A 57671-nucleotide genomic window follows, 5' to 3' on the forward strand; every position below is an offset into this window, starting at 1 on the left:
AGCGCTTGTTCGAGCAAGCTCGTGAAACGCGCACCGAGGCGGGTGATGGTGATCTCATCGAACAGATCGGTCGCGTAACTGAAGGTGCCGGTCAAGCCTTCCTGGGTATGCGTGAGGCTCAAGGTGAGATCGAACTTGGCGCCGGCTTCGGCTGCGGGCAACAGTTCGAGCGTAAGCCCCGGCAAAGCGAACGCTTGCATGGGTGCGTTCTGCAACACGAACATCACCTGAAATAGCGGCGTGCGACTGATATCGCGAACCGGCGCGAGCGCTTCGACGAGCTTTTCAAACGGCAAATCCTGATGCGCATACGCGGCAAGCGTCGTATCACGGACTTGCGCGAGCAGCGAACGCAGGGATGGCGAGCCGGAGAGATCGGCACGCAACACGAGCGTATTGACGAACAAGCCGATGAGCGGTTCGATTTGCGCATGCGTACGATTAGCGATGGGCGAACCGACTGCGACATCGGACTGTCCGGAAAGGCGTGCGAGCAACGTCTGGAACACGGCGAGCAGCAGCATGAAGGGCGTGACGCCTTCCTGTTGAGCAAGTGTGTGCAGGCGCTGGGACAGTTCCGGACTCAACGCAAAGGGCAACGTCGCGCCTCGCCCGCTGATCTGCGCGGGACGAGGACGATCAGTGGGAAGGTCCAGCGGCGCAAGCTCGGCGAGTTGATTGCGCCAGTATTGCGTCTGACGTTCCAACTCCGCACCGGCGAGCCAGTCGCGCTGCCACAGCGTGTAGTCGGCGTACTGCACGGCCAGCGGTGCAAGAGCGATCGGTTCGTTACGCAGCGCAGCCGTATAGCAAGCGCCGAGTTCACGCACGAGCACGCCGGTGGACCAGCCATCGGAGATGATGTGATGCATCGTGAAGAGCAGGACGTGCTGATCTTCCGCGAGGCGCAGTAGTTGAGCGCGAAGCAGCGGGCCGTGCTGAAGATCGAAGGGGCGGCTGGCTTCGGCTTGTGCGAGGCGTCGGACTTCGTCGGCTTGCGCAAGCGTGTCCAACTCGATAAGCGGCAGAGGCAATTCGAGTTCGGCAGCAATGTGCTGCACGGCTTGACCATCGTGTTGAACGAAGGAAGTGCGCAGGCTTTCATGACGCGCAACGAGTTCATTCAATGCGGCTTGGAAGGCCCGAACATCGAGTGTGCCGTTTAAGCGCAAAGCGATCGGAATGTGATACGTCGATTGTCCGGGATTCAGTTGTTCGAGGAACCACAGACGTTCCTGCGCAAACGACAGCGGTAGATGCGCGGGACGTTCGATAGCGTGCAGCGCAGGCAGTGCACTGACATGACGAGGCGATTCCTCCAGCGCTTCTGCAAGCGATGCAACGCTAGGCGCGTCAAACAGCTTGCGCAGCGGCACTTCGACGGAAAGCGCCTCACGCAAACGCGAGACGAGTTGCGTAGCAAGCAGCGAATGCCCCCCGAGGGCAAAGAAGTTATCGAACACACTCACGCGTTCGAGCCCGAGCACATCGGCGAAGCATTGCGCAAGCGACGCTTCGAGCGATGAACGCGGCGCGACATAAGCCGCAAGATCCTGCCACTGCGGATCGGGCAATGCACGCCGATCGAGCTTGCCGTTGGGCGTAAGCGGCAACACATCGAGCACGACGAATGCCGATGGCACCATATAGTCCGGCAGACGCGAATCGAGATATTCGCGCAGGGCACTCGCATCGATTTCCGCTGCGAGCGTGACATACGCGACGAGTTGCTGATCCTGCGCATCCTGCTGTCGTGCCCGCGCGATGACCACCGCCTCGCGCACCGCCGCATGACTCGCAAGCTGCGCCTCGATCTCGCCAAGCTCGATGCGGAACCCGCGAATCTTGACCTGATGATCGTTGCGCCCGAAGAACTCGAGGCTGCCATCGGCAAGATAGCGTCCGAGGTCTCCCGTGCGATAAAGACGCGCGCCGGGCACGAACGGATCGTCGATGAAACGCTCGGCAGTAAGCTCGGGACGATTCAGATATCCGCGCGCCACACCCGCGCCACCGACATATAACTCGCCCACCGCGCCGACCGGTGCAAGCTGACCTTGCGCATCGAGCAGATACACAGTCAGATCGGGAATACGCACGCCGATCGGACTGCTGCTCAGCGCACAATCATCGCGGGTCAGCGGCCGATACGTCACGTGGACGGTCGTTTCGGTGATGCCGTACATGTTGACGAGGCGTGGCTTCTGATCCGAATGCCGCGCGTACCACGGTTCGAGCATCGATGGATTCAGCGCCTCGCCACCGAAGATCACATAGCGCAGCGCATCGGCGTCGTCGCTGGATTCCTGCGCCTGAATGAGCGCGCGGAATGCGCTGGGCGTCTGATTCAGAACGGTCACGCCCTCTCGCTGAAGCAGGCGCAGGAAGTCGGGTGCGAAGCGCGCCACATGCTGCGGCACGATCACGAGTTTTCCGCCGAAACGGAGCGCGCCCCACAATTCCCACACTGAGAAATCGAAGGCGAACGAGTGGAACAGGCACCAGACATCGCGTTCGTTGAAGCCGAACCAGTCCTGAGTCGCGTCGAAGAGGCGCACGATCTGGGCGTGCTCGATCATCACGCCCTTGGGCTTGCCGGTCGAACCCGATGTGTAGATGACATAGGCGAGATGAGGCAGCGCGACCGGCGTTTGCGGATCGTCTTGCGAGAATGAGTCATCGAGCGGTGCATCGGGATCGAGCGCCGTCAGCGCGCCGGTATCGCCCAATGCTTCACGGCCGGCGGCATCGGCGAGCAAGAGACGCGGCGTCGAGTCGGAGAGGATATGGCTCAGGCGTTCACCGGAATAAGCCGGATCAAGCGGCACATACGCACCGCCCGCCTTCAGGATGGCGAGCAACGCGACCACCATGCCGATGCCGCGCTCCACGCACAGCGCCACGCGATCTTCCGGATACACACCGAGCGCGATCAGACGATGCGCAAGCCAATTCGCGCGCGCATTGAGCTGCGCATACGTGAGCGATTCGTCTTCGAAGAGGAGCGCGATGGCATCGGGCGTGCGTCGAACCTGTTGCTCGAACAATTGATGGATGCACGCATCCGCAGGATAGGAGGCGCGCGTGCCGTTCCATGTCTTGACCAGCAACTCGCGGATGTCAGGGGGCACCACGTTCAACCGATTCACCGGCGTACGGGGCGCCTGTTCCAGCGCATCGGCGAGGCTCGCAAGCGCTTGCTCCATGTATCCGCACAGTTGCACGGGCGAGAGGGGCGCAACGGTCTGCGCGGTGAGTTCGAGGCTGTCGCCGTTGTCGTCCACCGAAAGGGTCAGCGGATAGTTGGTGCGCTCCTCGGCGCCGAGCAGTTCGATGCCATCGAACGCGCGTTCATCGGCCGAGCCTTGATTGTGGCGATAGTTGAGCAACGCGCTGAAGAGCGGCGCGGGAGCGGCGACGCCACTGCATCGTTGCGCGAGCGCGAGCGGCGCATGCTGATGTTGCAGCAAAGCTGCGAGACGTTCATGCGTGGTGCGCACGCTGTCGACGACCGAGGCATCGTTCACGTCGAGGCGTATCGGCAAAGTATTGATCAGGAGCCCGAGCGCCTGATCGACGCCCGCCTGCATGCGCCCGAGTAACACGGTGCCGAACACGATGCGTCCATCGGAGTCGAGCGCGCTGCCTGCACTGAGCACGCGCGCCCACGCGAGATGACACAGGCTCGCAAGACTCACGCCGACGCTGCGAGCCTGAGCGCGCAGACGCGTATCAAGCGATGCGGGCAGTCTTGCGCGCGCTTCGGCGACGGCCGAGCCGTCGTGATGAATGTCGGTGAGGCCGAAGGGCAGCGTCGGTTCGTTCACGTCGCCGAGCATGTCGCGAAAGAATGATTCATGCGCGTCTTGCGTCGCGCCGAGCCGCGCCTGCGCGACCAGATCGCGGAACGGCTGCGCCACACCGAGCGTGTCGGCCCGGCCATCGAGGATCGCGCCGATTTCAGCGTGCATCACTTCCAGCGTCGCATGATCGCCGATCAGATGATGCCAGTTCAATTGCATCAGCCAGCGTCCGCTTCCCGTTTCGGGAACGATCGCAATCTGCAGCAACGGAGCGCGGGTGAGATCGAGGCGTTGCGTGCGGGCATCGAAATGCTTCGCCAGCTTTCCGGCGGCGTCGCCGTCCGTGATCCCGATCTCGGTGATGGTCACGGGCGCCTTGCGCCAGACCACTTGCGCGGGCGTGCTGAGTCCGTCGTGGATGAAGGCGGTGCGCAGGATGTCATGCCGCTCGACGACCTTTTGCAACGCATCGAGCCACGCATCGAGACGGGCGCGGCTGTCGAACGCGAGTCGCGCGGTTTGCAGATACGGATCGCCCTCCGTGGTCAGCATGTGATGAAACAGAATGCCGTCCTGAAGCGGAGCAAGTGAATAGATATCCTGAATATTCTCGAGCCTGCCGGGAACCTGTTCGACGATGCGATCGATGTCCGTCTGCGTGAGGTCGATGAGCGGCAGCATCGCCGGTGTGAGCGCGGTGCAATCGGGCGTGATCGCGTTGGGCGGCACGACGATATCGGGCTTCGGCGCGGCCTGCTCGAGCGCGGCGGCGAGCGCGCTGAGCACGGGCGTCGCGAACAGATCGCGCACGCTGGCGTGAAGTCCGATGCGTCGCAGGCGCTCGATCAGCGTCACGGCAAGCAGCGAGTGCCCGCCGAGCGCGAAGAAGTTGTCGTGACGGCCGACGCGCTCCAGCCCCAGCAACTTGGCCCACAGTCCGGCAAGGGCGCTCTCGGTCGCGCCCTGCGGTGCTTCGAACGGACGCAGCGCGAAGGCATCGGCTTGCGGATCGGGCAGCGATCGGCGGTCGAGCTTGCCGCTCGGCGTGAGCGGCAGCGCGTCGAGCGTGACGAAGGCCGACGGCACCATGTAGTCGGGCAGACGCGACGCGAGATGCTCGCGCAGCGCGCTGGCATCGATATCGGAAAACAGCGTGACATAGGCGACGAGCGGCTGATCTTGCGAACCCTGATGCCGCGCCCGCGCGATGACCACCGCTTCGCGCACGGCGGGATGAGCGGCGATCTGAGTCTCGATCTCGCCCGGTTCGATGCGGAACCCGCGAATCTTGATCTGATGGTCATTGCGGCCAAGAAACTCGATATTGCCGTCGAGATGAAAGCGCGCGAGGTCGCCGGTACGGTAGATGCGCGCACCCGGCACGAACGGGTCGTCGAGGAAACGCTCGGCGGTGAGCTCGGGCCGGTTCAGATAGCCGCGCGCCACGCCCGCGCCGCCGATATACAGCTCGCCCACGGCGCCGGGAGGCACCACGCGGCGCAGCGCATCGAGAACATAGGTGCGCGTGTTGGCGAGCGGCTTGCCGATGACGGGCCGCGTCTGCTCGCTCGTGATCTCGGCGACGGTGGCATCGACGGTGCACTCGGTCGGACCATAGACGTTGAAGGCGCGGATCTGCGCGGCGCGCGCGAGACGGTTCCAGGTCTGCGGCGTGAGCGGTTCGCCGCCCACGAGCACCGTCAGCGGCGCCTTCCGTTGTTCGAGCAGGCCGGCGGAGAAGAGCGAGTCGAGCTGCGTCGGCGTGCAGTCGAACACGTCGATGCGCGCCTCGTCGAGAAAGTCGATCAACGCCATCGCATCGGTGCGCACGTCGGCGGGAACGATGACGAGCCGATGTCCGCCGAGCAGCGCGGCGAGATTCTGCACCGAGGCATCGAACGCGATGCTCGCGTTCAGCGTGACGCCGGAGTGCGGGGCGCAATGCGCGAACACCGTCGAGTGCAATGCGTGATGCAGATTCAGCACATGACGATGCTCGACCAGCACGCCCTTCGGCTTGCCGGTCGAACCGGACGTGTAGATCGCGTAGGCGAGATGATGCGAGGCGAGACCGGGCACATGCGGATCGTCCTGCGGCAGCGTATCGTCGAGCGATACGCCGGGGTCCAGCACGGCGAGCGCGCCCGTGTCGCTCAGGGCTTGTCGGCCGGCCGCATCGGCGACGAGCAGCACGGGCGTCGCGTCGCCGAGAATGTAGCTCAGGCGCTCGCCGGGATAAGCCGGATCGAGCGGTACATACGCGCCGCCCGACTTGAGGATCGCGAAGAGCGCGGTGATCGCGCCGATGCCGCGCTCCATGCACAACGCCACGCGGTCTTCCGGACGCACGCCCGCCGCGATCACACGATGCGCGAGCCGGTTCGCGCGCGCATTGAGTTGCGCGAACGTGAGCGACGCGCCGTCGCATTCGAGCGCGACGGCATCGGGCGTGCGTCGAGCCTGCTGCTCCAGAAGCTGATGGATGCACAGATGCTCGGCATAAGGCGCGGCCGTGTCGTTCCACGATTCGAGCCACGCCTGCCGCTCGGGCAAGACGAGCTCGAACGAATGCAGCGGCGCATCGGGCTGGGCCAGCGCCTTTTCGAGCAGACGCGTGAAGCGCCGCGCATGGGCATCCACGGCATCGGCGGAGTAGAGCGCTGGATTGCCGTCGAACATCAGTTCGATGCCGAGTTCATCGCCTTCGTCATGGATGATGAGCGCGAGATCATCGGGCGTTCCATAGAAGGAGCGATTCGATCCGATCCGGCATCCGGCGAAATCCAGCGCGAGGCTGTAGTCCGGCATGACGTTCACGGTCGGCCCGAAGAGCGGCCTGTCGGATTCGATGCGTCCCACATCGCGTCGAATGTCCTTCACGCGATAGCGCTGATGGCGCAAGATCCGGCGACTCTGCCGTGACACCGCGCCGAGCAGATCGATGATGGTCGTGTCCGCATCCAGCGTCGCGCGCAACGGCAGCGCATTGGACATCATGCCGGGCACGTTTCTCGCCAGGCGTCCCACGCGGGCCGTGACCGGAAAGCCGAGCACCACTTCGGGCTGACCGCTGAGCCGCGCGACATAGGCCGCCATGACCGCGGTGAAGAACTGCGGCCACGTCGCGCCGTGACGCTCCGAGACGTCACGCAGACGCCGGGTCGTTTCCGGTGACAGCCGCATCCGCGCGATCGTCTGTGTGGAAATCTCAGACGGTATCGGCTCGTGCGCCATGCATTCGGCGAGCAGCACCGGCTCGGCGCAATCGGCCAGATAATCGCGCCAGAACTGCTGATCGCCTTCGAACGCACGGGACGCGCGATAGGCGTCATCGTCATCGAGCAGGTCGGCGAGGCCGCGCCACGTGCACGGCGGCGGCTCGCGTCCTTCGACGAGCGCCGAATAGACAGCCGCGAGGCGCTGCGTGAAAAGAAAGAACGAATAGCCGTCGAACGCGATGTGATGAATCCGCTGGAACAGGAAGAAGCGCGTGGGGCCGGCCTGAAAAAGCTGGCCGTCGAAGAGCGGATAGGCATTGAGATCGATGGCGCTGGCGAGCGCGGCCTCCACTTCGCGATCGACCGCTTCGACGGGATCGGGCGCATCGCTGACATCGACGACACGAAGCGTGAAATCGTCCATTGCATCGGGCAGCACCTGATGCGGCATGCCGTCCTCGATGACGATGCGCACCTGCATCGCTTCTGCCTCGCCGACCGTGCGCCGCAGCGCCGCTTGCAGCGCCTCGACATCGAGCGGTCCGATGATCTCCGTCAGCTGCGCGAGGTTGAAGCGCGGATCGCGCAGATCGAGTTGCTGGCGAAAGAAGATGCCCGATTGAGCGGGCGCGAGGGGAAGGCTGAACATGGCATCAATCCGTATGTGAGAGCACGCGGGTGCCCTGGAAAACGATGATCGAAAACATCGCTATCGACGTTCTGAACGAAACACTTCAGGGATTTACGATCCGGGAAAGCGAGCCGAGCGCGACGAACGCTCTCATGCGAAGCGCGAGCATGAGGCTTCCCTGCGCCCGGATCACGTCCTTCACCGCGGGATCGCTCAAGGAGCCGAGCCGGTTGAACGGCGTGCGAAAGCAGTGCGCGAGCGTGATGCCGAAGCCGTTGTCCGCGGGGTCCACGCCATGCCACCAGAACGGCGGAATGTAGAGCACGTCGCCCGGTCCGAGCGTGGCCTCGAATTTCGTCAACGATGCATCCGCGGGAAAGAAGCGCGCCCGCTCATCCATGTGATGAAGATTGGATCGGATCGGCCCGGCATACGCGTGCCAGTTTTCCTTCGACAGCTTGAACATCGAGATGCGTTTCGTGCCGAGTATCTGCGTGGTGAGCGTTTCGTCCGTCGTGTGGTAATGCCACTCGGTCGACGCATTCCGATAGATGAAGAGACGGTCGCGCGCATACGCACGCGGCGGCAGATCGCGGTGCGCGTTCAGAAAATCGTAGCCGCCGAGATCGGCGCGCCATTCCGGCGGAATGGGCAACGCGCGAATGGCGAACGTGTCGTCGGGCGCGGCGTTGCGCAGGCGCGCGATCGCTTCATCGAGGCGGTATTTCGGAAGGTTTTGATGCCAGACGCCGGCGGGACTCGCATTGAACGTGTCGGACACGCCGACCTGGCGATTCGTGAGCGCTTCCAGATAACCGGGCATGCCCCATTTTTTAAAGGCGGGCCAATCGAGCACGGCCTTTCTGATGACGATGGGTTCCTGAGCGCAAACATGATCGCGCCAGAATTTTTCTTGCTCGAGTGCTTGATTGTCGATGGACAGAAGCTGTACGCTCCGTCCCGGAACGAGATCGATGACTTTGACGACGCGCTTGGCCATGTGCCACTCCCAGATCGAGGTTCAGTAGGACCGCAGATCGATCCAATGCGCTTCGATATAGTCCAGACATTGCTTGCGCGGACTATCCGAAAGCTCCACTTCCCAACCAGCCGGGACGTCGAGATGAGCGGGCCAGAGCGAGCGCTGCCGCGATTCATTGATCAGGACACGAAACGTGCCGTGTTCATCGTCGAATGGGTTGTCCATGCTGTTGCTCCCTTGTTCATGCATCGGGTTGCAACGAAATATAGGCGCCGGGAGTTAGAACTGAATTAGACGTCGCGCGACAGGAGCGGCCATGCCGGAGAAGCGCGGCCCGAGGCGCGACGAGCGCCGTGCGCAGAAGATGAGGAATGCCTCGCTATTACATATCGGCTTCGATTCCGGATCAAGGGAAATCGAACGCCGCCGCGTCGTGTCACGAACCGGTCATGCGCCGGCCTTCGTTGTCATCACGCGCTGCACTTTGCCTTCTTCCATCCATATGACCTTGTCGGCGGCATTGAACCAGCGGTCGTCGTGACTGACGGCGATGATCGTCTTGCCCGCCGCCTTCAGCCGCGGCAGAAGTTTCTCGTAGTAATAGCGGCGGAACTGCGGGTCCTGATCGGCGGCCCATTCATCGAAGATCAGCACGGGCCGTCCTTCCGCGAGCGCGCTCACCATCGCAAGGCGTTTGCGCTGACCGCTCGACAGGTCGGTCGTGCTGAAGCGCCCGAGCTTGTAATGAACCTTGTCGGACAGATCCATCTCCCTGATGAGATCGGCGAGATCGTCGTGCGCGGGATCGAGGCCGTAGAGACGGTCGAACAGATGGAAGTCCGAGAAGATCACCGAAAAGAGCTGGCGATACGCAGTCGCGTTGGCATCGGTGACGGTTTTATCGTCCCAGCGCACTTCGCCCGAATCCGGTGCATACAACTGCGTGATCAGATTGAGCAAGGTCGATTTGCCGCTGCCATTGCCGCCCGCGATGAAGGTTACTTCGCCCGCCTTGATGACGAGATCGCACGGACCGACGTGAAAGCCCGGCTGGCCGCCGGGCGCCTTGTAGGTGTAGCTCACGCCGCGCAAGGTGATGCCGTGCACGAGCATCGGCTCGGGCGCGCCGGGGCCCGATTCGGCCGCGCGCGTGGCCTCCGCAAGCTCGCGTTCGAGCGCGTCGAGGCGGTCGACGGCGAGATCGGCGCGCGACACGGCCGGCAGCGCCTGGATCAGGCTCGCGATCGCGCCGCCGGAAAACACGATGACGAGGATGATCTTCGCCGGCGTCGACGCATTGCTGATGTAGTACGGCGTCAGGAACACCATGCAGCCGAGCAGGCCGTAGAAGAACGCATCGCTCAGGGTCTGGCCGCGATTGAAGCCGCGGCCCGAACTGACCCGCAAGTCCTGCACGGCGAGCGCGCGTTGCACGATGTAGTTGTCGAAGAGATCGGTATCGCGGCGCGCGTTCATCTTGATCTCGCGAAAGCCTCGCAACAGATGATCGAAGCTGGAACGAAAGGCGCTTTCGAGTTCGGTCGCTTCCTTGGCGAGCGCTTCCGCGTGCGCATAGCTGCTGCGATAAAAAAACGTCGCGACCCCGAGAAAAAGCAGCGTCACGGCAAACGCGATCAGGGACAGATAGCCGATATACAGCGCCGACGACAAGAGTTGCGTGACGAAATAAATCAGGACGATGACGGTCGGCGCGGCTTCCTCGATGGTCTGCAAGTCGCGGCCGATAGCGAAATCCACGCGCATCGCGCCGATCTTTTCATAGGCTTCCAGATCGAGCGAGCGCACGGCCCGCGCGATGTTCAGGCGCTTTTGCAGAATGAAGTTCGAGATCACGGCGGTGGTGGCGTTGAGCGCATAGTTCATCGCCAGAAGCAGCGCGACGCTCGCGATGATGAAGAACGCCATCAGATAGATATTCGGCCCTTTGCTCTGATCGTAGTTCGCGACGGTCGTGACGAGCGCGATCACGCCGGACATCATCACCCCCGGCAACGTCGATGCCAGCAGCAAGGGCGTGCGGTCGCGCCGGGCCTCGCCGAACAGCAGCTTGATGAATTTCATGGATGCGTGTCGTTCCCTGGCTTAAGGCGCTTCGCGGCGCAGACTCGCGGGCCGTATGTCGGTCCAGTTTTCGTTGATGTAGTCGATGCATGCCTGCCGCGCCGCCACGCCGAACACGCTCGTCCATCCAGCGGGCACGGCGGCGAAAGACGGCCACAGGGAATGCTGCCCTTCATCGTTGCGCAAAACGAAAAACTCGCCGGTCTCGTCATCGAAAGGATTCATCTCGCTCTCCGGTTCATGGCGTTTTCCAGACGGGATTCACCCATCCGTGCTCGTCATAGTCGGCGAGGCACTGATCGACGAGATCCGTCATCCGTGCCAGTGAACCGTCCGCCGACGCCATCGCTTGCAGATGCACCTTCACTTCCTCATGGCTGCCCATGTAATTGCGTTCGTACAGTTCGTGACGTCCGGCGAACTCGGTGCCGACCGCGTCCCACATGAGCTTCATCAGCTTGATGCGCTCGCGATGCCCGATGCCGTTCGAGCCGCGAACATAGCGCGACAGATACCGGTCGATCTCGGGGTTGTCGAAATCGCGCGTGGAGGAAGGCAGATAGATCAGCGCGGACGCCACGATCTTCTGCACGATCTCCTTGATGCGGCCGTAGGCATCGGGAGCGAGCGCGCGATAGGCGAGCGCCGCGTGCAGATTCGGCAGCACGGCGCCGTGTATCCACGGATCGGGCTGACGCGCCATCGTGTTGGCGAGCGACCAGAACATGTGGCGCAGCGCGATGACTTCGCCGAGCATCACCTGATTGCCGCGGAACTCGTCGCCGCTCGTGACATGCAGCGCTTTCGACAGCAGCCCGGTGAGAAAGTCGAGCTTCACCGCGAAACGCGTGCAACCGTGAAAGCTCGTGCCGTGCATGAAGCCGGAAGCGGTCGGGAAATCCGGCGGCATCGCGTCCGCGCCGAGACTCAGCACGTTTTCCCACGGCACGAATACGCGATCGAGGATCAGGATTGCGTCGTTCTCGTCGAAGCGGGAACTGAGCGGCGAATCGAAGGGACTCGACGTTCGCGTCGCCTGATATTCATATGAGTTCCGGCAGATGAGCTTCACGCCCGGCGCGTTCATCGGCGTGAAGAACATGACGGCGCGGCTCTTGTCGCTTTTTGCGATCCCCGCGTGATGGCTCAGAAACGTGTAGTGCGTGAACGCGGCGGACGTCGCGACGACCTTGGCGCCCGAGATGACGAGGCCGCCGTCCGTTTCCTCGTCGATATGAATGTAGACGTCCTGCGCCTGATCGGGCCGCGCACGATCGATCGGCGGATTCGCGAGCGCGTGATTCATGAAGGGCACCGTTTCCTGCGCGAGCTTGTGCCACTGGCGGGCATTGCCGGCGTGCGCGCCGTAGTAGTCCGCGTTCACGTCGAGCGTATTCATGATCGACGCCTTGTAATCCGGCGTGCGTCCCATCCAGCCATAGGTGAGCCGCGCCCATCCCGCGATCGCTTCCTGCTGCCCGACGAGATCGTCCGCATTGCGCGCGTGCCGGAAGTAGCGATGCGTGTAGCCGCCGTTGCCTGTGTCGGTCGCGCAGGTGAGAGCGGATCGATGCGCGGGATCGTGCAGCGCGTCGTAGAGACGCGCCAGCGAGCGCGCGCTGTTGCGAAAGGCCGGATGCGCGGCGACGTCGTCGACGCGTTCGCCTTCGAAGAAGACATCGCGCCCGTCGCGCAGGCTGTCCATGAACGCTCGCCCGGTCAACGGCCGCGCCGCCAGATGTCGCGATAGCTCATTCACTGTGTCTCACCCGATTGGCAAATAGATCACGAATGATCGGTCCGATGACGGCGAGCGCGTCGGCCCGCATCATGTGGTCGTGTTCATAGGGCACATCGATGATATCGAGCGCGCCGCGAGCGCTCGCGCGCCATGCCCGCAGCGACGAATCGGCGGACGGCGTCACCGCGGCGCGCATGAAGGTGACCGGCGCACCGAGCGGCGCGGGCCGGAACGACGCGGCGAGCGATGCATGGCAGGCGGTCACTTCGACCAACGCGGGCAACGCGCTCTGCGGCACGTGCGCGAGCGGACTTTCGATGGCGCGCATATGGTCCATCACGCGGTCCCATCGCAGCGCGCCGGGCGCGGTCTCGCTGAACGGGTAGCCGATCATCGCGAGGACATTGCCGAGGTGCGTGGCCGGGGCGAGCGTTTCGTGCCGCGCGCGCTGCGGCAGATTGCTGTCGAGCATCACGACGCGCGCGACGGACTCGCCCTGCGCTTCGAGACGCGTCGCGATCTGATGCGCGACCAGACCGCCGAACGACCATCCCATCAGCCGATAGGGACCGCGCGGCTGGATCGTGCGGATATGCGCGAGATAGCGGTCCGCGAGTCCGGCAAGCGATGGCGGCGGCGCTTCTCCGCTCAGCATCGGCGATTGCAGCCCGTAGAGCGGGACATCGACGCCGAGATGCGGGATAAGCGTCGCATAGCACCAGCTCAGGCCATAGCCGGGATGCACGCAGAAGACCGGCGCGGCGGCGCTCGCATGCTGCAAAGGCAGGAGCGGCGCGAGCGCGTCGGATGCGTCGCGGCGCTGCAGCCGCTCGCCGAGCAGCGCGACGGTCGGCGCTTCGAACAGCGCGCGGATGCCGGGGTCCACGCCCAGCGTGTCGCGGATGCGGTTGACGAGGCGCGCCGCGCGCAGCGAATGCCCGCCCAGCGCAAAGAAATTGTCGTCGATGGACACGCTGTCGCGCTCCAGCGCCTCCGCGAAAAGGCGCGCCAGTTCCGCTTCGCGCGCGTCGCGCGGCGCCCGCGAGCGTCGCGGCGTGCGCACCGGCGCGGGGAGCGCGGCGCGGTCGAGCTTGCCGTTCAGCGTGACGGGCAGGCGCGCGAGCGTCGTGAAGCTCGCGGGAACCATGTAGTCGGGCAGGCTGCGGGCGAGCGCGGCGCGCACGCCGGTTTCGTCGAAATCCGCGCCGGCGACGAGATACGCGGCCAGTTGGCCGTCGACCAGCGCGACGGCGCAATCGCGCACCGAGGCCTGCGCGCGCAGCGCGGCCTCCGCTTCGCCGGTCTCGACGCGAAAGCCGCGAATCTTGACCTGATGATCGGAGCGGCCGAGAAATTCCAGCTCGCCATCGGCGGACCAGCGCGCCAGATCGCCGGTCCGATACATGCGCTCGCCCGGCGCGCCGTAGGGATCGGCGATGAAGCGTTCGGCCGTCAGACCGGGCCTGCCGACATAGCCGCGCGCGAGCCCGCGCCCCGCGATATACAGGTCGCCGGGCGTTCCCGGCGGACAGCGTCCCAGCCAGCGGTCGAGCACATGCACGCGCGTATTCCACAGCGGCCGTCCGATGCCGGGGCTGGCCTGGCGCTCTGCGCGCTCCGCCGACGTCGACCAGATCGTGGTTTCGGTCGGTCCGTAGACGTCGATGACGCGGCGGGCGTGCGCGAGCAGCCGTTGGGCGAGGCGGGCGGACACCGTTTCGCCGCCGGCCAGCGCGAGCGTGAAGCGCGGCCGCTCCGGCATGGTCTCGATTTCGTGCAGCAGCGCGTCCCAGAGCGTCGGCGTCGCCTGCATTACGTTCGCGCGCGACGATGCGGCGAGGCGCGCGAGCCGGCGCGGGTCCTTCACGTCATCGGATGCGGCCAGCACGATCGTCGCGCCCGCGAGCAGCGGAGCAAGCAATTCGAGGCAGGCGATGTCGAAGCCGAGCGTCGTCACCGCGAGCAGGCGGTCGCCGGGCTTCATGCCCATGCGGTCCTGCATCGCCGCGAGCAGGTTGACGAGTCCAACGCGCGACACCGCGACGCCCTTGGGCGTGCCGGTCGAGCCGGATGTGTAGATCACGTAGGCCAGATGATGCGCGCGGCACGCGGGCGCGGCGGCGCTGCCCGGGTTGCAGTCGTCGGGCATCGGCAAGCGGTCGACGACCCACGCGGGCCTGGCGTCGGCGAGCATCGCCGCGATGCGCGCCTCCGGGTAAGCGGGATCGACCGGCAGGAAGGCCGCGCCGCTTTTCAGGACCCCGAGCATGGCCACGACGATATCGGGCGTGCGCGGCAAGGTGAGCGCGACCAGATCGTCGGGTCCGATGCCGCGTGCGATCAACGCCTGCGCGAAGCGATCCGAGCGCCGTTCGACATCGGCGTACGTCCAGCGCACGTCGCCCTGTTCGACCGCGATAGCGTCGGGCGAGCGGCGCGCCTGCCGCGCGAACGACACCGCGACGTCCTCGCCGGCAAGCGCGCGCGTCGTGCGGTTCCACGCGCTCATGCGTTGCGCTTCGTCGGGCGCGAGCAGATCGCGGGCGATGACCGCGCCCTGCGGCGCCGCCGCGACCTGCTCCAGCACGCGCACGAAGCGGTCGAGCAGCGCCTGCGCCGCATTGGCATCGAACTGGCTGATCCGGCAGTCGAGACGCAGCGCCATGCGCGCGCCCGGGATCGCCACGAGCGTCACGGGATAGTGCGTGCGGTCGTATCCGTCGATGGCGGCGATCGTCAGTTCATCCGCGGCGCTGCGCGGGCGAAGGGCATCCATCGGATAGTTCTCGACGATCAGCAGCGAATCGAACAGCTCGCTCTGTCCGGACTGCTCGATGATGTCGGTGAGCCCGAGATGCTGATGCGGCAACCGATCCGCCTGCATCGCCTGCATGCGCCGGAACAGTTCCGTCCAGCGCTCGCGCGGATCGAGCACGACACGCAGCGGCAGCGTATTGATGAAGAGGCCGACGCGCCGCTCGATCTGCGGCAGCTCGGCCGGACGCCCCGACACGGTGATGCCGAACACGACGTCCTCACGGCTCGTGAGCCGCGCGAGCAGCACGGCCCAGCAGCCTTGCAGGATCGTGCTCACGGTCGTTTCGTGGCGTTGCGCCAGCGCGGCGAGCGTCGCGCTCAGAGGTTCGGGCAGAGCGATGCGGACGGTGCGCACGTCCGTCGTCTGCGAACCCGGTTCGGCGCGCGTCAGCCGCGTCGGGCCGTCCACGCCGCGCAGCGCGTCGCGCCACGCCGCGCGCGCGGCCGCCTTGTCCTGGCGTTCGATCCATGCGTGCTGGTCGCGCAGCGGGAAGGCGGCGTCGAGCGTCTCGCCTGCATAGAGCGACATCAGATCGGATATCACGACCGGCATCGACCAGCCGTCGAGCAACAGATGATGGTTGCTCATCACGAGCCGATGCCGCCGCGGGCCGGTCCTGACGAGCATGAAGCGCAGCAGCGGGGCGCGTTCGAGATCGAAGCGGCGTTCGCGTTCCGATGCGAGCAGCGCCGAGAGCGCCTCGCCGACATCCTGCGCGTTAGACACATCCGCCTCGCGCCACGGCGCGCTCACCGGTCCGGCGATCACCTGAACGGGCCGGCCGCTCACGTCGCGAATGCCGACGCGCAAGGTGTCGTGACGCGCCAGCAACGCGTCCGCCGCGGCCCGCAGACGCGCGGCATCGACCTGACCTTCGAGCGTCAGCGAAATCTGCGCGATGTAGGGATCGGACGCGGACGCGTCGTAGAGCGAGTGAAACAGCAGCCCTTCCTGCAAAGGCAGAAGCGGCAGGATGTCCTGCGCGCCGGGTGTCGCGGCCTCGATCGCGTCGATGTCGGCTTGCGTGAGACGGGCGCCGATATCGGATGGCGTGAGGCCGCCGGATTCCAGCCGGGCAATGGCGTGCAGCGCGTCGGACCAGCGCCGGGCCAGATCGCGAATGGACGTCTCCTCGAACAGGCCGCCGGCAAAGGTCCAGTGCGCGTGCAGGCGCGGCCCCGCGTCGCCGTCGATGACCTGCGCATCCAGCGCGATGGCGTGCGGCAGGGGCGCATCGGCATCGTCGCCGCCTTCGAGCGACAGGCCGCCGATCGCGGACCAGGCGCCGCCCGACGCGCCGAAGCGGCCGAGGTAGTTGAACGACAGGTGCGCTCGCGCGCCTTGCAGGTGCGGCGCGGTCCGCGCGTTGAGGTAGCGCAGCAGGCCGTAGCCGATCCCGCCGTCGGGCAGCGCGCGCAGCGCCTCCTTGACGCGCTTCACGAGCGCGGCGAGCGCCGGGCCGCTTCGCAGCATCGCGGCGGGATTGAAGCCGTCGTCGAAATCGATGCGCAGGGGATGAACGCTCGTGAACCAGCCGACCGTCCGCGACAGATCGAGGCCGCTTTCGCCCGGCTCGCGGCCGTGCCTTTCGAGATCCAGCAACACCGGACCGGCGCCGCCGCGCCAGCCCGCCACCGCGAGCGCGTAGGCGGCGAGCAGGACGTCGTTCACGCCGCCGCGAAACATCGCGGGAACGCTGCCGAGCAGGCGCGCCGTGGTCGCGGCGTCGAGCTGCCAGCTCACGCGGCGCGCGGTCGCGAGCGTGTCGGTGCGCGCGAGCGGGCGTGTGCCGAGCGGGGAATCGCAGGCCGACACGATCCATCGCCAGCGATCGAGTTCGGCGACGCGCCGTGTGGCGTGCGCTTCTTCGTGCAGATGGCGCGCCCAGCGGCGAAACGACGTCGGCACCGGCGGCAGAACCGGCGGCTCGCCTCGCGCGGCGAGATCGTAGGCCTGCGCGAGATCGTCGAGGAGGATGCGCCACGACACGCCATCCACGACGAGATGATGGATCGTGAGCAAAAGCTCGCCGCCTGCCGCGCCCCGGTCGAACCATACGGCGCGCAGCACGCGGCCCTCTCGCAGCGCGAGCGATCGTTCGGACGCCTGTTGATGAAGGGCGGCGTGGCGCTCGACATCGGCGCGGGTCCAGTCGTGCGCATCGATCCGTTGCAAGGGCGTTTCGGCGTCGGCGTCGTGCGCGGGCACGTCGAGTTCAGCGTCGATGAAACGCGCCCGCAGCAGCGCATGCCGCGCGATCACCGCCTGCAACGCCTGCACGAGCCGAGCGTGGCGCGTGTCGTGCGGCAGGACCACGCGCATCGACTGGCTGAACGCGTCGATCGCGCCGTCGCGCGCGCTCAGCCAGCGCATGATGGGCGTGGCGGGCACGCGGCCGGTCTCGTCGTCCGATGTCGATGTCGATGCACGCGCGCGATCGGCGAGAACACCGGCGATCCGCGCGAGGCCCGCCGGCGTCTTGTGCCGGAATACGTGAGCCGGGCTCAGATCGAGACCCGCTCCGCGCGCGCGGCTCACGAAGCGGATCGACAGGATGCTGTCGCCGCCCAGCGCGAAGAAGCTGTCGTCCGGCTGCACGCCGTCGCGTTCGAGCACCTCGGCGAAGAGCCGCGCGATCAGGGCTTCCCGCTCCGACGCCGGAACACGCCGCGCCGATACATCGCGCGAAGGCGCCGGCAATGCCTTGCGGTCGAGCTTGCCGTTGGGCGTGAGCGGCAGCGCATCGAGCACGACGAACGACGACGGCACCATGTATTCGGGCAGGCGTCTCGCCACGGCCGCGCGCAGCGATGGCGCGTCGAAGGCCGGTGCCGGCACGACATAGGCGACGAGTTGCCTGTCGCGCACCGCGACCGCGCACGAACGCACGCCGTCGTCCTGCATCAGCAGCGCCTCGATTTCGCCCGGCTCGATGCGAAAGCCGCGCAGCTTGATCTGCTGATCGGCGCGGCCGAGAAATTCGAGTTGTCCGTCGGCTCGCCAGCGCCCGAGATCGCCCGTGCGATAAAGCCGCTTCCCCGCCGCGCCGAACGGATTGGCAACGAAACGCTCCGCGCTCAGATCGGGTCTTGCGACATATCCGCGCGCGAGCCCCGCGCCGCCGACGTAAATCTCGCCGCTCACGCCCGCGCCGCAGCGGCGCAGGAAGGCATCGAGCACATGGATCTGGCTGTTCCACACGGGACGTCCGATCGGCGGCGCGACCGGGCCGCCGAGGTCGTCGCTCATCGTCGCGCATACGGTGACTTCCGTCGGTCCATAGGCGTTGACGAGGCGCCGTCCGTTCGACCAGCGCGCCGCTGTGTCGGCCGATATCGCCTCGCCCGCGGTGACGATCGTGCAGGCGGCGGGGATCGTGGCCGGGTCCATCGCCGCGAGCAGCGCGGGCGGCAGCGTGACGCAGGTGATCTCCCGTTCGCGGATCAGCCCGGCGAGCCGCTCGGCCGACATCAGCGACGCATCCGCGAGGACGAGGCGCGCGCCGTGCAGCAGCGTGACGAGGACTTCGGAGACGGCGGCATCGAACGACAGCGACGCGAACTGCAAGACGCGCGATGCCGCCGTGATGCCGAAGCGTTCCGCCTGCGCCCCGACCAAGCTTGCGATCCCGGCGCGCGTCACCACGACGCCCTTCGGCTTGCCGCTCGACCCCGATGTATAGACGACATACGCAGGATGACCGGGCGCGACGGCACGCTCGACGGCATGCGTCGGCCAGCCCGCGAGCGGCGGCAGGACGCTGAGCGTGAGCGCGGGCTGCGCATCGGCGAGCATCGCGTCGATGCGTTCGCGCGGATAGTGCGGATCGACCGGCAGATACGCACCGCCGCTCTTCAGCACGCCGAGCATCGCCACGATGACGTCGGGCGTGCGGTTCATCGTCAGGGCGACGATACGTTCCGCTCCGATGCCCTGCGCGACGAGGCAATGCGCCAGCGCGTTGGAGCGCGCGTCGAGCTCGCGGTAGGTCAACTGTTGCGCGTCCTGCATCACCGCGATGGCGTGCGGCGCGCGCGCGGCCTGCGCACTGAAGCGCGCCGCGACATCGTCTTCGCCGACAGGGCGCGCGGTCGCATTCCAGCGATCGAGCTCGTCGCGTTCGGCGCGCGAAAGCAGATCGATGCGCCCGACGAGATCATCGGGTTGCGATGCCATCGACCGGAGAATCTGCATGAGCGTCGCGAGCAGGCGCTGTGCGTCGTGACCGGACACCCGGTCCGCACGATGATCGATCCGCAGCTCCAGCTCCGTTCCCGGCGTCACCATCAGGCTGACCGGATAGTGCGTCGTGTCGTTGACGGTCGTTGCCGCCAGCGTCACGCCGTCGATCTCGCATGGCGTGCGCGCGGCGGGATAATTCTCGACCACCACGAGCGTGTCGAAAAGTTCGCCGTGGCCGGCGCGCGCCTGCACCTCCGTCAAGCCGATATGCTGATGCGGCAGCAGCGCGGACTGGTCTCGCTGGATGCGTTCGAGCAGACGCGCGACTGTCTCGCCGGCATGCAGCGTCGCGCGCAGCGGCAGCGTGTTGATGAACAGGCCGACGCGCCGCTCGACATCCTGAAGCTCGGCCGGCCGTCCGGCTGCCGTGACGCCGAACGCGACATCGTTCCGGCCGGTCCGATAGCCGAGCAGCATCGCCCAGGCGCCTTGCGCGAACGTTGCCAGTGTCAGCCCGCGATGGCGCGCGCAGTCCAGCAGGCACGCCGTCGTTTCCGCGTCCAGCCTGCCCGTGACGGACGCCTGCCGCGCGAAAGGCGCGCCGGGGTCCGCGTTCGCGACGAGACGCGTCGGCCCGTCCAGCCCGGCGAGCGCGGCTTCCCACGCGTTACGCGCGCGTTCGCGGTCCTGCTTCGCGAGCCAGACGAACTGTTCGCGCAACGGCGGCGCGTCGCCGAGCGCGTCGCCGGCGTAGGCCTGCATCAGTTCGGACACGATGACGGGCATCGACCAGCCATCGATCAGAAGATGATGCAGGCTCAATACCAGGCGATGCTCGCCGTGGCCCAGCCGGAGCAGCGCGGCGCGCAGCAACGGCGCCGAAGTCACATCGAAACGATGCTCGCGGTCCTCGACGAGCCACGCCGCGAGCGCTTCGTGCGGCTGCGCGGCGTCCGCGAGATCGACGTCGCGCCAGCGCGTCTGCACGGCGCGGCGCAGCGCCTGCACGACGCGCCCGTCGACGGCATGGAAGCTGACCCGCAAGGCTTCGTGCCGCTGCACCAGCCTGTCGACGGCCGCGCGCAGCCGGTCCGGCTCAAGCTGGCCCTCGAACGCCAGCACCAGTTGCACGATGTACGGATCGGGACCGGTGGCATCGAACGTGGCATGGAAGAACAGCCCTTCCTGCAGTGGCGCGAGCGGCAGAATCTCGGCCGCGCCGGGATTCCCGGTGCGCAGCGTCGCCGTGACGGACGCGGGCAAGTCCGGCCACGATGCATCGTCCGAACGCGGCTCGACGGTCAGATCGCGCGCGACGGCAGCGAGCGCAGCCGGTGTCTTTTCGCGGAAGACATCCGCCGGACTCAGCACGAGTCCCGCCTTGCGCGCACGGCTGACGAGCTGGATCGACAGGATGCTGTCGCCGCCCAGCGCGAAGAAGCCGTCGTCCGCACCGACGGACGCGAGGCCGAGCACGTCGGCGAACAGCGTCGTCAGCGCTCTTTCGCGTGGCGTCGCGGGCGCGCGTGTCGCCGATGTCCGCGCCTGAAAGGGCGGCAGCGCCTTGCGGTCGAGCTTGCCGTTGCTCGTGATCGGAAGTCTGTCGAGCCTGACGAAGCCCGCCGGCACCATGTAATCGGGCAGGCGCTGTCTGAGCGCGGCGAGCACGCGGCGCTCGTCGTAGTTTTCCTCCGCGACGACATAGGCGACGAGACGGCTGCCCGATGCGCCATCGTGCTGCGCGAGCACCGCGCAGGCGCGGATCGCGGGCTGCTCCGACAGCACGGTTTCGATTTCGCCGGGTTCGATGCGCAGTCCGCGCACCTTCACCTGCTGATCCGCGCGGCCGGCGAACTCCAGTTCGCCCCGTTCGTTCCAGCGCGCGAAATCGCCCGTGCGATACATGCGCGCGCCGGGACCGCCGTAAGGATCGGCGACGAAGCGCTCGGCCGTGATGCCCGTCTGTCCGACATAGCCGCGCGCGAGGACGTCGCCCGCGATGTAGAGATCGCCCGCGACGCCGATCGGGCAGAGGTTCAGGAAATCGTCGAGCACGCGAATCCGGGCCGATGCGCGCGGCGCGCCGATCGGGACCGGATGCCGCACGCGTCGCGCGAGTGTCGCCGGATAGCTCGTGACGAACACGCTGGTCTCGGTCGGTCCGTAGCAGTTCAGGAGCGTGATGTCCGGAAAGCGCCGCAAGACTCGCTGGAAGCTCGCGACCGAGGCCGTGTCGCCGCCGGTGAGGATCGTGCGCAAGCCGCTCAGGCATTCGAGATCTTCCGTGACGAGAAGATTGAAAAGACTCGTCGTCAGAAGGAGATTGTTCGCGCCGTGCCCGGCGATTTCGCGGCGCAGATCCGCGGGCGTCAACTGTTCGCACGAAGCGACGACGAGTTCATCGCCGCGCAATAACGCGCTCCAGATTTCGTAGCTGCTGGCGTCGAACGCAAAGGACGACTGGAACAGCACGCGTTGCGGCGGAAGGTCCAGCAGATCCATCGCCATGTCGACGATGCCCCGGTGCGTGATCTCGATGCCCTTGGGCACGCCGGACGAGCCGGACGTGTACATGACGTTGATCAGCGATTCCGGCGCGATGTCGATCGCGACGGGACCGTCGTCGCCTTCGTCGAGCAGCGCGGCGTCGATGCGCAGCGCGGCGACGGACCCGTAGCCGCCAGCGGCGCTCGCGTCGTGCAGCACGAGCGCGGTCCGCGTGTCGTCCAGCATGCGTTGCCGGCGCTCCGGCGGAAGGCCGCGATAGAGCGGCAGGTAGCATCCGCCGGCCTTCACGATGGCGAGTGTCGCGACGATCAGTTCCAGCGAACGCGTCATGTCGACGGCAACGCGCGTCTCGCGCGCCACGCCGCGCGCCGCGAGCCGATGCGCCAGCCGGTTCGAGATCCGGTCGAGTTGTCCGTACGTCAGCGCGCGCGCGCCGTGACGCAACGCGATGGCGTGCGGCTGTCGCGCGACGATCTCTGCGAATCGCCGGGGAATAGACTGCGCTTCCCGGAGCTGCGTTTGCGATGGCGTGCCGAACGCGAGAAGCGCCGCGCGCTCCTGCGGCGCGAAAACGCCGTGATGCCCGATGCCCGCGTCGGGATCGGCGATGGCCTGATCGAGCAGGCCTTCGAACGCGGCGGCCATGCGGCGCGCCGTGTCCGGCTCGAACAGCTCGGCCGCGAATTCGAGATTGCCTTCGATGGCGCCGTAGCCATCGTCGTCGCTGCCGTGCGCGACGAGTTCGAAGGCGAGATCGAACTTCGCCGCCGCATTGCCGATGGCTCGCGGGCGCGTTGTCAGGTCTTGCAGCGAGAGTCGCGCGTCATCGTCGTATTCGAGCGACAGCGCGACCTGGAACAACGGATGACGCGCGACGCTGCGCTCGGGATTGAGCATCTCCACGATGCTCGCGAACGGCACGTCCTGATTGGCGTAGGCGGCGAGATCGGCCTCACGCACGCGCGCGAGCAGTTCGCGAAAGCCGGGATTGCCGCTCGCATCGACGCGCAGCACCAGACTGTTCACGAAGTAGCCGACGAGGTCTTCGAGCTGCGCGTCGAAGCGGCCCTCGCCCGGCGTGCCGATGACCACGTCCGTGCCCGCGCCGAAGCGCCGCAATACCGCGACGAGCGCGCTTTGCACGACCATGAAGAGCGTGGCGTGTTGAGCCTGCGCGAAATGCGCCGCTCGACGATGCAATCGCGAACCGATGCTGAACGCGATCCGCTCGGCGCGGCCCAGCGCTTCGGCCGGCCGCGCGCGCACGCGTGGCAGCGGCAGTTCGTCCGGCAGATCGGCCAGCACGCTGCGCCAGTGGGCGAGTTGACGTTGCGCGAGACTGCCGGTGTCGCCGGGAGAGCCGAGCAGCGCGCGCTGCCAGTTCGCGAAATCGGCGTATTGCACCGGCAGCGGTGGCAGATCGGGCCGCTTGCCGCCACGCCGCGCCGCATAGGCCGACGACAGATCGCGCAGAAACGGAACGAGCGACGCGCCATCGAAAGCGATGTGATGAAAGCTGAAAATCAGCACGGCGCGATCGCTTGCACAGCGCAGAAGGCGCGCTCTGAATGGAATGCGGCTTTCGAGATCGAACGGCGCTTCGACCTCGGCGGCGATGTGGCGATCGAGTTCGCCGGGCGTTGCATCGGTCACGCCGAGCAGTTCGTCGAGCATGCTGTCGCTCGCGGGCAGGACATGCTGATACGGTCCCTCGTCGGCATGACGAAAGAGCGTGCGCAGGCTTTCGTGACGGGTGACGACATCGCGAAGCGCGAGACGCAGCGCGTGCGCATCGCACGGACCGCGGAGGTCGAAGGCGTAGGGCAGGTTGTAGGCGGCGGCCGCGCTCGCCTCTTTCCCCAGCCGCGCCAGAAACCACATGCCCTGCTGACCCGCCGACAGGCGCACGCGTTCACGCCGCGCCTGTGCCGACAAGCGCGCGCGGCGCATTCCGTGCGCGTCGAGCAGCGCCGCGAGCCTCTCGACGGTCGGCGCGCGGAACACATCGCTGACACTTGCATCGATTTGCAGAACGGCGCGTATCCGGTTCGCGAGCTGCGCGGCCAGCAACGAATGGCCGCCCGACGCGAAGAAATCATCGTGGATGCCGACAGCATCCCGCCGCAGCACCTCGGCAAACAGATGCGCGAGTTGGATCTCGACAGGCGTGCGGCCCTCGGGACCGCGAGCGGCATCGCGTCTCGCGAAGGGCAAGGCGGCGCGATCGAGCTTGCCGTTGGGCAGGAGCGGCAGCGCAGGCAGCGTGACGAAGGACGCCGGAAGCATGTAGTCCGGCATCCGGCGCGCAAGTTCGCTACGCAGCGCGGCTTCGTCGTAGCCGTCCGCGGGCACCAGAAAGGCGACGAGTGTGTCTTCTTCCAGAACGACGGCCGCCGCCGCGACATGCCGATGCGCGAGCAGCGCCGCTTCGATCTCGCCCGGCTCGACGCGAAAGCCGCGTATCTTGAGCTGTCGGTCGGCGCGGCCGAGATAGTCGATGTGGCCATCGCTGCGCCGCCGCGCGCGGTCTCCCGTGCGATACATCCGCGAACCGGACGGACCGTGCGGATCGGCCAGAAAGCGCTCCGCCGTGTGGCCGGGTTGCCCGATATAGCCTCTCGCCAGCCCCGCACCCGCGAGATAGAGTTCGCCCGCCTCGCCAACGGCGCAGGGCCGCAGGCGTTCATCGAGCACATAAGCCGATGTGTTCCAGATCTCGTGACCGATCGGCGCGCCGTTTGCCGTCGTGGCCACGGCGTGCAGGCTGTCGCCGCTCGCCTCCGAGGAGCCGTAGAAATTGACGAGCCGCGCATCCGGCACGCATGCCGCAAAGCGTTGCGCGAGCGCGGGCGGCAGCGTTTCGCCGCTGCATATCCAGAGCGGACAGCGGTTCAGCGCGGCGTGATCGGGCTGATCGAGCAGGGCGGCGAGCAGGCTCGGAACGACGGTGATGCGGCCGATATTCAGACGCGCGATCTCGGCCGCCAGCAGCGCCGGGTCGCGCGCGGCTTCGGCATCGGCGAGCGCGACGGTGGCGCCGGCAATCAGCGGCGCGAGCAACTCGGTAGCGCCGTCGATGAAGCTCATCGAACTTTTGGCGAGCACCGTCTCGCCAGGCGCGAACGCGTAGATGCCGGCCACCCAGCACAGGCGGTTGACGAGGCCGGCATGCAGGCCGACCACGCCCTTGGGGCGTCCCGTCGAGCCGGATGTATAGATGACATAGGCCGCATCGAGCGGTGCCGGGCGCGCGCCGGTCGCTGTCTTTCGGACGACGTGATCGCTGCCGGGCAGATCGACCCTGTGCACGATCGGTATCGTCCGCACGGTTTCGGCCAGTTCGGCCGCGAGCCGCGTATGCGTCAACACGCACGATGGCCGCGCATCGCACGACATGAACGCGAGCCGCTCCGCCGGATACGCGGGATCGAGCGGCAGATACGCCGCGCCGCTCCTGAGCACGCCGAGAATGGCCACGACCATGTCGAACGAACGGGGCAGCGCGATCGCGACGATGTCGCCCGGCCCGAGTCCATGCGACACGAGCAGATCGCCCAGCCGGTTCGCGCGCAGGTTCAGTTCGGCGTAGCTCATCTGCCGCGTGCCTTGCAACAGCGCCGGAGCCGCCGGCGTGCGCGCGGCCTGGCGCTCCAGCAGGTCGTACACGGTGAGCGTCGTCAGCTCGTCGGCGGACCCGCGCGCCGCGCCCTGGCCGCCGGTCCCGATCTGATCGGTCAGCGCGTCCATCGGTCAGTTATCCCGATTATTCGATGCCACCAATCCGCGCGCACGCAGTTCGGGAATGACGGCGCGCCCAAATTCCTCGAAGGTGCCCGGGAAATGCGTCGGCGTGATGACGAAGCCGTCGCAGCAGTCCTCGAACAACGCCTGAAGCTGATCGGCGACGTCCGCCGCGGTGCCGACAAGACGTGGCGTGCCCGTGCTGCCCGACAGCGCGATGGCGGCGTCATCGATACGAACGTCCGGTTGCGAATCGAGCAGACTGGCGAGCCACGCCAGCGTGCCGCCGGCATCGACCGCGGGCCGCTTGTGCTGCGTTTCCAGAATCGGCTGCAGGCGCGCGTCGCCGGAAACGCCGGACAGGTCGAGGCCCAGCATCGCGGCGAGATAGCTGCGCGCCGCATCCGGTGCGACGAGCGAGTCGAGATGCGCGGTGCGAGCAGCGGCGATCTCGCGGGTCTCGCCGATCACCGGTTGCACCGCCGCCATCAGGCGTATGTCGTGCGGCGAGCGTCCCATGCGCACGGCGCGCGCACGGACGTCGTCGCGCAGTTCGCGCATGGCGGCGGGCTCGCTCTGTATCGCGAAGATGACTTCAGCCCAACGCGCCGCGAAATCGCGGCCTCGCGGCGACACGCCGGCGGCCATCAGTGTCGGGGCGCCACGGTACGGCAGCGTCAGCGGGCCGCGTATGTCGAAGTGACGGCCCTTGTGATCGATCTGCCGGATCTTGTCGGCGCGGGCATAGACGCCGGACTTCTTGTCGGCAATAAGCGCGCCTTCATCCCACGAAGACCAGAGATCGTGACAGACCTTAAGCGTTTCTTCGGCCCGATCGTAGAGGTCGCGGTGATCGAGCGACGTCAGATGCGCGAAGTTGATGCCATTGCTAGGCCCCGCCGATGTCACGATATTCCATGCCATGCGCCCGCGACTGAAATGATTCAGTGTACTAAGCGTTCTGGCGAGATGATAAGGCTCCATATAGGTCGTGGATAAGGTGACCGTGAACCTCAGCCGGTGCGTGACGCCGATCATCGGCGAGACGAGCAGCGCGGGATCGTGACGGATGGCGCCGCTCGCGCCGCGGCTCGTCATCGTTTCCCATGCGCCGTCTTCGCCCATCGGAACGGCGAGCGATTCCGGCACGAACGCATAGTCGTAACCATAACGATCGAGGCTGCGCGCGAGATTTTCATAGAGCTCGCGATCGCAGAAATCGGTTTCGCTATAGGGATGACGCCACATGGCGCCGAAGTGGCTGCCGGGCACGAGAATGTAGGCCGAAAAGAGCATGCGCCGGCGCATCACGGTGCGGCTCCGCTTGCCGTGTCACACGTTTGTGATGCCTTGATGGAAGCATTTCCGCCAGGGTTTATGACGAACATGGGACACCACCTTTTTACTGGTAGTCACCGGAATTTCTGCGTATATTGTTCTAGTGTGGTTGAAGTTGTCAATTAAGTTGACCTGAGGGCCAGGAAATGAAAGACAACACCGCAGTCACCGAAACTCCTCATACGGAAAGAGTTACCAGCGAACCATCCGCTGTCAGCAGCGACGCGACTTCGGTGCGACGCAGCACGAGTCCGGCCACGAACGGCGTCAAGCTCGTCGGCGAGGCATTCGTCCCCGGCGCAAGTCTTCTGATGGATGGAAACGTCGTCAACGGCGCCGCGCATGTCGCCGCGGGCATCGGCATCAAGATGCTGTTCGGGCCGGTGGGTCTGCTGCTCGCGGCGGCCGATTCCTACTCGAAATCGGTGACGGACAAATACCTTTGGAACCACGTCAATGACCTGGTCACGAAGGCAAAGGAAACGCGCAAGGCAAAGGCAGAAACGGCGAGCCCGCCCGCGGAATAAAACCCGCGATTACCGCAGTCATCGATGAGCAAGATCTTGCGAATGCGCGGGAAGAATTCGCCGCGCATTTGAAAGAACACGTACGCTCGTTTTAATGCTCGAGTCGTTGAAACACCCGAAGCTCGTGCCCATAAATCAGGCGGGGAATAAATTCATCATGCACGAGCGCGAGCTGGTGATCGCTGGCCCAGGTTTCCACGGCGCCTTCGGCGACTTGCTCCACCCACTCGCGCGTAAAAACATAGTCGTCGATGTTATGTGCCAGCCGTCGGCCGCCCGGCCGCGCGGTCATATCCTTGTAGAGCAAGACGCCACCCGGTTTGACGCGCCGGGCCGCGGCGGCGAATACATCGCTTCTGTCGCGCGGGCGCACATGGTGCAGAACGTCGATCATCGCGACAGTGTCGAACGGCCCTTCGGGCGCCTCGGCGACCGAGCGCACATGTTCGAACGTCAGGATGCTTTCCGCGTCGAGCCGCCGCGCGGCGGCGCGCGCCGATTCGAGCGGCGGCGCCATTACGTCGCAACCCACGCCCCGGCGAATCTTCTTCGTCGCGGCGAGCAGCGCGAGCAAGGAGCCCGCGCCACAGCCCACATCGAGTACTTCACCGCCGTTGCGGACGAATTGCAGCAGCTTGTCGTAAGGACAGACGTAAGGGCGCACGGCGCTCAGCCATCGCAGGGGATTGGGCGTATCGCAGTAAGCGGCATAGAAGAAGCGCCGCAACTGCGCGGGCGTTGCGGCGGCGTCGACGAAGGGAATGGAAGTAGATGCGGGAGCGAGCATGGGTGTCTCTGCGTGTCGTCCGATCTCGTGCCTGATGTTACTATGCAAAAAATTTCTGCGCCCGGAAAATATTCCAATTCTTCGTTATCCGAACGAGTCGATGCCAGATGAGCCCAGCGGATCCAGTCGACGACGAGGCTTCCGAACCTCAGAAACAACGCATCATCAGACATGTCCGGTATCGGATGAGCCGGAGCGAAAAGTTCATCGCGGTGTCGCTCGTCATCGGCGTCATCGTGCTTCTGCTGATTCCCTTCACGTTCATCATCGTTCCGGCGGGTCACGTCGGCGTGCTTTATCGCTTGCTCAGACACGGCACGGAGACGGACTTCGTCTATCACGAAGGGTTGAACATCAAGTGGCCGTTCGACCGGATCTATACGTACGAGGTCAGAACGAAGACGCTCGACGAGAGCGTCCACGCGCTCGCCCGTGACGGGCTGAGTGTTCAGGTTCAGATTTCCGTGCTGTATCGGCCGGTGCCGGACAATGCCGGGAAGCTGCATCAGGAAGTCGGCTATGACTACGTCGACCGCGTGGTGCGTCCGATCTCGCTCGGCGCCGTGCGCGACATCATCGGCAAGTGCGATCCGCATGATCTGTATCGCATCAATGTCGAAGATCTGGAGAGCCGCATACTCGAGAAGATGCATGCGTCGCCGGCGGCGAAGGGGATGATCTTTTTCGAGCGCGTCGTCGTGCGCGACCTCGATCTGCCGACGACAGTGAATGACTCGATCAACAGAAAGCTGACCGAAGAACAGAATGCGCAGGCGTATAAATTCCTGATCGCGCAGGCGCAGGACGAAGCGGAGCGCAAGCGGATCGAAGCAATCGGCATTCAGACTTTTTATTCGATCGTCGCCAATTCCCTGACGCCTCAACTGCTGACCTGGCGAGGCATCGAAGCGACCGTGCAACTGTCCAATTCGAGCAACTCTAAGATAGTCGTGGTCGGTGGCGGAAAGGATCAGTTGCCGTTGATTCTGGGAAGCGATATTGCGAAGCAGCCGGATCTTCCCGCGCCCACGGTGATCGATCCGAAATCGCATCCGCTCCCGCAATGGCGCGAGCTTCCGAAGCTGTTTCCGAATTCGGGCGAGCAGGGCGCTTCCGGCGTGCAAGGCAGTGGCATCGGCCTCGGAAAAGACCGGAGCGAGCCGCACGCCACGAATGAAAGCGTGAAGAAACCCTAACCCGATGTAATGCTAATCTGATGGCTCATTGCAGCCGCGACGATCACGGGAGGACATCATGATTGTTATTCCCAGCCTCGTTTATATCGTGCTCTGCCTGCTGGTCGCTTATCGCGGCCGACGCACGCATCTCGGCTATCTCGGAAGCTTTCTTTTGAGCCTGTTTCTCACGCCGATCATCGTATTCGTCGGGCTGCTGCTGCTGACCCCTTCGCCGGAGAACGTCGAGATCATTTATCGCGGCGATAAGCAGAAGATTTAAAAAGCCGAACGTTCAGAAAGCCTCGATTCGCGCATCGTCATTCTCAACTCATTCGCCACGGGACGGATTGTTGCGACTGTGATCCCGACTTCGAGAAACAGCCCGCCAAATACTAGAACCTCCCCACCCGATAGGGCGCCGGATCGGTGAACCCCGCTTCCCCGCTCATCAGTTCGCCGACAAGCCTGCCCGTCACCGGACCGAGCGTGAGCCCGTGATGCGCGTGTCCGAACGCGAACCAGAGCCCAGGGTGGCGGTCCGCCGGCCCGATCACCGGCCGCATGTCCGGCGTGCAGGGCCGAAGCCCGAGCCACGGCGATTCGTCGATCCGCGCCCCGAGGCCGAACACGGGTCGGGCGATCCGCTCCGCGCGTTCAAGTTGCACGGGGCTCGGCGGCCTGCCGCTGCAGGCGAGCTCGACGCCGGTCGTCAGACGCAGGCCGCGCCGCATTGGCGCCACCACATAGCCGTTCTCGATATCGACGACGGGCCTCGACAGCGCAGCGCGTCCGTCGCCTTGGTAATGCATGTGATAACCGCGCTTCGCCATGAGCGGAACGCGGTATCCGAACTTGCGCGCGAGATCGCCGGACCATACGCCGAGCGCCACGACGGCCGCCTGCGCCTCGACCGGGCCGCTCGCGGTCATCACGCGCCAGCCGCTGCCCGATGGTTCGAGCGTCGCGGCGTCGCCACTCAGGATGCGTCCGCCCTCGCGCTCGAACAACGCCGCATAGCCTTTCGTCAGCGCGCCCGGATCGATCACGCTGCGCGGATCGGTCCAGTGGATCGCCCCCGCGTATGCGCCATCGAGCGATGCCTCCAGCCGATTGAGCGCCGCTGCATCGAGCACCTTCATGCCAAGCCCGTGCTCGCGCGCGATCCGTTCGGCGGCGCTCGCTTCCCGCTCGAACTGCCCGCGCGAACGATACGCTTCGAGCCAGCCCGTGGGCCGCACGAGATCGGCGAGACCCGCCCGCGCGATCAGCGCCTCGTGCTCGGCGACGCTTCTGCGGATGAGCGGCAGCATGTCGCGCGCGGCGGCGGCGAGACGCGCGGGCGCCGATTCCCACCAGAACCGCGCAAGCCACGGCGCATACGCGGGCAGCGAGCGCAGGTCGTAGCGCAGCGCGGTCGAGCGGTTCATCGCGAACCTGAGGACGGTGCCCCAGTCGCGCGGAAACGCATAAGGCACGACCGACGATGCCTCGATCAGCCCCGCGTTGCCGAAGCTCGTCGCCTCGCCGGGCGCGCGACGATCGACGAGCGTCACTTGCCAGCCGCGCTGCCGCAGATGCAGCGCGACGCTCACTCCCACGATGCCCGCGCCGAGCACGATCACGTCCTGAGCCATATTCCGATGCCTGATGAAGTGCCTATTTCGCAATGATGTCGCGTTTGAAGTACTTTTGCGACAGTGCGCTCAGCGTGCCGTCTTTTTTCAGTGCGTCCAGCGCGGCGACCACCTTGGCCTTCAACGCCGCATCGTCCTTGCGCAAACCGATGCCGGTGCCTTCGCCGAGCGTGGACGGGTCGGTGAGGGCGCCGCCCGCGAAATCGAAGCCCTTGCCCTCGGGTTTCGCGAGGAAGCCGTCGATCGCGGTCTGCACTTCCTGCACGGCGCCGTCGAGCCGCCCGGCGGTGAGGTCCGCGAAGATCTGATCCTGGCTCTGATACGTCACGACCTGCACGCCCTCGCTCGCCCAGTGCTTGCGCACGTAATCCTCCTGCGTCGAGCCTTGCAGCACGCCCACCGACTTCCCCTTGAGGCTCGCGGGCGTCGGCTGCAGCTTCGCGTCGCGTTTGGCGACCATCTGGATCGGCATGACATAGACGGGCGGCGTGAAGTCGATCACCTGCCTGCGCTTGCCGGTGATGTTCATCGCCGAATTGATCGCGTCGAACTTGCGTGCCTGCAACGCCGGAATCAGCCCGTCGAAGCTGTTCTCCACCCACACGCACTTCATCTTGATGCGCTGGCACACGGCATTGCCGATGTCGATGTCGAAGCCTTCGAGCTGGCCGGACGGCGTCTTGCTCTCGAACGGCGGATAGGAGGCCTCGACGCCGAATCGCAAGGTCGGCGACTCCGCGTGCGCCAGGCCAGTTGTGAACGCGAGGCTCGCCGCGCCCGCGAAGCAGATCATCTTCCAGTTCATTGTCGTCACCAAAAGTCGTGTGTGAACCCGCACCGTCGCTGTCTTGCGCCAGGCGCGCGGTGAATCGCCGCGCGCTCACTCGAAATATAGACCGAAAATAAAATAAAAGTCTAGAATGGACAAAAATGTCCACGCCGATGCGGTCATGACGCGCTAGACGAAGCGGTCCTGCAACGGCCACGAACCGGAGGTTGTCGAATGATTTCCTTGTCCGAAGAAGCGCGGGAAAGCGCACGCGCCCCGCAGACGCCTTTCATCGTTCATGAAGAAGACGTGCGGCGGGCGCTGCCTTCGCTCGATATCCGCGGCGCGCTCGAAGACATGTTCGCCGCGCTCGGTAGCGGCGAAGCCGTGCAGCCGCCGCAGACGCTCACGCTTTTTCCGCGCGATGCCGGCGATTTCATTACTTACCTCGGCGTGCTCGCGAAGCACGAGGTGTTCGGCGCGAAGCTCTCGCCCTACGTCGCGCAGCCTGGCGCGCCGATCGTCACCGCGTGGACCGCGCTCATGTCGATGCGCACGGGCGCGCCGCTCATGTGGTGCGATTCCGCGCTCCTCACCACCGAGCGCACGGCGGGCACGACGGCGCTCGCAGTCGACCGGCTCGCGCGTGCATCGAGCGAGCGGCTCGCGATCATCGGCTCGGGGAGCGTTGCGCTCGCGCATCTGCGGCATGTCGCGCCGTTGCGCGAATGGTCGGAGATTCGCATCCATTCGCCGCGCCTGACCAGCGAGGCGCGGGCGCGATACAGGCGCTCGATGCACGCGTGCGCGTCGCGCCCTCGGTGGCCGACTGCGTGCGCGACGCGGATGTCGTGATGCTGTGCACGTCCTCGGGCACGCCGGTGCTCGCGCTCGATGCGCTCACGAAGCCCGCGCTGATCACCTCCATCAGCACGAATGTCGCGCGCGCGCACGAGATCGACCCGGCCGCGCTGAACGCGCTTGAGGTCTATTGCGACTATCGGCAGACGACGCCCACGAGCGCCGGCGAAATGGTGATCGCGCGCGAACGTCACGGCTGGTCGCCCGATGCGATACGCGGCGACCTTGCGGAGCTCGCACGCGACGCGTGTCCCGCACCTTCGAATGAGCGTGCGGTGTTCTTCCGCTCGATCGGGCTCGGCCTAGAGGACATGGCGGTCGCGCACGCGCTCTATGTTCATCTCGCGAAGCTGCGCGCGGCGGCCTAGCGGTATCATCGGTTTTCGCCGCTCCGAACTCATGCCTATCTCCATGCCACGACGCAAGACGCCGAAGTCCGACGAAACCGCGCGCGAAGCGCTGCTCGCGCGCTACGCGCACATCGCGGACAGCATCACGACGCTCTTTTTTCCCTATGCGGAAGTGGTGATCCATGATCTCTCCGACCAGACCATCGCGTATCTGTCGAACAATCTCTCCAAGCGCGAGATCGGCGACGACTCGGCGCTGGAGGATGTCGAGGAGACAGCGCGCGATCGTCTCGTCGGACCGTACGAGAAGCTCAACTGGGACGGGCGCCGCATGCGCTGCGTGAGCACGGCGCTCTTCGACGACGCGGGCCATGCAGCGGGCGTGATGTGCATCAACTTCAACATCGCGGCATTCGAGGAGATGCGCTCGACGCTCGATCTCTTCCTGCGCGGCGCGGGCGTCGTCGCGCAGCCCGTCGAGCTTTTCAAGGACGACTGGCAGGAGCGCATCAACACGTTCCTGCATGGCTGGCTGCGCGAGCGGCAGATCGCGCTCAACTCGCTCACGCGCGACCATCGGCGCGAGCTCGTCGAGGCGCTGCACGCGCAAGGCGCATTCAAAGGCAAGAGCTCGGCGAACTATGTCGCCAAGGTGCTCGGCATGGGACGCGCGACGGTCTACAAGCATCTGCGCGAGATGAAGGACAGCCCCTGAGCAGTTGGCGCGGAATAATAGCCTCCTGGCTCATTTGCCGGATTGCACGGTTCCATTCCATGCCGGCCCGTGGTTAAGTGAGCGACTGCCCTTCCGTGTTCCACTCTCCGGCGATTAGCCGTGTGCAGAACCTGTCTTCGGGCATTTCACGCCACAATCCGGAAATGCTTCCACACGGACACGCTATGGAACGTCGCACACTGCTTCCCCCATTGAATCCGACCCGGGCGTTCGAGGCGACCGGACGCCTGCTGAGCATTTCGAAGGCCGCTGACGAGCTGGCCGTGACGCCCGCCGCCGTCAGCCGGCAGGTGCGCACGCTCGAAGCCTACCTGGGCGTCGATCTGTTCGAGCGCGTGAAAGGGCGGCTGGAACTGACGTCGGCGGGCGCGCGATATCTGGCCGAACTGATGCCGCTGTTCGCATCGCTGCGCGAAGCCACCGACAGCCTGCGTTCGTCCGAGCGGCGTGCGCGCGTGCTCAAGATCCGCTCGCCCGCGACGTTCGCGGTGCGCTGGCTGATTCCGCGTCTCGCGAGCTTTCATCGGCTGCACGACAATATCGACGTGCAACTCACGACATCGCCGGCTCCGCTGAACTTTGCGCGCGAGGACATCGACGCCGGCATCCAGCTCGGCGATGGCAAGTGGGCCGGCCTGCGCGTGCAACGCCTCATCGCGAACGAACTGGTGCCTGTCGCCGCGCCATCGAGACAGGTCAAAGCCCGCTCGCAGTTGCAGGGCGAAACGCTTTTGCACACGCTCGCGCGGCCGGAAGACTGGACGTTGTGGCTGAAGGCAGCGGGCCTTCCATTGAACGGACGACGCCGTGAGATGCGCTACGAAACGTCGCTGCTCGCGTATCAGGCGGCAATCGAAGGACACGGTGTCGCGATCGCGCAGAAGGCGCTGGTGCGCGCCGAACTGGAAAGCGGTCTGCTCGTCGCGCCGTTTTCATTCGAGCTCGATCGCGGGCATCACACCTACTACTTCGCGTGGCCAGCGGAGCGTCCGCAATCCGATGCACTGAAGATTTTCCGCCGATGGCTGGTCACGTTGCTCAACGAATAATGCTTGCGCGCCGCCGACCTTTTAACAAAAAGTCAAAGGGTCGTTTCTAAATTGTCGATTGTCCGGAAGGCCGGCGAGTCCCTATTCTCGTCGGCATGATTCGTCGCGGTGGCGAGTCTCCAGACAGGACAATCACAAATGCCAAGAGACAGCCTCAACGGCGTGCGGGTGATCGATTTCTCGCATGTCCTCGCCGGACCGGTCTGCTCGATGACGCTCGCCGATCTCGGTGCGCACGTCGTCAAGATCGAACCGCCCGGCGGCGAGATCGGGCGGCGCATCGGGCCGCCGTGGATAAGCGGCGAAAGCCCGGCTTTCATCAGCGTCAACCGCAACAAGTACAGCGTCGCGATCGATCTGAAAGCCGAAGCCGGGCGCGAAGCCGTTCGCCGCATGCTGCGCGAGGCGGACGTGGTGGTCGAAAACTTCCGGCCGGGCGTGATGGCGTCGATGGGACTCGACTTCGACGCCGTGCGGCAACTGAATCCGCGGCTCGTCTACTGCTCGATCTCCGCGTTCGGTCAGACGGGCGCGAATCGCACGCGGCCTGGCGTCGATGGCGTGATCCAGGCCGTCAGCGGTCTGATGAGCACGCTCGGCGCGACGAGCGCCGAGCCGCTGAAAGTCCCGATCCCGGTCGCGGACATGATGGGCGGCTATCTCGCGTCGATCGCGATTCTCGGCGCGCTGCATCAGGTCCGCGCGGGCGGCGGCGGGCAGCATCTCGACGTGAGTCTCTACAACGCGACGCTGATGCTGCAGCAGATCGGCTTCGCTGCGTTCTTCGCGTCCGGGCGCGAGCCGGACAAGACCGGCAGCGCCGCGCCTTATGCGTGCCCGAACGAAGCGTTTCCGACGCGGGACGGCTGGATAATGGTCGTCGCCTACCATCCGGAACGATGGCACGCGTTATGTGAGGTGCTCGCAACGCCCGCACTCGAAGCGGACCCGCGATTCGCCACGAACGACGATCGAGTGCGCCATCGCGCGACACTGCATCACATGCTCGCGGCGCGTTTCGTCGAACGCACGACTGCGGAGTGGATGGATCGGCTCGCGGCCCGTGACATTCTCTGCGCGCCCGTCGCAACTTACGGCGATGTCATCGAATCGGCGGAGTACGCCGAATGCGGACTGGCGCAGACGATCGATCATCCGGTCGCGGGCGCGATGCGTACGCACGGCTTCGCGCTCGGTCCATCCGACCGGCCGGGCGCGCCGGATTTGCCCGCGCCGCTGACGGGCCAGCACACGTTGCACATGCTGGAGCTATACGGCTTCGCTGAAAGCGAGATCGCGGGACTGCTGAACGCGGGCGTGATCCGCGTGGGCCGCGCACCGCGCGAGACGTGCGACGAAGACCGCAAGGTGAGCGCATGAGCGCCGCGATGATCCGAACCGAACGACGCGGGCACGTCGCGCTCGTGCGTCTCGCGTCGGACAACCCGCTCAATCCGCTGACCGGCGCGTTGATGGATCAGCTCATCGACGTCCTGCTGCGCAACGAAGCCGATCCGCAGGTTCACGCGACCGTTCTGACAGGGTCCGATAAGGCCTTCGCCGCCGGCGCGGACATCGTCGCGATGTCGAAGCTCGATTACGCGAGCGCATTCTCGGACGATTACATCGGACGTAGCTGGGACCGTATCCGCACGGTGCGCAAACCGCTCATCGCGGCGGTAGGCGGCTATGCGCTCGGCGGCGGCTGCGAACTGGCGATGATGTGCGACATCGTCATCGCCGCCGCCGACGCGCGCTTCGGCCAGCCCGAGATCAAGCTCGGCATCGTGCCGGGCGCGGGCGGCACGCAGCGTTTGCCGCGCGCGGTCGGCAAATCGACGGCGATGCTCGCGTGTCTGACCGGCGAGCCGCTCAGCGCAAGCGAGGCACTGGCTTACGGACTCGTGTCGATGGTCGTCGCCCGGGAGCGGCTGATCGACGAAGCGATGCGCGTCGCAGAACAGATCGCGCGTCATTCGCTGCCGGTGATCGTCGCGATCAAGGAAGCCGTCAATCGCGCGTTCGAGTCGTCGCTGTCGGAAGGTCTGTTGTTCGAGCGAAGGCTGTTTCATGCGGGCTTCTCGCTCGCCGATCAGAAAGAAGGCATGGCCGCGTTTCTGCAACGCCGTCAGGCCGAATTCCAAAATAAGTAGGTATCCGAATCAATGGGAGAATGCTTCGTGTCAGCTTATCCAAATGATGCCAATTCACGGGTCGAGTCGTCCGTCGATGACGGCGTGCTCGTGCTCACGCTCAACAGTCCCGGCGACGGCAACGCGCTCGACGTCGCGATGACGGAGGCATTGTCGGACGCGCTCGAACAGGTCAACGACCGGCGCGACGTGCACTGCGTGCTGCTGCGTTCGTCCTCGCGGCACTTCTGCACGGGCGGCAATGTGAAGGACATGCAAAGCGGCAGCGACCTCATGAGCGGCAGCGTCGAGGACGTACGCGACCGCTTGCATCGCAGCCTGCACAGGATCACGCGCGCGCTGAGCAGTCTCGACGTGCCCTCGGTGTGCGCGGTCAACGGCGCCGCGGTCGGAGCGGGCTGCGATCTCGCGTTGATGTGCGATATCCGCTTAGCGAGCACGAAAGCCGTGTTCGCAGAAAGTTTCTTGCGGCTCGGACTGGTGTCGGGGATCGGCGGATCGTGGTTCCTCGCGCGAATGGTGGGCTATGCGAAGGCGCTCGAACTGACGCTGACCAGCGAGTTTATCGACGCCGACGCGGCGCTCGGCCTCGGCATCGTGTCGAAGGTCGTGCCGGAGGATGCGCTCGACAGCGAGGCGCTGTCACTGGCGAAGCACATCGCGCACAACCCGCCGATTGCGCTGCGCATGGCGAAGCGGCTCGTGCGCGAAGCGGCCGATGCTTCGCTCCCGGCGACGCTCGAGATGGCGGCGAGCATGCAGGCCATTCTGTTGTGCGGTCGCGAGCACAAGGAGGCGGTCGGCCGGTTTCTGGAACAGCAGGCGGCGAAGAAGCGCACGCACAACTGATGCGCCGATACGGCCACTGCGTCGAACGCGCGGGGCCTCACACACCGAATCACAGGAGACGACCATGTCCACGAATTCCGGCGCCCGATATGCCAAGCCCGGCATGCTGCGGATCATCGCCACATCGAGCCTCGGCACGATGCTCGAGTACTACGATTTCTTCGTCTATGTCGCGCTGACATCGACGCTCACGCACTTGTTTCTTCCATCGACGGACCGGACCGTCGCCGCGATGGCGGGTGTCGCCACGTTCGGCATCGCGTATGTCGCGCGGCCACTGGGCACGATCATCTTCAGCCCGATGGCCGACCGGATCGGACGCAAGAAGACCTTCGTCATCACGCTCGCGATCATGGGTATCGCGACGGTGGGCATCGGCTGCCTGCCGACGTACGCTGCGGCGGGCGTGCTCGCGCCGATCGGCCTCATCACATTGCGCGTGGTGCAAGGCATCGCGCTCGGCGGCGAATACGGGTCCGCGGTGGTCTACGTGATGGAGCATGCGCCCGCAGGCCGCAAAGGCATGGCGACCAGCGTGCTGCAAAGTACCGCGAGCCTCGGCCTGCTGCTGGCGCTCGCGATCGTGTCGGCGCTGAAGTTCGCGCTCGATGCAGCGGCATTCGAATCCTGGGGCTGGCGCGTTCCGTTCCTGATCTCGGCGCCGATCGTCGCGGTGGCGACATGGATCCGGCTCGGCATGACCGAGACGCCCGTGTTCGCGGAGATGAAGCAGGCCGGCCGTCTGTCGAAATCGCCGCTGCAGGACACGTTGTCGAGCGCGACGTCGTGGAAGGCGATTCTCGTCGCGATGTTCGGCGCGCAAGGCGGAACGTCGGTGTCGCTCTATACGTCGATCGTCTACATGCTGTACTTCCTGCAGAACGTGTTGAAGGTCGATCCCGCGCGCGCGAATCTGTGCCTCGGTGTCGCGATCGTCGTGGCTGCGCCGCTTTATCCGGTATTCGGCCGGCTGTCCGATGCCATCGGCCGCGCGCGCGTGATGTTGATCGGCATCGTGCTGTGGATACTTGCGGCGTATCCGGCGTTCGCGGGCATCAGGACGAATGCGCTCGCGGGCGGCTGGGCCACGGTGACGCTGCTCGTCGCGTTGCTGGCGGTGTTGACCGCGATGATCATGGCGCCGCTGCCCGCGTTCATCGCCGAATGTTTTCCGCCGCAAAGCAGGACCACGGGCTTCGGATTGTCGCAACAGCTCGGCAATGTGCTGTTCGGCGGGTTTCTCCCGTTGATCAGTCTTTCGCTCGTCAACCTGACGGGCAATCCGCTCGCAGGCGTCGGGTACTCGATCGCGTCGCTGTTGCCCTGTCTCGCCGTCACGTTCTTCTGGGGACTGCGGCAGGATCGGCTCATCCGTCAGCGCAATCGCGACGTCCAGTGCGCAAGTCCTGCCGACGCGGCCCAGTTGCCCGTGCGCTAAGAGGTGAAGCGAGGCGCGGCATCGCGATGTCGCGCCTCGCGTCGTTCAGGCGAGACCGCCCATCAGCGTGTATTTGACGTGCACATATTCCTCGATTCCATGATGACTGCCTTCGCGCCCGTAGCCGGATTGCTTCACGCCGCCGAATGGCACCGACGCCGTGCCGACCGAGCCGGAATTCAGAATCACCATGCCCGCTTCGATGTTGCGCGACAGCCGGAACGCGCGGCCCAGATCGCGCGTGAACGCATAGGCGACGAGACCATATTCGCTGTCGTTGCTGCGCGCGATGACCTCGGCTTCGCTCGAGAAGCGATAGATCGGGAAGACGGGTCCGAATATTTCGGTCGAGGCGATCGGCATATCGTCCGCGACATCGACGAGGATGGTGGGCGCGTAGAAGAGTCCGCCCTTCGCGTGCGGATGTCCGCCGAGCACGGCCTGGGCGCCGCGTTCACGCGCATCGTCGACGAGCTGGCCGACCTTGTCGATGGCCGCGCGATTGATCAACGGACCGACGACGAACCGTTCCTGCAACCCTTGATCGACCGGAATCGCTTCGACGAGCGCCTTGACGCGCTCAACGAAGGCATCGTGCACGCTCGCCTGAACATACACGCGGTTCGGCGAGATGCAGACCTGCCCGCTGTTGCGCAGCTTCGCGGACACGAGCGCTTGTGCGGCTTCGTCGAGATCGGCATCGTCGAAGACGATGAACGGCGCGTTGCCGCCCAGTTCCATCGTCATGGTCTTCAGCGTGCCCGCGCACTGCGCGGCGAGCAGCTTGCCGACTGCGGTCGAGCCCGTGAACGAGATCTTCCGGATGCGCGGTTCATCGGTGATCAGCGTGCCGATCTGCACCGGGTCGCCGGTCACCATTTCGAACACGCCTTCCGGAATGCCGGCGCGGCGCGCGTATTCGAGCAGCTTGTACGCGGTCAGCGGGGTTTCCTCGGCAGGCTTCAGGAGGATCGTGCAGCCCGCCGCGAGCGCGGTCGCCACCTTGCGCGTGATCATCATGAGCGGGAAATTCCACGGCGTGATCGCCGCGACCGGACCGACCGGCTCTTTCGTGACGATCACCGCGGCGTCTTTCGCGTGCGTGGGAATGGTATCGCCGTACACGCGTTTCGCTTCCTCCGCGTACCATTCGACGAAGCCCAGCCCATACTCGATTTCGCCGAACGCTTCCGCAAGGCACTTGCCGTTCTCGCGGCACATCAGTTCGGCGAATGCGGTCTTGTCGGCGCTGACGAGATCGAACCATTTACGCAGCAGCGCGCTGCGTTCGCGCGCGAGGGTGCGCGACCACGCCGGAAAGGCCGCGCATGTGCGATCGATGGCCGCGCGCACCTGCGCTTCCGAATGATGTTCGACTTGCCCGACGAGCGTGCCGTCGGCGGGATTGAGTACATCGATCATGCTTTTCTCCGAAGTAAGTGAGACTGCTCGGCGCATCGGCGCAACGCGATTCACGGATGCGGATGCATGATCGAATGTTAGGGATGTGGCGTCGTGACGAGAACGCGTGATCGTCTGCGAAGCTTGCCCGATTCTATGAACACGCCTTGATCGAACTCGAAGCATGAAAACGCATTGCTTTCCCGGATTGCCGGCGATGGAAACCGAAGGCGCAGCACTCGCTCGGGTGCACGCTTCGATGGTGAGCCGGCTCCTGGAACTGGCGCCGAACGAAGGCTACAACGCGACGCCAATGCCGGACATTCGCCTGCTGCGATCGAACCGCCCGCTGACGCGCACGCCGGTGCTGTACGAGCCCGGCATCGTCGTCATCGCACAAGGCCGCAAGCGCGGCTATCTCGGCAGCACGGTCTATGTCTACGATGCGCAGCACTATCTGGCGGTCGCTTTGCCGCTGCCGTTCTCGATGGAAACCGACGCCACCGCCGACGAACCGTTGCTCGCGGTGTACGTGCGTCTCGATCCGGCGATTGCCGCCGACGTGCTCTTGCAAATCGACGAGCGCAACGGCGTGGTGCCGGGCGAGCCGGGCGGCATGGCCACGACGCGGCTCGATCTGGCGCTCGGCGAAACCATGCTGCGGTTCCTCGACGCGATGCGCGACCCGCTCGAAGCCGCGCTACTGGGGCCGGCGCTGGTGCGGGAGATTTACTTTCGCGTGTTCATCGGCGAGCAGGGCGCTTCGATGCGCGCGGCGCTCGACCTGGACGGACACTTTGGGCGAATTTCCAGAGTGCTGCGCAAGATCCATTCGAGCTATGCCGAGGCGCTGACGATCGAATCGCTCGCAAGGGAAGCGGCAATGAGCGTGCCGTCGTTTCATATGCACTTCAAGGCGGCCACGAAGACGTCTCCGCTGCAGTACATCAAGTCGACGCGATTGCATCAGGCGAGGCTATTGATGGCGCGGCAAGGCATGACCGCGGCAGCGGCGAGCGCATCCGTCGGCTATGAGAGCGCGTCGCAGTTCAGCCGCGAGTTCAAGCGGCTCTTCGGCGGCACGCCTTCCGAAGAATTACGCAGGATGAAGCGGCATTTCGCGGTGCCGGAGGCGGGGCCGTCGCTCTATGTTTCGTCGCATTGAATCGTGGGCGGGGCTGTTCATCGTCAGATGTCGCTGCGATGAAGCTGCTCGTCCCGCTTCTCCTTGCATAACTCGATGAACCTCTGCACCGGCGCCGTCGGCGTGGCGCCGCGGCGCGTTGCGATGCCGTAGGGCGCGCCGCGCCGTTCTATGCGAATCGGCAGCACCGCCATCATGCCGTGCGCCTGAAAGTACTGCGCGACTTTCAGCGGCATGAGCGCGACGGTCCCAACGCTGGCTCGCAGCAACGACAACGTTGCGAACGTCGACGACGTTTCGATGGCGTAACGCGGAAAGGGCACCTCGGCGTCGTCGAAAAGCTGCTCGAGCAGCGAGCGCATCGGCAGGGCGGCTTGCGGCACGATCCACGGATTGTCCGCAAGCTCGTCGAGCGTCAGGCGCTGCACGCTCGCCAGCGGATCGGCGCCGTCCACCACCAGGCACACTTCCTCTACTTCGAGCGGAATGAAATCGTAAGCTTCCGGATGGACGCTGATGCTCGGCCGCCCGATGACGAGATCGAGCAGACGCTGATCGAGCATCGACAAGAGCCGCGCGCTGTTGTCCTCCCAGACCTCGACGGACACGTCCGGCTGCACGTGCCGCAGCGCACGCAGGATGGGCGCGAGCCATTCGGGCATCGAGCCCATCACGGCGCCGATGGCGAGCATGCCGCCGCCGCCGCGCATGATGGCCGCAAGCTCGTCGCGCAGCGCGCCGATCTCGGAGCGCACCGCGCGCGCATGACGGATCACGCAGCGTCCGAGTTCGTTCGGCACGATGCCGCGCGGCGAGCGCGCGAACAGTTCCGTGCCGAACATCGCCTCGATTTCGCGCAGCGACTTGGTCGTCGCGGGCTGCGAGAGCGACACCTGCTGCGCCGCCTTGCGCAACGACCCGTGGTCGTCGAGCGCGATCAAAAGCGCGACGTGATTGCCGCGCAGCCGCCTCAATATCGCATCGATACTGGTTATCACCGATATAACTCCAGCGTCTCACCTGATCGGAAGGTTTCATTATCTGGCCGCGCCGATGCCTCTTTAAACTGGCTCGGTCGATGTTCGTCACAGCCGGGCGCTCGACGGCGCGGCTCGATCATGCCGGAACACACGCGGCCTCGGCAAGCGAACCAGAAATCACGCATCCACAGGAGAGAGGCAAATTGAAAAGAATCGGACTCGATGTCGGGGGCACCTTCACCGATGTCGTGATGGTGGACGACGAAGAAGGGCGCATCTGGTCGACCAAGGTGCCGACGACGCCGAAGGATCGCGTCATCGGCACGATTGAAGGCTTTCGCAAGATTCTCGAACTCTCGGGCACCAGCAGCGCCGACGTGGCGTTCATCGGCCACGGCACGACGATGGCGACCAATATGGTCGTCGAAGGCACTGGCGCCAAGACCGCGCTCGTCACCACGCGCGGCTTTCGCGACATCCTCGAACTCAGGCGCGTGTCGCGTCACGACCGCGCCGATCTCTACGATCTGCTGTTCGACAATCCGCGTCCGCTCGTCGAGCGCCGCTGGCGGCTCGAAGTGAACGAGCGCCTGCGCCATGACGGCAGCATCGAAACGCCGCTCGATCACGGGCAGCTCGAAGCGCTCGCCGAACAGATCCGCGCGTCGGATATCGAGGCCGTCGCCGTGTGTTTCCTGCACGCGCACGTCAATCCGCAGCACGAACGCGAAGCCGTCGATACGCTGCGCCGCCTGTTGCCGGAGCGCTTCGTGTGCGCGTCGCACGAAGTGAATCCCGAATCGATGGAATACGAGCGCGCGAGCTCGACGGTCATCAACGCGATGCTCGGCCCGGTCTGCGGACGCTATATCGGCCGGCTCATCAACGCGCTGGCGCAGCACGGCTTCGCGGGCAAGTTCCTTTTCATGCAGTCGAACGGCGGGCTCGCGAGTCCGGCGATGGTCGCGGACAAGCCGATCGTACTGCTCGAATCCGGGCCGGCGGGCGGCGTCTCGGCGGCGATCCGCAACTGCGAGAAGAGCGAACTGAAGAACGCGATTCTCGGCGACATGGGCGGCACGACCTTCGATGTCTCGCTGATCCGCGACTCGCGTCCCGAACTGCGCAACAAGAGCCTGCTGCACACCTACACCGTGCGCTCGCCGAGCATCGACATCGATTCGGTCGGCGCGGGCGGCGGCTCGATCGTGTGGATCGACGCGGGCGGCGGCGTGCGCATCGGACCGGAGAGCGCGGGCGCCGATCCCGGACCGGCGTGCTACGGGCGCGGCGGCACGCGTCCGACCGTCACGGACTGCAATCTGGTGCTCGGCTATATCGATCCGGACAGCTTCCTCGGCGGCGAATTCAAGCTCGATGCGCAAGCCGCATGGCGCGTCGTCGATGAAGTCGTCGCGAAGCCGCTCGGCGTCTCCGTGCCCGAAGCCGCGCAGGTCGTGCGCTCGGTCGCGAACGCCTTGATGGCGCAGGCCATCCGCATCATGACGGTCGAGCGCGGTTACGACCCGCGCGAGTTCTCCTACATCTGCTACGGCGGCGCGGGGCCGGTGCACGCGGTCGATCTCGCGCACGAAATGGGCATCCGGCGCGTGGTGATTCCGCCGCTGCCGGGTCTTTTCAGCGCGTTCGGCATGACGGTCGCGGACCAGCAATACGACTATCAGCGTCCGCTGGAAAGCGATCTCGCGATGATCGACGACGCGACCCTGCACGCCGCGCTCGACGAACTGGCAGCGCTCGGCATGAACGAGCTCGAACGTCACGGCGTCGAAGCGCAAGGCGTGAAGGCCGTGCGTCTCGCCGATTGCCGCTATGCCGGCCAGCCCGATGTGATCACCGTCGAAGTGCAGGCCGATGCGCAGGGCATCCGCGCGGCGCTCGCGCAGGCCTTCGAGGATGCGCATCTGCGGCAATGGAACTTCATCAGCAAGGACAAGCCCGTGATGGTCGCCAACGTGCGGCTGCAACTCGTGACGACGACCGGCTGGCGCGGCTCGGTCGCGAGCGCCGATGGCGGCGCGCTGCCGCAGCCGGTGCGCACCCGCGACGTGTATTTCGACGGCCACGCGCGCACGCTGCCGGTATTCGCGCGCACGCAGATTCCGGTCGGCGCGACGATCGTCGGGCCGGCGGTCATCGAAGAACACAGCAGTTGCGCGGTGCTGAAGGCGTCGCATGTCGCGCGCGTCGATCCCGATCTCAATCTCGTCATCGAACTGGCAGCCTGAATTCATGGACATCGTCACTTACGAAATCATCCGCAGCAGTCTCTTCGCGATCGCCCGTGAAATGAAGATCGCGATGATGCGCACCGCCGGCAGCCCGCTCATGCACGCGAGCGGCGATTCGTCGGCGGCCATTTTCGACGCCGACATGCAGCTCGTCGCGCAAGGCAACGACATCCCGACGATGCTCGGCTCGGCCGTCATCTCGACGCGCGTGTCCGTGGAAGCGGTCGGACGCGACAATCTGCGCCCCGGCGACGTCATCGTCAGCAACGACGCCTACGTGGGCGGCGGCAATCATCAGCCGGACGTGCAGTTCACGCGGCCAGTGTTCGCGGGCGGCCAAATCGTCGCCTTCGTGATGACGCGCGGGCACTGGACCGACATCGGCGGACAGTCGCCGGGCAGCTACACCGTCACGACCTGGGATGTCTTCGCCGAAGGCATCCGCATTCCGCCGGTGTTTCTGTATCGCAACGACGAGCCGGTGCCGGACATGCTCAACCTGCTCACGAGAAACAGCCGCAACGCGCACGAACTGCTGCTCGACATCCAGGCGCAGTACGCGGGCACGTTCGTCGGCGACCGGCGCATCGGCGAACTGGTGGCGAAGTACGGCGCCGAGGCGCTGCGCGACGTGATGAGCCAGAGCCTCGACCACTCGGAAAAGCTGATTCGCGCGGAGATCGCGCGCATTCCGGATGGCATCTACGAAGCGCAGGAGTATCTCGATCCGATCGAGGCGCCGGGCTGGAAACAGGAGCGTCCGCTGCTCAAGGTGAAGATCACCAAGACGGGCGATCACATCACCTTCGACTACACCGGCACCGGGCCGCAGGCGCGCGGCGGCATCAACTGTCCGCTTTCGGTGACGTGCAACAGCACGTGGTTCACGGTGAAGGCGCTGACCGATCCGGGCATTCCGACGAACCAGGGCTGCTACCGGCCGGTGACAATCATCGCGCCCGAGGGCAGCGTGCTGAACTGCCGCTATCCGGCGTCGGTGGTGTCGGGCAACACGGAGACTTCGCCGCGCGTGATCGATCTGCTGCTCAAGGCGCTCGCGCCCGCGGTGCCGGAGCGCATCACCGGGCAAAGCAACTGCGCGTCGTGCGCGGGGATTTTCAGCGGACGCGATACCGACGCGGCGCGCATCGCCCGTACCGGTCAGGAATTCGTCACCATGCACGACGTTCACGCGGGCGGCATGGGCGCGCGTGCGCAGAAGGACGGCGTGAGCGGCGTGCGCGTCTACGTGGGCAACGCGGGCAGTCAGTCGATCGAAATGATCGAAGCGACTTCGCCGCTGATGGTCGAGGAATGGTCGCTCGTCACCGACAGCGGCGGCGCGGGCCGCCAGCGCGGCGGGCTGACGTCGCGGCGCGTGTATCGCGTCGAATACGACGAAGCCACGTTCACCGTATCGGGCGAACGCGGACGTTCGGCGCCCGAAGGCCACTTCGGCGGTGAGGCCGGCACGCGCTTTCTGTGCGTCGTCGAGCGCGCGGACGGCAGCGAGCACGTGGTCGCCGCGAAGGGCGGGCAGACCGTCGTGTATCGCGGCGATCGGGTGACGGTGCAGCCCGCGGGCAGCGGCGGCTACGGCGATCCGCGCGAACGCGATGAGAAGCGCGTCGATGCCGATGTCGCCGATGGCTACATCAGCGCGGATGCAGCGGCGCAACGCTACGGCCGCACGCAGGAAACCGCCGACGCACCGCTCGAAGTCACCGCCGAATGAGCGCGAACGAAGCCATGAACCAGCCCTTGCCGCTCGCGGGCGTGTGCGTGATCGAGATCGGCCACAGTCTCGCCGCGCCGTATGCGGGCATGATCCTCGGCTCGCTCGGCGCGGACGTCATCAAGATCGAAAGCGCGGAACACGGCGACTATGCGCGCGACTGGGGCCCGCCTTTCGTCGATGGCGCGGCCGCGCTGTTTCATGCGGTGAATCACGGCAAGCAGAGCATCGCCATGTCGTTGTCGAATCCGGACGAAGCGCAGGCGTTGCGCGAGCTGATCGCGGGCCGCGCCGATGTCGTGCTGCAGAACCTGAAGGCGGGCGGCACGGAGAAATACGGTCTCGGCGGCGAGGCGATGCTGCGCATGAAGCCGTCGCTCGTCTATTGCAATCTCGGCGCGTTCGGCACGGCGGGGCCGCTGCGCGACAAGCCCGGCTACGATCCGCTCGTGCAGGCGCTCTCGGGTCTCATGAGCTTTCTCGGCCAGCCGGGGGAGCCGCTGTCGCGCATTCCGGTATCGGTAAACGACATGGGCACGGGACTGTGGGCTGCGATCGGCGTGCTCGCCGCGCTCTTCCGACGCCAGGCGACAGGCACGGGCGAGATCGTGTCCGTGTCGCTGTACGAGACCGCGATCAGCTGGGCGGGCATCCAGATCGCCGACTATCTGGCGTCGGGCGTGCTGCCCGGGCGCTGGGGATCGGGGACGGCCGCGATCGTGCCGCATCAGGCGTTCGAATGCGCGGACGGCACCATCATGGTCGCCGCGGGCAACGATCGGCTGTTCCGCCGCCTGTGCGGCGTGCTCGATATCGCCGCGCTCGCCGACGACGCGCGCTTCGTCACGAACGGCGCGCGCGTGAGCAATCGCGTTGCGCTGATCGACTTGCTGCACGTCGAGTTCCGCAAGCAGGGCAGCGCGCACTGGCTCGATGCGCTCGATCGGGCCGGCATTCCGTGCGGACCGATTCAGACCATCGATCAGGTCGTCGAGCACGAGCAGACCAAGGCGCTCGATCTGCTGCGTACCACCGACGACGGCGCGGCGACGGTCGTCGGCGTGCCGATTTCGTTCGGCGGCGCGCGGCCCGCGCGCACCGGCGTCACGCCGAAGCTCGGCGAACACAATCATCTGCTGGCGAAGAAAACACTGGAGACATCGTGAAACTTGCATCGCAACTTGTCGGCGCGCTCGACACGCTGACGCTCGAAGAAATCGACGAACAGATACTCATCGTCAAGCTGAACCGTCCGGAAGTCTCGAACGCGATCAGCACGACGATGGGCGAGGAGATCATCCGCGTCTTCGGCGCGCTCGAAGCGAACCCCGCGCTGTATCGCTGCGTGATCCTGACGGGCGCGGGCGAGCGCGCGTTCTGCGGCGGCGCGGACCTCAAGCAGCGCGAAGGCATGACCGACGAGCAGTTCGGCGTGCAGCACTATCTGTTCGAGCGCATGAACCGCGCGCTCACGTACTGCCCGGCGCCGGTCATCTGCGCAGCCAACGGCGCGGCGGTCGCGGGCGGACTCGAACTGCTGCTCGCCTGCGACTTCGCCTATGCCGTGAGCCACGCGACGTTCGGTTTCACCGAAGTGAAGCGCGGCATCATGCCGGGCGGCGGCGGCACGCAGCAACTGCCGCGCGCGATCGGCGCGCGGCGGGCGAAGGAGCTGATTCTGCGCGGCGGCAAGTTCACGGCGCAGGAAGCGCTCGCGTGGGGCGTCGTCAACCGGCTGTGCGAGCCGGGACGTGTGCTCGCCGACGCCATCGACGCCGCGCGCGACATCTGCACGAGCGCGCCGCTTTCGGTGGCGCAGGCAAAGAAGGCGATCGACCTCGGCATGCAGGGCGATCTGCGCACCGGGCTCTATCTGGAAATCGAAGCGTACAACCGGCTGATTCCGACCGAGGATCGTCTCGAAGGCATCAGCGCCTACAACGAGAAGCGCTCGCCGCGATTCAAAGGCCGCTAGACCAAAACCGGATTCACCGGAGGAGACAGACATGACACCCGACATCGGCAGCTTCGACAGGCCCAGGGCTGAAGCGACCTACGGCAAGATCACGCGCAGGCTCATCCCGTTCCTGTTCCTGTGCTACGTGTTCGCGTTTCTCGATCGCATCAACATCGGCATTGCGCAGCTCGACATGAAGCACGACGTAGGCTTCAGCGATCTCACCTACAGCATCGGCGCGGGCATCTTCTTTCTCGGCTAACTGCTGATGGAAGTGCCCAGCAATCTGCTGCTCGCGCGCATCGGCGTGAAGCGCACGTTCTCGCGCATCATGATCCTGTGGGGCTTGATTGCGGCGGGCACGGCGTTCGTCACGCTGCCATCGCATCTCTACACCGTGCGCTTCTTTCTCGGACTCGCCGAAGCAGGGCTGTATCCGGGCGTGATCTTCTATCTCACGCGCTGGTATCCGGTCGAGCGGCGCGCCAAGGTGATCGCCATCTTCACCTGCGCGACGGGCATCGCGGGCCTCTTCGGCGGCCCGCTGTCGGGCGCGCTGATGACGTACTTCAACGGCTATGGCGGCCTGCACGGCTGGCAGTGGATGTTCATCGTGCAGGGCTTGCCCGCGAGCGTGCTCGGCGTGATCGCATTCTTCTTTCTCGATGACGGCCCGCAGCAGGCGAAGTGGCTCACCGAGAGCGAGAAGGCGATCGTGCTGCACGACATCCGCAGGAGTTCGAGCGTCTCGACGAAGCACGCGGAGCACACGTTTGCCCGCGCGCTGAAGGATTTTCGCGTCTACGTGATGGGCTTTGTGTGGTTCACGCAGATCGCCGGCGTGTTCGCGATCGGCTTCTGGCTGCCGACGCTCATCAAGAGCGCGGGCGTGTCGAGCGCGTTGCAGATCGGCTGCTATTCGGCGATCCCGTACTTCGTGAGCTGGATCGCGCTGATCGCGCTGAACCGTCATTCGGATCGCACGATGGAGCGGCGCTGGCACTGCGCGATCGCGATGGTGTTCGGCGCGGCCGGGCTTGTCGTCGCGGCGTTCACGACGGGCAATCTCGCGCTGTCGCTCGCGGCGTTGTCGGTGGCTACCGCCGGCATCCTCGCGCCCAATCCGCTGATCTGGGCGATCTCGACCGACTACATCCGCGGCAGCGGCGCGGCGGGCGGCGTCGCGGTGATCAATTGCGTGGGCCTGCTCGGCGGCTTCGTGAGCCCGATGATCATCGGCTCGATCAAGACCATGACGAACAGCATGGCAGGCGGACTCGGCGCGATCGCGCTGCTGATGGTGCTCGGCGCGATCGCCGCCGTGGTGCTCGCGCCGTCGACGTCGGCGGCGCCCGTCGGCGCAGGACATACGGATGAAGGCAGCGATGCAGTCGCGGACGCGACGATTTGAACCGGAGCAGACATGAACGAAAGAGACGTGCAGATTCGCGAAGTCGGCTTGCGCGATGGCTTGCAGATGGTGCGCACGATCCTCGCGAGCGGGCAGAAGCTCGAATGGTGCGCGCGCATGGTCGATGCGGGCGTGATCGATATCGAAGTGACGTCGTTCGTGCCGCCGAAAGTCGTGCCGCAATTCGCGGACGCGGTCGAGGTCGCGACAGGCGCGCTCGCGATCGCGGGCCTTCGCGCGGCGGCGCTCGTGCCCAACCTGAAGGGCGCGCAACGCGCCTTCGATGTGGGGCTAGGCAAGGTGCATTACGTGCTGTCCGCGAGCAACGAACATAACCTGAAAAACGTGCGGCGCAGCACGGCGGAATCGGTGGAGGACTTCGAACGCATCGCGGCGGCGCGCGACGAACTGGGCCGCGATGTCATGCTCGGCGCGGGCGTGGCGACCGCGTTCGGCTGCACGATCGCGGGCAAGGTCGATGAACGCACGGTGCTCGGGCTCGCCGAAACGCTCATCGAAGCCGGCGCGCAGGAGATCACGATCGCCGATACGGTCGGCTACGCGAATCCCGCGCAGGTGCGCGCGCTCATGCGTCAGGTCGTGGCGCTCGCGGGGCCGGTGCCCGTCGCCTGTCACTTTCACGATACGCGCGGCCTGGGGCTCGCCAACGTCATGGCCGCGCTCGATGCGGGCGTGCGCGCTTTCGATGCATCGCTCGGCGGCCTCGGCGGCTGTCCGTTCGCGCCCAACGCGACCGGCAATATCAATACCGAGGACACCGTGTTCATGCTCGAAGCGCAGGGCCTGCGCACGGGCATCGATATCGGCAAGCTGCTGGCGATTCGCGAGACGATCAGCGCGTGGCTGCCGGGCGAGCCGTTCACGGGCGCGATCGCGCGCGCGGGATTGCCCGCGACCTTCGCCGATCGCGAGGCCATCGCGGCGTGACTTCAGTCAGCGGCTCGCGATGCCGCCGCGAGCCGTTCCAGCAGATCGGCAAGCAGTTCGGGCGCGAGCACCATCGCGTCATGGCCGGTGTCGATGCTCTCCCAGCCCCAGTCCGGGCGATGCGACCGGACCTGCTCGCGCACGGGCGCGAGCGTGTCGTATGAAGGATTCGCGCAGTGCACGTAGGTGCAAGGCAGCCCGTTGCCGAGCGGCGCTTCGAGCTGGAGCGGCGTGGTGTAGGTCGCGAGCGGATGCGGCGTGAGCCGCCGCCGGACCCATTCCGCTTGCGGATGATCGTCCGGAATGCCGGTGCCCTTCAGGTCGTTGACGGGCATCGCGATCGCCTGGCCGCTTGCGCCGACCGACGCCATGCGCTCATCGACGACGCTTGCGGGCAGCACATCGAACGCGGACTGGCCGCTTTGCGCGAGCAGGCTGTCGAGGAAGACGATCGTGCGCAGCATGTGCGCGATGCGATCGGCGACGCCTGACGCGACGAGTCCGCCGTAGCTGTGGCCGACCAGCACGGCGTCGTTCAATTCCTCCGTCTCGATGACGTTGACGATATCCTCGATATTCACATCGAGCGACGTGACCGATGCAATCAGATGATGGCGCTCGCCGAGTCCGGTCATGGTCGGCGCAACGACGCGATGTCCGCGCGCGATCAGTTCATCCGCCACGAAGCGCCAGACCCAGCCGCCGTGCCAGGCGCCGTGAATCAGGACGAAATTGAACCGCGTGCCGTTCTGTTGTGGACTGCTTTTCAAGTCGGTCTCCTGATCGATGTGCGCACATTGGCGAGTTCGAAGATCGTCTCAGAGATGAAGCCGCCACGCAACCGGTTACACATGCCGCGAACACCGCGCCGCTTACTGGTTATCACCGATATAACCCGCGCATCTCACCTGATCTGATCTTTTCAATATCTTCGTCTGCCGATGTTTCTTAGACTGGCTCCATTGCTCGAATCGTGGCCCACGCCGTCAATCATGGAGAGCGCGAGTGAACCCGTCTGTTCTGGAATCCGATCCGGCGTCAGCCGATTCTTCGCACGCTAGTTCGACCGCAAACGCGGATGAGCGCGCGCTCTACTGGCGCGTCACGCTTCGCATCGTGCCGTTGCTCTTCGTGTGCTATGTCGTCGCGTTTCTGGATCGCATCAATGTGGGCTTTGCGAAGCTGCAGATGCAGGACGCGCTCGGCTTCAGCGACAGCGTTTATGGCCTGGGCGCCGGCATCTTCTTTCTCTCCTACTGTCTGCTCGAAGTGCCGAGCGCGATGCTGCTCAGGCGCATGGGAGCGAAGAAAACGATCGCGCGCATCATGATCTGCTGGGGAATCGTGGGAGCGTGCTCCGCGTTCGTCACGAACGTCACGCAGTTCTATATCGTGCGTCTGCTGCTGGGCGTGTTCGAAGCGGGCTTTTTTCCCGGCGTGATCTTCTATCTGAGCTCATGGTTTCCGGAAAGACGGCGCGGTGTGATCATCGCGTGCTTCATGGTCGGATTTCCGGTCGCGGGGCTTGTCGGCGGGCCGGTTTCCGGATGGGCGATGACGAGTCTTGCGCACGTCGCCAATCTCGCCGGATGGCAGTGGCTGTATATCGTCGAGGCGTTGCCGGCGGTCGTGCTCGGTCTCGTCACGCTGATGTTGCTGGACGACAACATCGAAAAAGCAAAATGGCTCACCGAAGCGGAGAAGGGCGTGCTTCGTCAGGGCTTCGATGTCGAGACGGAACGAAAGCGTCGAGCCGGGCAACACGGTCATGCAAAACTTGCCGAAGCGCTCGCGGATCCGAAAGTCTATATGCTCGCGTTCATCGACTTCGCCTTTGTCTGCGGAACCTATTCAGTGACGTTCTGGCTTCCGACCGTCATGAAAGACTCGGGCATTACGAATCTTTCGCTACTCGGATGGCTTTCCGTCATACCGTACGGAATGGGCGCGATCGGGATGGTCGCGATCAGCCGAAGCTCGGATCGCATGCTCGAACGCCGGTGGCATGCGGCGATCGCGGGGTTCATCGGCGCTATCGCCTTGTTGCTGGTATCGCATCCGGCCAATTCGCCCGCGTTGACCGTCGCGCTGTTGACGGTGGCCTGCGTCGGCATCTTCGCGACCAACGTGCTGATCTGGTCGCTCGCAGCGGACTATCTGAACGGATCGCCGGCGGCGGCGACGAGCATCGCGTTCGTCAATTGCATCGGCTTGCTCAGCGGCTTTTGCAGTCCGTTCGTCATCGGATGGCTGAAGACCGCGACGGGCACGCTCGTCAGCGGTCTTTACGTGATGACGGCGATACTCGTGGCGGGCACTCTCGTGATGCTGCTTGGCTTCAGGCGTCATACCGACGCGCAGGCACGCTCCGCACTGACGACAGGGTCAGAGTGAGACTCATGCATAACATTGCCATTCTCGATGATTTCCAGAACACCGCGCTGCGCTTCGGAGACTGGAACAGCTTGCGCGAACACGCGGACATTACCGTTTTCACGGACCCTATTCGCGACGAGAACGAACTGGTCGAACGTCTGCAACCCTACGACATTCTTTGCGTGATGCGCGAGCGCACCTGGTTCACGCGCAGCGTGCTCGCGCGATTGCCGAATCTGAAGTTGCTGGCGAGCACGGGGCCGTGGAACGCAGCCATCGATATCGAAGCGGCCGATGAATTCGGCATCGCCGTATGCGGGACCGCATCGTCGCCGACGGCCGCCGCGGAACTCGCCTGGGCGCTCATTCTGGCCGCGACGCGACACATCCCGAGCGAAGTGGCATCGTTCAGACGAGGCGGCTGGCAGGTATCGGTCGGCGGCGACCTGCATGGCAAAACCATCGGACTTCTGGGGCTGGGCTACACCGGCGGCGCGACGGCACGCGTCGCCCAGGCGTTCGGGATGCGCACGATCGCCTGGAGCCAGAACATGACGCACGAGTCCGCCGCGAAGTGCGGCGCGCGCTATGTGTCGAAGGAAGAATTGCTCGCATCGAGCGATATTCTTTCGATTCATGTGCGGCTATCGGACCGCACGCGCGACCTGATCGGCGAGAAGGAACTGGCGATGATGCAACCGCACGCGCTGCTGGTGAACACGGCGCGCGGACCGATCGTCAACGAGCGGGCGCTTATCGATGCACTGACTGAAAAGCGCATCGCGGGCGCCGCGCTCGATGTTTTCGATCAGGAGCCGTTGCCTGCGGATCATCCGTTCCGATCGATGGATAACGTGATCGCGACATCGCACATCGGTTATGTCACCGACTCGTCTTATCGCATCTACTACGGCGAGTCGGTCGAAAACATTCGGGCGTGGATCGCGGGTACGCCGATTCGTGTGCTGACGTCCGAGAAACGCGAGATCAGTTACATCAGCGGAGTCGCATAGCGGGTGCCTGGAACCCATACAACTCAGCCGGATTATCGACGAGTATCTTGCGGCGAATCTCGTCGCTCTCCACGAGCCGCATCGTCCAGTCGAGCATGCGCGCATCGTCCGGCACCGGCCTGACGTTCGGATGCGGCCAGTTCGACGCCCACACGCCGCGCTCGGGAAAACGCGCCGACAACGTGCGCACGATCCAGCGCACGTCGTCGAAATCCGGCGCGCCGGCGCGCGAGCTTTCATACGGCGCGGACAGCTTGATCCAGCATCGCGGCCCGTCGAGCAGGCGGCACAGCGACGCGAATCCTTCGCTTTGCGGCGTGACCGGCGCGAGAAACTTGCCGAGATGATCGATGACGAGATTCGACGGCAATCGCGCGAGCATCGCTTCGTGCTGCGGCAGCGTGTGACCGTCGAGTTGAAGGTTGATATTCCAGCCGAGCGGTGCAATGCGCGCCGACATATCCGCGAGTGCGTCCCACGGCAGCACGCCGCCCGGCAGCATCATGAAGCGCACGCCGCGAATGCCGGCATCGTGCAGGCGCTGCAGTTCGTCATCGCCGATATCCGGCGCGACCACCGCGATGCCGCGCGCGCCGTCGCCGAGTTGCGCGATGGCCGCGAGCGTGCAGCGGTTGTCGAAGCCATAGCCTGTCGGTTGCACGACGATCGCCCGCGAAAAGCCCAGCGCGCGCTGCACGTCCCGATACGCCGATGCGGGCGCGAGCGGCGGCGCGAACGTCGCGGTCTTCGCGAGCGGATAGCCTTCCTCGTAGACGTGAATGTGGCAGTCGCAAGCGCCTTCGAGGTTCATCGCGCGTCCGCCTGCATGTCGAAACCGGCGAGACGGAATGCGTGCGCCGCGTTCACCGCGCCCGCGGGCATGAGGCCGTCGAACAGCGCTCGCGTTTGCGCGACCGTTTCCATCGACTGATGCTCGATCGCGCCCGGCGTCAGCCCGCCGACATGCGGCGCCGCGATGACGCGCGGATGCGCCGCGAGCGCCGGCGCGGGCATCTGATCCGCCGCGCGTCCGACATCGAGCGCGCATCCCGCGAGATGACCGCGATCCAGCGCGGCCAGCAATGCGTCGTCGTCGACGAGTTCGCCGCGCGCCGCGTTGATGAAGTACGCGCCGCGCTTCATTGCGGAGAAGGTGCGCGCGTTCATGAGATTCGCCGTTTGCGCATTGGCGGGCGCGAGACACACGACGAAATCCGACTGCGCGAGCAAGTCGTCGAGACCGGTTTGATGAAGGCGCGTATCGTCGATCGTCGCGTAAGGATCGGACACGACGACGCGCATGCCGAATGCCAGCGCGAGATCGCACAGATAGCGCGAAATCTGCCCGTACCCGATCACGCCGAAGGTGCTGCCGCGCAACTCGCGGCCCATGACTGGCGCGGGCGCTTCATGGCGATGATAAGCCTCTGCATACGCGGTCGTGCCGCGCGCGAGATCGAGCATCGCGCCGATCACCCACTCCGACACGGACGGCACGAAGCCCGCGCTCGCCTGCGTGACGAGCACGCCGAGCTCGCTGGCGGCATCGACATCGACGGTGCGGATATCCACCGCGCAGCGCACGAACGCGGCGAGTTTCGGCAGCGCCTCGAACAAGGCGCGCGGCGCGGGCGTTTGCCGGTACGCGATGAACACGTCGGCGTCGCGCGCGGCGTCGGCGAGTTCGGCGCTCGTCAGCTCGCGATCCTCGGTGTTGTAGGCGACGTCCGCGAACGCCGCGAGCGCAGCCGATGCGCGCGCGCCGAAGTAATGCTCCAGCATGTGCCGGGGATGACTCACGAATACCTTGTTCATGTCCTCGTCCTGATCTGTTTCGCGGGCGCGGCGACCGATTCGCGCTCCACCAGCGTGATATCCGTGAACAGCGCCTGCTCCGACGCAGGCATGGGTTCGTCGTGCGGACGCATCGCGCGCTCGACCATCGCGGCGGCCATCGCGGGCACGGGAAGCTGCACGGTCGTGAGCGCGGGATTGGAGATCGCCGCAAGAAAATGCCCGTCCATGCCGACGATCGACACGTCTTCCGGCACGCGCAAGCCGCACTCGCGCAGACCCGCCATCAGGCCGAGCGCCATCAGATCGTTGACGGCGACGATGCCCGTCGGGCGCGCGTCGTCCTGCGCGAGCAGACGCGCGAGCGCGCGGCCGTTTTCGGCGATCATCGAATCGCCGTATTCGTTCACCGTGCCGCTATCGAGCACGCGCGCCGTCTGCGCGAGACCCGCATCGTTGGCGGCGGAAAGAAAGCCGTCGATCTTGTCTCGCCGGCTCATCGTCACGCCGGTCAGCGTGGCGAAGGCGAGCCGCGTGTGGCCGTGCGCGATCAGATGCCGCGTCGCGATGCGCGCCGCCTCGAAGTTGTCCGGCGTGACGTGCTCGACGCGCGTCGCTTCGCCTACGGTCGCGCGGCGGTCGTAGCTCACGACGACCATGCCGCGCTCGACAGCGGTTTCCAGATGCCGCTCGTTCGCGAGCGACGAGATCACGATCACGCGCCGCACGCCTTGCGACAGCAGATCATCGAAGAACGACGCCTCTTTCGCCGGATCGCGATACGTGTTGCCGATCATCACGCGATAGCCGTAGCGCTCCTGCGCATACGTTTCGACTTCGCGCGCGATATAGCCGTACATCGGATTGGCGATCGACGGCACCAGCAGTCCGATCAGCGGCGTCTGTCCCGTCTTCAACTGACGCGCGAGCGTGCTCGGCCGGTATTGCAGCGCGTTCATCGCCGCCTGCACGCGCGCGAGCGTTTCCTGGCGCATCTGGTCGGTGCGGCCGTTCAGCACGTTCGATACCGTGCTCACGGACACGCCGGCCTCGCGGGCGACATCCTGAATGGTGCTCATAAGGTTTGACATCTGCCGGCTACAGGCCGAGCCGGGTCGGCAACCACAACGAAAACGACGGCACCAGAATCAGCGCCACCAGTGCGACGAACAGCACCAGCAGATATTTGAGCATAGGACGCGCAACGGCTTTCATTTCCGTGCCGGTGATGGCGCAGGTCGCGAAGAGCCCGAGTCCGACCGGCGGCGCAAAGAGACCCAGACCC

General features: G+C 65.5%; 35 protein-coding genes and 2 pseudogenes (1 of these 37 running past the window's edge). 19 read left to right on the forward strand and 18 right to left on the reverse strand.

The genetic code is table 11. The features are described from left to right. From AWB76_RS32285 to AWB76_RS32320, 8 genes are all read right to left on the reverse strand, one after another. Positions 1–7670: non-ribosomal peptide synthetase (locus tag AWB76_RS32285; RefSeq protein WP_157696257.1), on the reverse strand; the 7670-nt coding region annotated here is incomplete at its 3' end. Between the two features lie 85 nt (positions 7671–7755). Further along, the gene (locus AWB76_RS32290) at positions 7756–8652 is read right to left on the reverse strand and encodes a cupin-like domain-containing protein (protein ID WP_061164175.1); all 897 of its coding nucleotides are present in this window, start codon (positions 8650–8652) and stop codon (positions 7756–7758) included. Positions 8653–8673: 21 nt separating this feature from the next. Beyond that, positions 8674–8859, reverse strand: coding sequence for an MbtH family protein (locus AWB76_RS32295; RefSeq protein WP_061164176.1), 186 nt, complete (start codon positions 8857–8859; stop codon positions 8674–8676). A gap of 222 nt (positions 8860–9081) precedes the next feature. Continuing rightward, entirely contained in the window at positions 9082–10716 is a 1635-nt protein-coding gene (locus AWB76_RS32300) for a cyclic peptide export ABC transporter (RefSeq protein ID WP_061164177.1), read from the reverse strand. A 21-nt stretch (positions 10717–10737) separates the two neighbouring features. After that, positions 10738–10941, reverse strand: a complete 204-nt coding sequence (locus tag AWB76_RS32305; RefSeq protein ID WP_061164178.1) for an MbtH family protein — start codon at positions 10939–10941, stop codon at positions 10738–10740. A 13-nt stretch (positions 10942–10954) separates the two neighbouring features. After that, complete coding sequence (locus AWB76_RS32310) at positions 10955–12475, reverse strand: 4-hydroxyphenylacetate 3-hydroxylase N-terminal domain-containing protein (protein WP_061164179.1); 1521 nt, start codon at positions 12473–12475, stop codon at positions 10955–10957. Next, positions 12468–25712, reverse strand: coding sequence for a non-ribosomal peptide synthetase (locus AWB76_RS32315; protein ID WP_061164180.1), 13245 nt, complete (start codon positions 25710–25712; stop codon positions 12468–12470). The genes AWB76_RS32310 and AWB76_RS32315 overlap by 8 nt, the downstream gene beginning before the upstream one ends. Positions 25713–25715: 3 nt before the next feature. Further along, a complete protein-coding gene (locus AWB76_RS32320; RefSeq protein WP_244173538.1) occupies positions 25716–27014 on the reverse strand; it encodes an NtaA/DmoA family FMN-dependent monooxygenase in 1299 nt (432 codons plus the stop codon). Between the two features lie 176 nt (positions 27015–27190). Here AWB76_RS32320 and AWB76_RS32325 point away from each other — a divergent pair, with 176 nt between their 5' ends. Beyond that, positions 27191–27571: a DUF6072 family protein gene (locus AWB76_RS32325; RefSeq protein ID WP_061164181.1), complete on the forward strand. Its 381-nt coding sequence runs from the start codon at positions 27191–27193 to the stop codon at positions 27569–27571. Between the two features lie 91 nt (positions 27572–27662). On the opposite strand, the gene AWB76_RS32330 is transcribed toward AWB76_RS32325, so the two are convergent. Further along, positions 27663–28298 (reverse strand): methyltransferase, encoded by a 636-nt coding sequence (locus AWB76_RS32330; protein WP_157696258.1) that lies wholly within the window; start codon positions 28296–28298, stop codon positions 27663–27665. 245 nt (positions 28299–28543) lie between these two features. On the opposite strand from AWB76_RS32330, the gene AWB76_RS32335 reads away from it, so the two are divergent. Both AWB76_RS32335 and AWB76_RS32340 read left to right on the forward strand, forming a co-directional pair. Next, a complete protein-coding gene (locus AWB76_RS32335; protein ID WP_244173537.1) occupies positions 28544–29554 on the forward strand; it encodes a prohibitin family protein in 1011 nt (336 codons plus the stop codon). Positions 29555–29612: 58 nt separating this feature from the next. After that, positions 29613–29816, forward strand: a complete 204-nt coding sequence (locus tag AWB76_RS32340) for a hypothetical protein (protein WP_061164184.1) — start codon at positions 29613–29615, stop codon at positions 29814–29816. Positions 29817–29928: 112 nt separating this feature from the next. Here the strand turns inward: AWB76_RS32340 and AWB76_RS32345 are convergent, their stop codons facing one another. Continuing rightward, complete coding sequence (locus tag AWB76_RS32345) at positions 29929–31170, reverse strand: NAD(P)/FAD-dependent oxidoreductase (protein WP_061164185.1); 1242 nt, start codon at positions 31168–31170, stop codon at positions 29929–29931. A gap of 22 nt (positions 31171–31192) precedes the next feature. Beyond that, positions 31193–31975, reverse strand: coding sequence for an ABC transporter substrate-binding protein (locus AWB76_RS32350; RefSeq protein WP_061164186.1), 783 nt, complete (start codon positions 31973–31975; stop codon positions 31193–31195). 198 nt (positions 31976–32173) lie between these two features. Between AWB76_RS32350 and AWB76_RS32355 the strand changes: the two are divergent. The 7 genes and pseudogenes from AWB76_RS32355 to AWB76_RS32385 all read left to right on the forward strand — a co-directional run bounded on the left by AWB76_RS32355 (position 32174) and on the right by AWB76_RS32385 (position 39375). Next, a pseudogene (locus AWB76_RS32355) lies at positions 32174–33168 on the forward strand (ornithine cyclodeaminase family protein). Between the two features lie 31 nt (positions 33169–33199). Next, on the forward strand, positions 33200–33865 hold the full coding sequence (locus AWB76_RS32360; RefSeq protein WP_374729962.1) for a helix-turn-helix transcriptional regulator: 666 nt from the start codon (positions 33200–33202) through the stop codon (positions 33863–33865). 185 nt (positions 33866–34050) lie between these two features. Further along, on the forward strand, positions 34051–34935 hold the full coding sequence (locus AWB76_RS32365; protein ID WP_061164188.1) for a LysR substrate-binding domain-containing protein: 885 nt from the start codon (positions 34051–34053) through the stop codon (positions 34933–34935). Positions 34936–35073: 138 nt separating this feature from the next. Continuing rightward, a complete protein-coding gene (locus tag AWB76_RS32370) occupies positions 35074–36315 on the forward strand; it encodes a CaiB/BaiF CoA transferase family protein (protein WP_061164189.1) in 1242 nt (413 codons plus the stop codon). Further along, positions 36312–37088 carry an enoyl-CoA hydratase-related protein gene (locus tag AWB76_RS32375; protein WP_061164190.1) on the forward strand — a complete coding sequence of 259 codons (777 nt, stop codon included), beginning with the start codon at positions 36312–36314 and terminating at the stop codon, positions 37086–37088. Before AWB76_RS32370 ends, AWB76_RS32375 begins: the two co-directional genes overlap by 4 nt. Positions 37089–37115: 27 nt before the next feature. Continuing rightward, a complete protein-coding gene (locus tag AWB76_RS32380; RefSeq protein ID WP_082864579.1) occupies positions 37116–37937 on the forward strand; it encodes an enoyl-CoA hydratase-related protein in 822 nt (273 codons plus the stop codon). Between the two features lie 64 nt (positions 37938–38001). Beyond that, on the forward strand, positions 38002–39375 hold the full coding sequence (locus AWB76_RS32385; protein WP_061164192.1) for an MFS transporter: 1374 nt from the start codon (positions 38002–38004) through the stop codon (positions 39373–39375). Positions 39376–39420: 45 nt separating this feature from the next. Here AWB76_RS32385 and AWB76_RS32390 read toward each other — a convergent pair whose 3' ends face one another. After that, the gene (locus AWB76_RS32390) at positions 39421–40797 is read right to left on the reverse strand and encodes an NAD-dependent succinate-semialdehyde dehydrogenase (RefSeq protein WP_061164193.1); all 1377 of its coding nucleotides are present in this window, start codon (positions 40795–40797) and stop codon (positions 39421–39423) included. A gap of 163 nt (positions 40798–40960) precedes the next feature. Here AWB76_RS32390 and AWB76_RS32395 point away from each other — a divergent pair, with 163 nt between their 5' ends. After that, positions 40961–41941, forward strand: coding sequence for an AraC family transcriptional regulator (locus AWB76_RS32395; RefSeq protein ID WP_082864577.1), 981 nt, complete (start codon positions 40961–40963; stop codon positions 41939–41941). Positions 41942–41964: 23 nt separating this feature from the next. Here AWB76_RS32395 and AWB76_RS32400 read toward each other — a convergent pair whose 3' ends face one another. Beyond that, complete coding sequence (locus AWB76_RS32400) at positions 41965–42918, reverse strand: LysR family transcriptional regulator (RefSeq protein WP_061164194.1); 954 nt, start codon at positions 42916–42918, stop codon at positions 41965–41967. A gap of 185 nt (positions 42919–43103) precedes the next feature. On the opposite strand from AWB76_RS32400, the gene AWB76_RS32405 reads away from it, so the two are divergent. From AWB76_RS32405 to AWB76_RS32430, 6 genes and pseudogenes are all read left to right on the forward strand, one after another. Then, positions 43104–45149: a hydantoinase/oxoprolinase family protein gene (locus AWB76_RS32405; protein ID WP_061164213.1), complete on the forward strand. Its 2046-nt coding sequence runs from the start codon at positions 43104–43106 to the stop codon at positions 45147–45149. A 4-nt stretch (positions 45150–45153) separates the two neighbouring features. After that, on the forward strand, positions 45154–46887 hold the full coding sequence (locus AWB76_RS32410) for a hydantoinase B/oxoprolinase family protein (RefSeq protein ID WP_061164195.1): 1734 nt from the start codon (positions 45154–45156) through the stop codon (positions 46885–46887). Continuing rightward, positions 46884–48053 (forward strand): CaiB/BaiF CoA transferase family protein, encoded by a 1170-nt coding sequence (locus AWB76_RS32415; protein ID WP_082864578.1) that lies wholly within the window; start codon positions 46884–46886, stop codon positions 48051–48053. The genes AWB76_RS32410 and AWB76_RS32415 overlap by 4 nt, the downstream gene beginning before the upstream one ends. After that, positions 48050–48862 carry an enoyl-CoA hydratase-related protein gene (locus tag AWB76_RS32420; RefSeq protein ID WP_061164196.1) on the forward strand — a complete coding sequence of 271 codons (813 nt, stop codon included), beginning with the start codon at positions 48050–48052 and terminating at the stop codon, positions 48860–48862. Before AWB76_RS32415 ends, AWB76_RS32420 begins: the two co-directional genes overlap by 4 nt. 31 nt (positions 48863–48893) lie before the next feature. Beyond that, positions 48894–50255 (forward strand): annotated as a pseudogene (locus tag AWB76_RS32425) (MFS transporter). A 12-nt stretch (positions 50256–50267) separates the two neighbouring features. Continuing rightward, the gene (locus tag AWB76_RS32430; protein WP_061164197.1) at positions 50268–51203 is read left to right on the forward strand and encodes a hydroxymethylglutaryl-CoA lyase; all 936 of its coding nucleotides are present in this window, start codon (positions 50268–50270) and stop codon (positions 51201–51203) included. A gap of 2 nt (positions 51204–51205) precedes the next feature. Here AWB76_RS32430 and AWB76_RS32435 read toward each other — a convergent pair whose 3' ends face one another. Then, positions 51206–51973, reverse strand: coding sequence for an alpha/beta fold hydrolase (locus tag AWB76_RS32435; protein ID WP_061164198.1), 768 nt, complete (start codon positions 51971–51973; stop codon positions 51206–51208). A gap of 235 nt (positions 51974–52208) precedes the next feature. On the opposite strand from AWB76_RS32435, the gene AWB76_RS32440 reads away from it, so the two are divergent. Next, positions 52209–53597 (forward strand): MFS transporter, encoded by a 1389-nt coding sequence (locus AWB76_RS32440; protein ID WP_061164199.1) that lies wholly within the window; start codon positions 52209–52211, stop codon positions 53595–53597. 5 nt (positions 53598–53602) lie between these two features. After that, positions 53603–54592 carry a D-2-hydroxyacid dehydrogenase family protein gene (locus AWB76_RS32445; RefSeq protein ID WP_061164200.1) on the forward strand — a complete coding sequence of 330 codons (990 nt, stop codon included), beginning with the start codon at positions 53603–53605 and terminating at the stop codon, positions 54590–54592. On the opposite strand, the gene AWB76_RS32450 is transcribed toward AWB76_RS32445, so the two are convergent. The 4 genes in view from AWB76_RS32450 to AWB76_RS32465 are tightly spaced (at most 19 nt apart) and all read right to left on the reverse strand, a layout consistent with a single transcriptional unit that may run on beyond the window. Continuing rightward, on the reverse strand, positions 54576–55403 hold the full coding sequence (locus tag AWB76_RS32450; RefSeq protein ID WP_061164201.1) for an amidohydrolase family protein: 828 nt from the start codon (positions 55401–55403) through the stop codon (positions 54576–54578). The genes AWB76_RS32445 and AWB76_RS32450 overlap by 17 nt on opposite strands. Then, on the reverse strand, positions 55400–56407 hold the full coding sequence (locus tag AWB76_RS32455; RefSeq protein ID WP_061164202.1) for an NAD(P)-dependent oxidoreductase: 1008 nt from the start codon (positions 56405–56407) through the stop codon (positions 55400–55402). Before AWB76_RS32455 ends, AWB76_RS32450 begins: the two co-directional genes overlap by 4 nt. Beyond that, positions 56404–57465 carry a LacI family DNA-binding transcriptional regulator gene (locus AWB76_RS32460; protein WP_061164203.1) on the reverse strand — a complete coding sequence of 354 codons (1062 nt, stop codon included), beginning with the start codon at positions 57463–57465 and terminating at the stop codon, positions 56404–56406. Before AWB76_RS32460 ends, AWB76_RS32455 begins: the two co-directional genes overlap by 4 nt. 19 nt (positions 57466–57484) lie before the next feature. Beyond that, positions 57485–57671: the 3' end of a TRAP transporter large permease gene (locus tag AWB76_RS32465; RefSeq protein WP_061164204.1), read on the reverse strand. It continues 1709 nt past the right edge of the window; only the last 187 of its 1896 coding nucleotides appear in the window; the start codon falls outside the window, past its right edge; the stop codon is at positions 57485–57487.

Source organism: Caballeronia temeraria, from assembly GCF_001544795.2.
In the GTDB taxonomy this organism is placed as follows: domain Bacteria; phylum Pseudomonadota; class Gammaproteobacteria; order Burkholderiales; family Burkholderiaceae; genus Caballeronia; species Caballeronia temeraria.

Coding starts and splice junctions, on each gene's coding strand:
- AWB76_RS32290 (WP_061164175.1), bottom strand. CDS start 8,652: ATGGCCAAGCGCGTCGTCAAAGTCATCGATCTCGTTCCGGGACGGAGC.
- AWB76_RS32295 (WP_061164176.1), bottom strand. CDS start 8,859: ATGGACAACCCATTCGACGATGAACACGGCACGTTTCGTGTCCTGATC.
- AWB76_RS32300 (WP_061164177.1), bottom strand. CDS start 10,716: ATGAAATTCATCAAGCTGCTGTTCGGCGAGGCCCGGCGCGACCGCACG.
- AWB76_RS32305 (WP_061164178.1), bottom strand. CDS start 10,941: ATGAATCCTTTCGATGACGAGACCGGCGAGTTTTTCGTTTTGCGCAAC.
- AWB76_RS32315 (WP_061164180.1), bottom strand. CDS start 25,712: ATGGACGCGCTGACCGATCAGATCGGGACCGGCGGCCAGGGCGCGGCG.
- AWB76_RS32320 (WP_244173538.1), bottom strand. CDS start 27,014: ATGCGCCGGCGCATGCTCTTTTCGGCCTACATTCTCGTGCCCGGCAGC.
- AWB76_RS32325 (WP_061164181.1), top strand. CDS start 27,191: ATGAAAGACAACACCGCAGTCACCGAAACTCCTCATACGGAAAGAGTT.
- AWB76_RS32335 (WP_244173537.1), top strand. CDS start 28,544: ATGAGCCGGAGCGAAAAGTTCATCGCGGTGTCGCTCGTCATCGGCGTC.
- AWB76_RS32340 (WP_061164184.1), top strand. CDS start 29,613: ATGATTGTTATTCCCAGCCTCGTTTATATCGTGCTCTGCCTGCTGGTC.
- AWB76_RS32345 (WP_061164185.1), bottom strand. CDS start 31,170: ATGGCTCAGGACGTGATCGTGCTCGGCGCGGGCATCGTGGGAGTGAGC.
- AWB76_RS32350 (WP_061164186.1), bottom strand. CDS start 31,975: ATGAACTGGAAGATGATCTGCTTCGCGGGCGCGGCGAGCCTCGCGTTC.
- AWB76_RS32360 (WP_374729962.1), top strand. CDS start 33,200: ATGCCTATCTCCATGCCACGACGCAAGACGCCGAAGTCCGACGAAACC.
- AWB76_RS32365 (WP_061164188.1), top strand. CDS start 34,051: ATGGAACGTCGCACACTGCTTCCCCCATTGAATCCGACCCGGGCGTTC.
- AWB76_RS32370 (WP_061164189.1), top strand. CDS start 35,074: ATGCCAAGAGACAGCCTCAACGGCGTGCGGGTGATCGATTTCTCGCAT.
- AWB76_RS32375 (WP_061164190.1), top strand. CDS start 36,312: ATGAGCGCCGCGATGATCCGAACCGAACGACGCGGGCACGTCGCGCTC.
- AWB76_RS32385 (WP_061164192.1), top strand. CDS start 38,002: ATGTCCACGAATTCCGGCGCCCGATATGCCAAGCCCGGCATGCTGCGG.
- AWB76_RS32390 (WP_061164193.1), bottom strand. CDS start 40,797: ATGATCGATGTACTCAATCCCGCCGACGGCACGCTCGTCGGGCAAGTC.
- AWB76_RS32395 (WP_082864577.1), top strand. CDS start 40,961: ATGAAAACGCATTGCTTTCCCGGATTGCCGGCGATGGAAACCGAAGGC.
- AWB76_RS32410 (WP_061164195.1), top strand. CDS start 45,154: ATGGACATCGTCACTTACGAAATCATCCGCAGCAGTCTCTTCGCGATC.
- AWB76_RS32415 (WP_082864578.1), top strand. CDS start 46,884: ATGAGCGCGAACGAAGCCATGAACCAGCCCTTGCCGCTCGCGGGCGTG.
- AWB76_RS32430 (WP_061164197.1), top strand. CDS start 50,268: ATGAACGAAAGAGACGTGCAGATTCGCGAAGTCGGCTTGCGCGATGGC.
- AWB76_RS32445 (WP_061164200.1), top strand. CDS start 53,603: ATGCATAACATTGCCATTCTCGATGATTTCCAGAACACCGCGCTGCGC.
- AWB76_RS32450 (WP_061164201.1), bottom strand. CDS start 55,403: ATGAACCTCGAAGGCGCTTGCGACTGCCACATTCACGTCTACGAGGAA.
- AWB76_RS32455 (WP_061164202.1), bottom strand. CDS start 56,407: ATGAACAAGGTATTCGTGAGTCATCCCCGGCACATGCTGGAGCATTAC.
- AWB76_RS32460 (WP_061164203.1), bottom strand. CDS start 57,465: ATGAGCACCATTCAGGATGTCGCCCGCGAGGCCGGCGTGTCCGTGAGC.